Here is a 57671-nt window from a genome sequence, read left to right as displayed (position 1 = left end):
TTTAAAACAGATGGGGCTGCCTAAAGCGGGCGGCCCTTTTTATTTTTACCTACGGTAGTGGGCATAAATGGAAGATTCTCCATTTATGCAACAGCCGGGGCATGAGAAGGACCTCTTTCCCGCCTGCACCATAGTTACCGGTCTGTCGTGGTTCAGTTGCTGGAACAGGCATAGGCCTCTGCACGAGCAGTGCGGTGTCAGTTTAAGGTGCTATTGATATACCCCTCGCAAGGGGCCTCTTTCTCCAGTATTTTGCACGGGTTTCCTACTACCAGCGAGTTATCCGGAACATCAACATTGACAAAGGCGTTAGGGGCAATCAGCACGTTCGACCCGATACGCACGTTACCAACAATTACGGAGCCCGTCCCAATCCATACATTGTCGCCAATGGTTGGGTAGCCTTTTAACCTGCCCCTGTTCGCCTGCCCAATCGTAACATTGTGCGTGATATTACAGTTTTTGCCTTGCCGTTAATCACTATAGGTCCATAGTGCCCAATGTAAAATCCCTCGCCGATTTGGGTTGAGGAAGGAATTTGAAACCCATACTTATGCGAGTAGCGTGATTTGAGGAAATTGAACAGCAGCCACTTGAAGGAGTTCTTCTTATACTTTGACGCCTTGCGCAGCAAATACATGTACCTGAACCCGGGATTCTGAAGGCCTTTTAGAAGCCCTTTTGTGCCTGATAATCCACCGTAGCGGAAAAGATCTGCTTCTATTATCCTATCCATTATCTTTTGTATGTGGTGAGCACAGCAAGTGATATTGACAGCGGATTAGGCGCAAGTTGAGCCGTCAATCCGTAATCATTGAAAAAGACCAAAAGCAGAAAGAGGGCAGTATGTACTAAGCCCTTTTATACTCGAGTTCTCCCTTGAGCAAAAGCATTGAATGTATAAGTGATATACAGGCTCGGTTTCATAACCTTGGCAGTGAGGGAAACTTCGGCTGGCTGTAAAAATGAATCTACCGTAGGTTTTGAGCGCTAACCTGAGCCTGTTTTGCCTGCCGGCCTTTCCAAAAAAGGCATACAGGACATTCCGTAACTAATATAGAATAATAGTTGTAATAATACAAATATATATAGTATAAATAAAAAAAATATTTGAGCGGGATTAGTAGGATATTACCTGCCACGACGCCTTCTCCGGAAAGGCGGTATCAACATCTCTCAAGCTAAATCGGACGGCACACATATTAATATACTGCCGCTGTTTCAATTTATGTCTTACTCAGGCTGAAACAACTCACACAATCATCTGCTCATAAGAATCGCTGCGTATACTTCCTTTGGTCTTTAAAAAGAGCAGCCTGCCGCGGTAACACGGCAGGCTGCTTTCTATACTTTATACTTTTGTCCGGTTATATCGCCTGATTCACGTCAAACTGCTCCAGGTAGTCGGCCACACGGCGCACGAACATGCCGCCCAGCGAGCCGTCCACCACGCGGTGGTCGTAGGAGTGCGACAGGAACATGAAGTGGCGGATGCCAATCAGGTCGCCCTCCGGTGTCTCGATTACAGCCGGCTTCTTCTTGATAGCGCCCACAGCCAGGATGGCCACCTGTGGCTGCATGATGATCGGCGTGCCCATCACGTTGCCAAAAGAGCCCACGTTGGAGATAGTATAAGTGCCGCCTGCCAGGTCGTCTGGAGTCAGTTTATTCATGCGGCCACGGTTAGCCAGGTCGTTCACCTTTTTGGTCAGGCCGTTCAGGTTCAGCTGGTCAGCGTTTTTGATGTTAGGCACGATCAGGTTACCGCTTGGCAGTGCCACGGCCATGCCGATGTTGATGTCCTTGTGGCGGATGATGTTGCCGCCGTCCACCGAGACGTTGATCATCGGGAAATCCTGGATGGCTTTGGCAATGGCTTGGATAAAGATCGGCGTGAAGGTCAGGTTTTCGCCCTCGCGCTTCTTGTACACGTCCTTCCACTTGTTGCGCCAGTTCACGAGGTTGGTTACGTCGGCTTCCACGAAAGAGGTAACGTGCGGGGAGATGCGCTTGCTTTCCACCATGCGGTCGGCAATCATCTTGCGCATACGGTCCATTTCGATGATCTCGGTGTTTCCGCCTACAGAGGCGGCTGGCTTCACTGCGGCCGGGGCAGGAGTGGCCTGCGGCTGCGCGGCCGGAGCCTGTACCTGCGGTTGGGTCTGTGCGGGAGGAGCCGGTGCTTGGGTAACCGGAGCAGCCGGTGCATTTTTGCGGCTCTCTACGTAGGCCAGTATATCTTTCTTGGACACACGCCCTTCGCTGCCGGTACCTGGTACGTACTCCAGTTCCTCCATCGAGATGCCTTCCTCGCGGGCAATGTTGAGCACCAGCGGAGAGTAGAAACGGCCACTGGCGGGCTTGTCGAGCTTGGCTACGGAAGCGGCAGAAGCAGCGGCAGGCGCAGCCTCCTGTGGAGCGGCAGCCTGTGGCGCAGCCGGAGCTTCGGTAGCAGCAGGTGCGGCAGGAGCAGCGGTATCCTCGCCGTTGGTGGCGATGATGGCGATAGGGGCACCCACAGCCACCACGTCTCCTTCCTTCACCAGAATCTCCTTCAGCACGCCACCTTGCAGGGCTGGTACCTCGGTGTCAACTTTGTCGGTTGCCACTTCCAGCACCGATTCGTCCTGCTCAATGGTATCACCCACGTCTTTGAGCCATTTCAAAACGGTACCTTCCATGATACTCTCGCCCATTTTGGGCATAACCATTTCTACAAGTGCCATATATGTCGTTCTTCGTTGATCGTTTTTAATTCAGGGTTTACACGCAGGCCGGTGAAAAGGAAAGTGAGTACTAACCCCTCCAAGGCCCTGTCGACTTAAAATCCAGACAAAGTTAAATATTTTAGGCTATTCCTCAACCGTTGGCTCCAAACTTTGCCGCAGCAGGTTCAGCACAGCCATGGCAGTATACTCTATATTGAGCAGCCGGCCTTTGTTGTAGTTGAGCAGTTTAGCCACCGTTTTATACTTGTCGGCGTAGGCTATCCAGATGGTGCCCACCGGTTTGTCGGGCGTGCCGCCGTCGGGGCCGGCAATGCCGCTGGTGGCCAGGCCAATGTCAGTGTCGAACTTCAGGCGCACGTTCTCGGCCATGGCGCGCACGGTAGCCTCGCTTACGGCGCCATGCTGTTGCAGGGTTTCAGGTGCCACGTGCAGCTCCTGTATTTTCACCTCGTTGTGATAGGCGATGACGCTGCCGATAAAATAGGCCGAGCTGCCGGCTATACTTGTCAGCTTGTGCGCCAGCAGGCCCCCGGTGCAGCTCTCGGCCGTGGCCACCGTCAGGCCGCGCTCGGTCAGCAGCCGGCCGATGGCTTCCTCCAGCGTCACCTCACCGTAAGCGAAAATATGCTTGCCCAGGATCGCAGGGAGTTTTTTGATCTGCTCCTGCATTTCCTTTTCAAGTATGGCCTCGTCCGTGCCTTGCCCGGTCAGGCGGAGGCGCACACCATTTAGGTTGGGCAGGTAAGCCAGTTTCAGGTGCCCGGGCAGATTCGTTTCCCAGGCCTCCAGGCGTTCCGAAAGCAGCGACTCAGGCAGGCCGATGGTTTGCACAACTTTGTGGAGGATGTGCGGGGTCTTAAAGTATACTTTCAGCTGCGGCAGCACAATGTCAGTCATCATGCGCTTCATCTCAAAGGGCACTCCCGGCATCGACACGAACACCTTCCCGTCCTGCTCAAACCACATGCCCGGTGCCGTGCCCAAGGCGTTGGTTACCGGCGTGCAGCTCTCGGGAAGGTAGGCCTGCTCGCGGTTTATCTCGGTCAACTCCTTGCCGCGGCCGCGAAAAAGCTCGGTCAGGTGGGCCAGCGAGGGTTCGTGCAGCCTCAGCGAAGTATGGAAGTAGTCGGTGAGCACCTGTTTGGTCAGGTCATCTTTAGTGGGGCCCAGGCCGCCGGTCATCAGGATAATATCGGCGCGGGTTTTGGCCTCATCCAGGGCTTGGGTGATATGTTCCGCATTATCCGAAATAGAGGTTATCTGCTTCACCCTCACCCCAATTTTAGCCAGCTCGGCGCCCATCCAGGCAGAGTTGGTGTCCACGATCTGGCCGTACAGGATCTCATCGCCAATCGTGATTATCTCAGTAGTAACTGCTTTCATGTATATTTGTGGTCTGATTTATGTGTAGGCTTTTTAAACCTGATAAAGGTAAAGATGTTGCGGCAGATTGCATACATTGCCGCGCCTATACTTTGCAGGGCCATACTTTATACTTTTCATATAAGAGAAATCATTACAAAACCATACATGAAGAAGCTGATTTATACTTCTGCCCTGGCCGTGGCAATGGGCGCCTCTGCCTGTACCGTGACCGATCTGCAGCGCACCATGGACGGCGTACTGACCGGTACCGGTGTGCCTGTTACCCAAACCGAGGTGGCGGCTGGGCTGAAGCAGGCCCTGGAGGTGGGTATCTCCAACGGCGCCGGCAAGGCCTCCCAGACCGATGGCTTTTATGGCAACTCGCTTATCCGAATTCCCTTTCCGGAGGATGTGAAGCGCGTGGAGAACACCCTGCGCCAGGTTGGGCTTGGTGGCGAAGTGGATAAGTTTATACTTACCCTGAACCGTGGGGCCGAGGACGCGGCCAAAAGCGCGGTGCCTATCTTTGTGAGCGCCATCAAGCAAATGACCATACAGGACGCCTGGGGGATTCTGAAAGGGGAGAAGGATGCCGCCACCAACTACCTCAAGCGCACCACCTCGCAGCAGCTGTACGATTCCTTTAACCCGGTCATGGTTAAATCACTGGAGAAAACGAACGCCACCCGCTACTATACAGACCTGGTGACGCAGTACAACAAGATTCCGTTGGTGCAAAAAGTAAACCCGGACCTGGACGACTACGCTACCCAAAAAGCCATAGACGGCCTGTTCACCCTGGTGGCACAGGAGGAGCTGAAGATCCGGGAAAACCCCGTTGCCCGCACCACAGAGCTGTTGCGCCGGGTGTTTGCCCAGCAGGACTAGCCACTGCCGGTCAGGTTGCACGCTTACTTGCACCCGCTTTGCCACCAGGGCAGGGCGGGTGCTTTATTTTATGGAACATTAAGAGGCAGAGGATAGTACAATAACCAATATTTGATGTAGCGTACTTTATACTTTATACTTCGCGCCACGGCTATGGGACAAAAACCTTTTCACTATACCCCGCTTACAAAGGAGAAAGACCTGGATGTGTTACTGCAGGAAATCGGTGATGCCCGGGTGGTGATGCTGGGGGAGGCCTCGCACGGCACCTCGGAGTACTATACCTGGCGCACAGCCATCTCGCGGCGGTTAATCCAGGACAAGGGCTTTAACTTTATAGCCGTGGAGGGCGACTGGCCGGAGTGCTACGCCGTGAACCGCTTTGTGAAAGGCTACCCCAATGCCGGGAGCAAGATTGCCGATGTGCTGGAAGTATACCGCCGCTGGCCGACCTGGATGTGGGCCAACTGGGAGGTGGCGGCGCTGGTGGAGTGGCTGCGCGAGTATAACAACCAGCGCATGCAGGGCGAGAAGGCCGGCTTTTACGGCCTGGATGTGTACAGCCTCTGGGAGAGCCTGGAGCAGATTGTGCGCTACCTGGAGAACAACAACGGGCAGGCAGCCGAGGCGGCCAGACAGGCCATCAATTGTTTCGAGCCCTTTAACCGCGACCCGCAAACCTATGCCCGCGCCACAGCCTTCGTGCCCACCGACTGTGAGCGGGAGGTGATCGAGATGCTGCAAAAAATACAGCAGCAGCGCAGCTTCGGCCAGGATCCGGAGCAGGACTTCAACACGAAGCAAAATGCGTTGGTGGCCGCCAACGCCGAAAAGTATTACCGGGCCATGATTGGCGGCAGCGCCAGCTCCTGGAACGTGCGCGACAGCCACATGATGGAAACCCTGGATCGCCTGCTCGAATTTCACGGTCCCAATTCCAAAGCCATTGTGTGGGAGCACAACACCCACATCGGCGACGCCCGCTACACGGATATGGTGGATAACGGAATGTTCAACATCGGCCAGCTGGCCCGCGAGAAGTATGGCCGCGCCAACGTGCGCCTGGTGGGTTTTGGCACCTACCAGGGCACCGTGGTGGCCAGCAAAGCCTGGGGGGCGCCCATGCAGAAGATGGATGTGCCGCCTGCCGCAAGTGGCAGTTGGGAGGAGCTGCTGCATAACATCAGCACCGAAGACAAAATCATACTTTCCAAGGACCTGAAGCAGGTGCCCGAGGTGCAGGATTACATCGGCCACCGCGCCATCGGGGTGGTGTACGACCCCAAGTATGAGGCATTCGGAAACTACGTGCCCACCCTCATCCCGGAGCGCTACGATGCCTTTTTATACTTTGAGGAGACAGAGGCCGTGCACCCGCTGCGCATGAAGAGCCGTGGCGCCAAAGAACCCGACCTCTACCCCTGGAACTACTAACAAGCCGCAATTGGATGAACACGATAAAGACGGAGAGGGAGCTGTCATCACAGCTCCCTCTCCGTCCTTATACTTTTGTATTTTGTTTAATAGCCGGGGTTTTGCGCCAGGCCGGCTGTTCTCACATCCGTATCAGGTATAGGGAGCAGGTTGTGCTTGCCCTCCATATACCCAAGCGGCCCCAGCTCCTGCGCCGCCAGGCCCCACCGCACCAGGTCAATGTACCGGAAGCCCTCAAAAGCCAGCTCCAGCTCCCGTTCCCGCACAATGGCGTTGAACAGGTCCGTACCGGAGGTCGTTACCTCCTCCAACCCGGTTCTCTGGCGCACTTTGTTGAGTTCTTCGCGCGCCCTGGCCTCATCGCCCAGGCGGTAGTAGGCTTCGGCCGCCATCAGCAGCACATCCGCGTACCGGATTAAACGCCAGTTGGTGCCATAATTCAACTCTGCAATCGAGCCGCCTTCAGAGCTGGTCTGGTTGGAGTAGGAACCGTACTTGCGCTGGAAATAGCCCTGGTAGTCATAGGCGTTCGGTTCGCTCCAGCTGCCTCCCATTGCCTCCAACTCCTCCTCTGACATGATGGTATTGACCCTCCGCTCGGTATCGCCTGCCTCGACAAAGGCCTGGTACAGCTCGGGGCGCGGTGTGTTAAAGCCCCAGCCGCCAATCAAAGAGTCCTGCGGGGCTTTGGTGTAGAAGTCGGAGCGGGGCCCCATCAGCTGGATGTGAATGTTGCTTTCCAGGTTACGTCCGTTGCCCCAAGGAAAGTTTCCCCAGTCATAGTTGGCGTCGCTGGCGTAAGCCACCTCAAACAAAGACTCCGGCCCAAACTCTCCCTGCTGCGAGAAGACACGGCTGAATTCCGGCTCCAGGCTGTACTGGCCGGAGTTGATGACCTCGTCAAACAGCTGGGCAGCCTCTTGCCACTCCTCCTGATACAGGTGCGCCCTGCCCAGCAGGGCCTGGGCCGCTCCTTTGGCGAAGCGGAAGCGCTCACCGGCGCCGTAGGTGCTTTTCAGGGGTAGCTCGGCAATAGCCTCGGTCAAATCCTGCTCTATCTGAGCGTATACTTCCTCCCGGCTGGCCCGTTGCTGTGTGTTGTACTCGCTCTGCGGAATGTCGGCAACAATGAGCGGCACACCGCCCCAAAGCGAGACAAGGTCCAGGTAGTAGAGCGCCCGCAGTGCCTTGGCCTCTGCTATCAGGCGGCGGCGCAGGTCTGTTTCAGGGGCCACCCGGTTGATGACCTGGTTGGCCCTATAGATGCCGTAGTAGCTCATGCTCCAGGCACCCAGCACCGCATCATTCTGGGAGTCAAAGGTATAATCGTCGAGGGTTTGGTAACCGGGCTGATCCCCTGGGCCACTGCCCCCGGCATTGCTCTCATCCGATAAAAGGGTTTTGACCAGGTACATACTCGACCAGCCCCAGTTGTAGTGCGCCTGCAACATGTCGTAAGCGGCGGCCGTGGCGCGCAAGGCGTCCTCGTCTGTCTGGTAGAATTCCTCCTGCGGCAGCCTGCCGGGTATTTCTGATTCCAGGAAATCCTCTTCGCAGCCTGTAGCTATCAGCAGGGCGGCCAGGCATAGCATCGTTCTTTTAAAAATATCGTTTTTCATGGTCTTTCTTATTTAAAAGGTTAGAAGCTGAAAGTAAGGCCCACCAATGCTTTTCTGGGCACAGGATACACACCTCTGTCAATGCCCAGGCTGTTCACGTCGTTACTGCCTGCCTCTGGGTCCAGGCCGGGGTAGTCGGTGAAGGTGAAGAAGTCATCGAGCGATACATAGAACCTGGCGTTGCTCACGCTGATGCGTTCGGTGAGTGTGTTGGGCAGCGTGTAGCCCAGTTGCAGCTGCCGGATACGGGCATAGGATCCATCAAAGAGCATCAGGTCACTGTTATACACGAAGGTACTGGTGGTGTTGGGGGCAAACCAGCTGTTGGTGCTTCCCGGGCCGGTCCAGCGGTCTTCGTAGAAGAAGGCAGGCCTGTTGGCCGTCGGGCGGTCCACGCGGTTAAAGGCCAGCAGCACGTCGTTACCGGACTGGCCCTGGATAAACGCCAGAAAGTCAAAGCCCTTGTAGCTTAGCGTAATGCGGCCCCCGTACACCAGGTCGGGGTGCGGGCTGCCGATAAAGGTCTGGTCATCGGGCGAGATCTGACCATCGCCATTTACATCCACCACGATGGGGTCGCCGGGCGCGGGGGCGTAGCCGGTGATGTTGTTTTCGCTCAGGTACTGTTCTATTTCATCCTCTGTCTGGAAGATGCCCGCTGTCTTATAGCCGCGGAAGTACCAAATAGGGAAGCCCTCCTCAAAATAAGTAGCCGTCCAGCCCGTGCCAACACCTGTACCCGCGATGCGGCTAACATTCGGGTTGAGGAACGTCACCTCGTTGTCCAGCGTGGTCAGGTTCACGAAGGCCCCGTATTTGAAGGCATGCTCGTCGTTGTTGAAGCCCAATTCAAACTCCCAGCCCCGGTTTCGTACATCGCCGCCGTTCACGAAGGGCAAAACGTTTCCAATAAACCTTGGGGGCGTACCGGGGGTGATCAGGTCTTTGGTGGTCTTGACGAAGTAATCGGTGGTGAGGGTGAGCTTGTTCTGAAAGAAGCCCAGGTCGAGGCCAACGTCAAACTGCTCGCTTGTCTCCCAGGTCAGGTCCGGGTTAGCCAGCTGGGCCGGCTCTGCCACCGTGATGTAGCCGCCGTTGCCATCGGGGTAGCGGATACCCTGGGAGGTGATCACCGCAGCCCACTGCCCCAACGTCAGGTTCGACAAGCTGCCGTTCCGGCCCCAGCTGCCGCGCAGCTTCAGGTAATTCATCACGTCGGTGGCAGGAAAGAAATCCTCATTGCTCAGCACCCAGCCAACGGAAACGGAAGGGAAGGTGCCCCACTCATTACCGGGGGGCAGCAGCGAGGAACCGTCGCGCCGGATCGTCAGGTTCAAAAGGTACTTATCCATATAGTCGTAGGAAAGCCTTCCATAAAAGGACTCCAGCGTGTTCGAGGTCTCCGTTCCGGCAATCCGGTCGTTGTCATCAGGGGTGAAATCCGGGAAGGCAAAAATGTCCTTCTCTGCAAACAGGCCCGAGGAAGTGCCATTCAGCCGGTTATACTTCCGCTCCAAGGCTGATATACCGGCAAGCAGGGTAAAGTGGTGGGAGCCGATCGTGCGGTCGTAGGTGGCATAGTTCTCCCACTGCCAGGTAAACCAGTTCTCGTTTGTATCGAAGGTGCTGGCGGCGGTGTTAAGCCTTTCGGAAGAGAACCAGAAGCTCGGGCTCCAGCCATGGTTGCGCTGGAAGGCGGCATCAATGCCGAAGCGGGAAGTGAAGGTGAAGCCCTCGAAGGGGGTGATGTCGGCAAAAAGGCTGCCTACCACTTTATTCTGCACCGTTTCGCCTTTGGTAATAGCCAGCTGCGCCAGGGGGTTGCCCACCTCACCCCGGATGTATTGCGAAAGCCCGTAGTAATTCCCGGCTGCGTCCCGCACCAGTGGATGCCCCGCATCAATGGCATCCTGTACAAATGCGGGCAGAGCACCGGTATACAAGGTAGGGGTAAGTGGATCGATCAGGATGGCATTGCTGATCACCCCGCCGAACTCATCATCCTCCTGTATGCCGGTTCGCTCGAAATGGGAGTAGGAAAGCCTGTTGCCAATGTTTAGCCAGGATTTGATCTCATGGTCGGAGTTGAGACGGACAGTGAAGCGGTCGAAGCGGGACCTGTCGCCTCCCACGATGCCGTCCTGTCGGAACATGGTGCCGCTTACCAGGAAAGATGATTTCTCGCTACCCCCATTGAAGCTGACCGAGTGCCGTTGCATAGGGGCTGTCTCAAAAAGCTCATCAAGCCAGTCGGTGCCCTGCACACCCGCTACCTCAGCTGGGTCCGGTATCGTGCCTGCCGTGCTCGATTCGTTCAGGTATGCAGCATACTGCTGGGCGTTCATCAAATCCATCCTGTCCCTTACCGACTGCACCCCATACTGGCCGCTGTAGGATATGGTGGAGGGGGCTCCTTTATTCCCTGTTATGGTTCTGATAATCACGACCCCGTTAGCACCCTCGGCGCCATAGATGGCGGCAGAGGCAGCATCCTTGAGTACCTCTATAGAGGCTATCTCGTTGGGGTCCAGGTATTCAATTCCTCCCGTCCGCATGCCATCCACAATGTAGAGTGGCTCCGCATTGCCGTTAGAGCCAGTGCCGCGCACTCTCACCCGCATGCCGCTGCCCGGGGAGCCGGAGGCAGGCAGCACAGTAACTCCGGCAGTTCTTCCCTGCAAGGCCTGCTCTACCCTGGTGGAGGAGACGGTGGCTATTTCCTCCTGCCGTACCGAAGAGATGGCGCCGGTAACCAAACTTTTCTGCTGCGTTCCATAGCCTACTACCACTACCTCTTCGAGTGCCTCAGCATCAGGGACGAGCGAAACGTTTATGGTTGACCTGTTGCCTACCGGAATCTGCTGCGTCTGGTAGCCGATGAAAGAGAAAACGAGCGTGCCTTCTCCGCCAGGTACAGCCAAGGTATAATTGCCGTCGGCATCCGAAGAAGTGCCCCGCGAGGTGCCCTGCAGCATGACTGTCACACCTGGCAAACCGCTCCCTTTTTCATCTGTCACACGCCCGGTGACAGTCACATCAGCCGTTTGCTGAATCAGTGGCGCAGGCATAGACCAGGCTTCTGTGTAAGTAGCGGCACTTACACAGACAGCCATTGTTATGCAGCCGATTGCTGAATAGAATTTTGTCTTCATAGATAGGATTTAAAATGGTGATACTTTAATAAGGTCTTCCCCGCAGTTCTACAACAACACATCCTTAGTACTTGGCCGGCTTCATGGGTGAGCCGGCGACCGGGTCCTGACAGGCGGGCCTGATATCCTTTCTTGCCATAAAAACGCTGGAAGCAGGCACAAGCACAGGGCTTTGTGCGCGTCAGAAAGCAGGGTACAGGCTAAGGTCAGGGACGGTTTGGCATGCCTCTTTTAATAGCTTTGAACTTGGGCATGTACCAATTTTTAGTCCTATAGTTTTACGATTGACTTTTGTAAAGGATTACAATATACTTGGATAATTATAAGCCCGGATGCAGGCTCAAAGTAGAATAATCTGACGTGATGTATTTTTAAGATATCCTATAGAAATATATTTTTATTTATTTTTAACTTTTGGGTTCAGCGAGGCTAGCAACTCCTAAATTAGAAGGACGCATGCTTACAGGTAAGGTAAACACAGGAGGGGTTAAATGAGAAAGTATATTGCAGTGGTGGTGTACGTGCTACTGGTGTGTTATCCTGTACTGGCCCAGGTAAAGGACGAGGGGATTCCTTTTATCCGGAATTATGGGCAGAAAGAGTATAATGCCTCGGCCCAGAACTGGGCAGCGGTGCAGGACCACCGCGGGGTGATGTATTTCGGCAACAACTACGGGGTGCTGGAGTATGACGGCAACAACTGGCGCGTCATTATACTTCCCAACCGCACCATTGCCCGCTCCCTGGCTATTGGCAAGGACGGCACTATTTACGTGGGCGGACAGAACGACTTCGGCTACCTGAGCCCCAACCGCCAGGGGCTTATGGAGTTTGTGTCGTTAAAGGACCAGATTCCGGAAGCAGACCGCTCATTTGATGATGTCTGGAAAACCTATGTCACGAGCGACGGCGTGTACTTTTGCACCGTGCAGGCCATCTATCACCTCCGAAACGACAAGTTTCAGGTATACCGGCTGCCGGAGTTGCCCTGGGGTTTTCCGTTTTATGTCCGCAACACGCTGTATGTGCCGGTGCCGGAGAAAGGGCTCTATGAGATAAGCGCCGGCAAAATGACCCTCATCCCCAACAGCGATGTGCTCAAGGGCTACACCATCACGGGCATTCTGCCGCACCACAAGGCTGGCATGCTGCTGGTAACCAACCAGGGCAAGCTCTTCGCCTACGATGGCTATAACCACTTTACGGCATGGAAATTACCCGTGAGCCCTTTTCTGGAGGAGGCCCGGATAAACACTGTCATGTCCTTCTCCAACGGGCTGGCGTTTGGCACGGCGCACAACGGCCTGCTGCTCACCGATAAGGATGGCACGCCGCGGCAGCACCTCAACATCGAGAAGGGGCTGCAGAACAACACTGTCCGCAGCATTTACGAGGACGACGCGGGAAACCTCTGGCTGGGGCTCAACAACGGCATCAGCTATGTGGAGACGAACTCTGCCTTTACCCATTTCAACGCCTATAGCGGGCTGCCGGGCACAGCCTATACCTCGATGCTCGACAGCGGCAAAGTATACCTGGGCACCAGCGACGGGCTATACTTTAAGCAGTGGTCTAAAGGCGAAAATCCTATTCAGCCGGCTCCTTTCCGGCTGGTAGAGCATACACAGGGGCAAGTATACAACCTCCAGAAAATACGCGACCGGCTGCTGCTCGCTCACCACGAAGGGCCTTACCAGGTAAAAAACGGTGTTGCCGAACGGTTGTCCGATCACCGGGGCGCCTGGCTGTTCCTGCCCTTAAAATCCCACCCCGATTACCTGCTGTGCGGTACCTACAATGGGCTGCTGCTCTATAAATTTGAGGGGGATAACCTGAAATTCGTGCGCACCATTGAGGGGTTCAGCGAGTCCTCCCGGGTGATGGAGGAGGATGAAGCCGGAAATATCTGGATTGCCCACGGCTACAAGGGGATTTACAAGTTAAAGCTCTCTGACGACCTGAGCAGGGCGGCCAGGGTGGATTTTTACGGACAGGCAAGCGGTTTTCCTTCCAACATCTTCATCAACGTATTTAAGATAAACGGTGAGTTGGTGTTTACCGGAGAACGGGGCGTCTTTACCTATAACAAGCGCACAGACAAGTTTGAGGTGCACCCGGTGTTCAGCAAGCTGTTTGCGCCCGATGTGCATATCCGGAAACTGGTGGAGGACGCGGACGGGCATATATGGTTCTCAGCCGGAAAAGAGGTAGGGGTGTTGAAGAAAAAGGCTAACGGCAGCTTTGAGGTAGAGAAAAACATATTTAACAAGCTATACGACAAGCTGGTAGGAGGCTTTGAGCATATCGCGCACTACGACCGGGCCAATATGTTAATCGGTACCGACGAAGGCTTTGTGCACTACCATCCCACTTTCCGGCAAACTGAAAGTACAGACCATACTTTCCATACCTTGATCAGGCAGGTTAGCGCCACGGACGGGGCCACAGATTCGCTCATCTCGGGCGGGGATTTCCTGCACCAGGGGCAGTTGTCCATCAGCCAGCCAGCCGGGCTAAGGCCGGAGCTCCCCTATACTTTCAATTCGGTGAAGTTTACCTACAGCGGTGTCACCTTCCTGGACAATGACCACGTGCAGTATCAGTTCATGCTGGAGGGCTTCGACCGAAACTGGTCCGGGTGGGGGACATCCAAGCAAAAAGAGTATACCAACCTGCCGGAGGGGACCTATACTTTTAAAGTAAAAGCCCGCGATGTGTATGGCCATGAGAGCGGGGAAACCGCCTATACTTTTACCATTCTGCCGGCCTGGTACAGCACCTATTGGGCCAAAGCCGTGTACCTTCTGCTAGGCCTGCTGGCCATCTGGTTGCTAAAGCGGTTGATAGACCGCCGGGTGCGCCTGCAGCAGGGACAGTTGCGGGAGGAGCAGGAAAAAGCCCTTCGCCTGAAAGAGGCCGCCTACATAGAAGAGGTGCTGAAGGCCGAGAAAGAGGTTATCCGGCTGAATAACGAAAAGCTGGAGAGCGAGCTGGAGCACAAGAGCAAGGAATTGGCTTCTTCGGCCATGCACGTGATGCAAAGCCTGGAGACGATAGACAAGGTGCGGGGGCAGCTGCAGACGGTGATGGAGCAGGTAGAGGACAGGCAGGCGCTGCACCAGCTACGCAAGGTACTTCGCTCCGTGGAAGAAGACATCAAAGTTGAGAACAACTGGGATCAGTTTGAGCTGCATTTCAACCAGCTGCACCAGGGTTTCCTCAAGCGGCTGCGCCACGACTTCCCCGACCTCACCCACCGGGACATTAAGCTCTGTGCCTACCTGCGCATGAACCTGACAAGCAAGGAAATCGCCTCGCTGCTGAACCTGTCGCTACGGGGCGTGGAAACCAGCCGCTATAGGCTGCGGAAGAAGCTGAACCTGGAGCAGGAGGTAAACCTGACGGAGTTTATACTCAAATATTAACCTATAAAAAAGGCCCGGCTAAGTTACCGGGCCTTTCGCTTTGTCTAAAATTTACCTTGTAAGCTGCAGAAGCAAAGTATAAGCAGGCGGAGGAGTAAAAGATATTCTCCTAAAGTATAGCAAGCGCTGTGCCTTACCCTTCAATCAGTTTGTAGACGCGCACATAATCCACTTCCATACTTTGCGGGTAAACGGTAGGGTCCACACCCTGAGCGCCTCCCCAGTTGCCACCAACCGCGATGTTGAGCAGCAGGTGAAAGCGCTTATCAAATGGCCAGGAGGCAAAGCCTTTGCCCTCGTTGATAAACTCAAATACTTTTTCGTCATCAATGAAGCCCTTGATGGAGTAAGGAGTCCAGTCCACGCGGTAATTGTGGAAAGCGGTGCTGGCGGTGGGCACTATTTTGCTTTTGCCTTTCTGGGTGCCTTTGCCGTGGTTATAGTCCTCGGTATGCACTGTGATGTGCACGTTGTTCTGGTCATAGCCCACGTGCTCCATAATATCTATCTCACCGGATTTTGGCCAGCCCCCGTAGGCCCAGTCGGTTGGCAGCATCCAGATAGCCGGCCAGGTGCCTTTTCCGGTCGGCAGCTTTGCCCGCACCTCTATTCTGCCATACAAAAAGTCGCCTTTGTTTTTGGTGACAAGCCTGGCCGAAGTATACTCCATGCCGCCTTCGTTCTCTTTGCGGGCAGTGATGGTAAGCACACCGTTGGCCACGCTGGCGTTGGCGGCTTTATCAGTGTAATACTGCAGCTCGTTGTTCCCCCAACCATGGCCGCCTGTATCGTAGCCCCATTTCTTGGGGTCTGGAGCGCCTGTGTAATCGAACTCATCCGCCCAGACTGGTGTGGCCTCGAATTTCCAGTTTTTGTCGACCGGGGCCGTAGGAGTGGCTATATAGGGTTTGGGTTCGTCTTTCTGGCTACAGGCCGCATAAGAGAACACCGTGCCGCAGGCAATCAGGGCCAGCAGCATCTGTTTTATTCCTAGCAATAACATATACTTTGTGGCTTTTAGCAGGCATGGCAAAGCGATTGTCTCCCTGCAGTTCAACTTTATACTTTGAGATGAAAGTATGGCCCGAATGTCGGCCGGGCCATACTTTTTTAAAGGCTTACTCCAGTCTGAAATCGTCCAGGAAGAAGATGCCGGGGATAAAGTTGCCCTCGCCGCCTGCCTGTATCACGATTCTGTCCAGGTCTTTTCTGTTGATGGTTTCGGCGGCTCCGAAGTCAAAGGTCAGCTCTACCCACTCGTTCAGCTTGTCCACTTGCTGCTTTACCTCCACCTGGTTTGCCCAGGGTTGCGAGGAGGTACCATCCTGCAGCTTGATGGAAACCTGTTTGAGCAGGCGCGGGTTAGCCCATGTTTCTCCCTCGGCCGTCTCAAAATCATTGTAGCCCGGGATGAACACCTTTATCTTGAACACATGGCGCTCGCGCAAATCCAGCTTATGCTCAAAGTCGGTGAACATGTTAGCGAACTCATACTGCTGGCCTGCCTGCTTCACATACATGGCTACCTTCGCAGACTTGTTTATCGGGAACGGAGCCGGGTTGTCATAGCTTTCGTTGAGCAGCAGGTTCTCGGTTTTCCATACCACATTTCCGTTCGTGTCGAAGTCGTCGTAGATGTCGGTGATTTTGTAAGGCTTTTCCTCTACCGGCCGGGTGTAGCCTTTCGGCACGAAGCGGTAGAACCACGCATTACCCGGAACCCCTTTCTGCCCGCTCATCAGGTACATCTCATTCTCCGACAGGGCAAGGATTCTATACTTGGAAACGCCCACATAGTAGGATAAAAAGCCACTGTTTGAGATAGTCAGGTACTTAACACCGTTATCTTCGGTGATGCTCCAACTCAGGTTGGTCGGTGGCGTGTAAGATACGGTCACGTCTTCAGAGGCTCCGGAGGCTCCCCCAATCTCAGTTGCATAATCCTTGTTGGCGTAAGTATCACCGTTGTTCTTGTACGTATAGGAGAAGCCTTCCAGTTTAAAGGTCATCTCGTCATCATACATGCCAACCCCGGCTTTTTCGTTCGCACCGGCAGCCCACCAATTAGGGGATGGGTTCGTTGCCACGTTCTCACCCACACCCAGGTGGCCGCGGAAGTCTTTCTCCATCACCCAGGTCTTGCCATTTGCAGCCTCCGCGCCACCGGTCAGGAAGTTGTAGTCCTCCCGGTCCAGCATCGACACGTCCGTTTCGGCGATATGGATAACCTGCGAGCTTTTGGCGTACCCGCCGCTGGTGAAAACTGTCAGCGTTACAGTATAATCACCTTCCACCGCGAACGCGCCCTGCACCTGGTCGCCTTCCGCGGCGCCCCCGTTGCCAAAGTCCCAGATGGCCTTGAAAGCTCCGGGTGTCTCATTCCGGAAGTTGATGATGTTTGCGTTGTCTGCGGTCGGCGTTGCCGTGAACTTCACCATCTCGGCGGTTGGGGCAGGAGCCAGTTCCTTGTCTGATGACTCGGGCGTACAGGCCGAAAAAGCACCTGTCAGCAGCACCGCCATCAGCAGGACGTAAAAATTGTTTATGAAAATGCTATGTCTCATAATTTCTTGCTTTTAAAGTAATTGCCTAAGGCCTATCTGTACTCAGGGTTCTGCACCAGCTTGGTGTTGTTGAGCTCTGCCTGCGGGATAGGCAGCACCTCATGCTTGCCGGCCACAAAGCCGAACGGGGCAAGTATAGAAGCAGCCCTGCCGGTGCGTATCAGGTCGTGCCAGCGGTGGCCTTCAGTGGCCAGTTCCAGGCGACGCTCTTTGTAAATGTTCTCCAGCGTGGCAGGCACTGCAGCCAGGCCTACACGGGCCCGCACGGCGTTAAGCAGCTCTGCGGCACGGCCGGCGTCTCCACCTCCCTGCAACAATGCCTCAGCCTCCATCAGGTACGTATCCGCCAGACGAATCTCGATGTAGTTGTTAGGCCAGTTGAGCAGCGGTTCGCCGCCACCGGTGGTTTTCCACTCCACTTTTGGCGCATACTTCTCTACAAAATAACCGGTGTTCTGGTAACCCTTTTCGTAGGTGGCGAGGCCGGCCTGCTCCAGGCTGTCGATGTTGGCAACGGTATACTTGTAGCGTGGGTCGCCTTTCAGGGCATTCACCAGGTCCAGGGTAAGCGGGTTAAAGCCCCAGCCTGCCACATAGGTCGGGCCGGCGTAACCCCTCGGGCCAAACATGGTCACAGCCACGTTGCCCTCGAAATTCGGCCAGCTACCCCAGTCGGCATTTGCCTGGGTTGTATGCCCAATCTCCAGAATGGACTCGCTGTGGTACTTGTTGGTTGGACGGAAGATGTCGCCGAAGTTATCCAGTAGCTTGTAGCCGTACTGGCTTGTGCCGCCGGGCGTGCCATTCACGTCTGCCAGTTGGGTGGCTGCTTCGCGCCACTTTTGCTGATAAAGGTATACTTTGCCCAGCAGCGCCTTGGCCGTACCCTGCGTAGCGCGACCGCCTTCAGCGGCTGCAGACACGGTCATGGGCAGGTCCGGAATGGCTTCCGTCAGGTCTTTCTCTATCTGGGTGTATACCTGGTCCGGGCCTACCTGCTCTACATTGTATATCTGGTCGGTGGAAAGTGAGGCCGTAAAGAGCGGCACATTGCGGAATAAGCGCACCAATTCAAAGTAGTAATAGGCTCTCAGGAACTTGGCCTCCGCTGCATAACGCGCGGAGGTTACGTTGTCCAGGCCGGGGATGCCACCCTGCACTTTCTCGAGCAGGGTGTTCGAGCGGGACACGCCGGTGAAGTTCCTGTTCCAGTACTCGCCCTGCGGACCGATGGCCGGGTCCAAGGTATAATTGTTCCATACTTGCCAGGTGTTCATGTCCGAGGAGCCACCGCCACCGGCATAGGCGTCGTCGGAAGCGGCGTTGATGGCACCAATGTTATGGTAGGTGCCTCCGGCCTCCCAACCCATCGGGTCGTAGGCTGCCACCACGCCGGCAAAGGCCTGTTCAGGGTTGGCATAGTAGTTTGATTCCAGCACGGTGCCCCGCGGGTCTACCTCCAGAAACTCTTTTTCGCAGGAGCTGAGCAGGGGTAAAGCCAGTGCAGCTACAGCCAGGTAATGTATATAGGTACGTTTCATGTTGTCTCTTCTAAAAAGTTAAAATCCGATGTTAACACCCACCATAAAAGAGCGCGCCTGCGGATAGAAGGCTCTGTCGATGCCAAAAATGCTGCCGCCAATCTCGGGGTCATAGCCGGTGTAGTTGGTGAAGGTGATTAGATTGTTGCTGCTCACGTACACGCGCGCCTTCTGCATGGAAATCTTTGAGGTAAGCGAGCTTGGCAAAGTATAACCCAGCTGCAGGGTCTTGATGCGGAAGTAGTCGCCGTCCTCCAGCATGAAGTCGGAAGGGTTGGTGAAGTTGCGGTTATCGTCTGCAGTAGTCAGCCTTGGGTACTCGTTCGTGCTGCCCTCGCCTGTCCAGCGGCCCAGAGCTGCCTGTTGCCAGTTCGCATTCGGAATGTCGAGGCGGCGAAGGCCCTGGAAGATCTGGTTGCCGGCCGCGCCCTGTCCGAAAATCAGCAGGTCGAAGTTCTTATAGTTGGCTGTGAAGTTGATGCCAAACGTCCAGTCCGGAAGCGGCTTTCCAATAAAGGTGCGGTCGTCGCCGTTTATCTGCCCGTCGCCGTTCTGGTCTACCCAGCGGAAATCTCCCGGTTTAGCATCCGGTTGTATCACTCTGCCTTCGGAGTTTTTGTAGCTCTGTACTTCTTCCTCGTTCTGGAAAATGCCGTTGGTGCGGAAACCGTAGAAAGCGCCGTAAGACTGCCCAACCGCCATGCGGGTGAGCGGGTAAGACAGGTTCTGAATGTTCTCACCGCCCTCCAGGAACTCCTTGCCATCACCCAAGTAGGTAATCTCGTTCTGCAGGTAGGAAACGTTGCCGCTCACCCTGAAGTTGAACTCGCCGATCTGCTGGCCGTAGCCCAGTTCCAGCTCCACGCCGCGGTTTTCCATGTCGGCCACGTTGCCCCACGGTCTGCCGGTGGCGCCTACGTAACCAGGCAGGTCTATCTGCTGCAGAATGCCGGAAGTTTTCTTGTTGTACCAGTCGAAGGTCAGGGTCCAGTTCTGGAACAGGTTGGTCTCGAAGCCGATATTGGTCTGGGTCGTTTCCTCCCAGCGCAGGTCCGGGTTGGCAGGGGCATCCGGGCTGTAGCCAATCAGGTAGATATCGTTGCCGAACGTATAGTTACGGCCCGGGCCTACGGTAGAGATGTAGCGGAAATCACCCAGCGCATCGTTGCCCACCACCCCGTAAGAACCTCTGATTTTGAGGAAGTTCACTACATCATTGCTTGGCCAGAAGTTTTCGTTGGAGGCCACCCACCCGATGGAGGCGGATGGGAAGTAGCCATACTTGTTGTTGGTGCCAAAGCGGGAGGAGCCGTCGCGGCGGATAATACCGGTAAACAAATATTTCTCGTCGTAGTCATACACCACGCGCCCGAACAGCGAGCTCACGGTATGGTCTATGCCTTCGTAGGCGTCGGAAGAGCGGTTGGCGGTCGGCACTTTCAGGTTAAAGGAAGCCTCATCAAACGTCTTGGCCGGAATGTTGGTAAAGGAGATGGAAATACCACTGGTATGGCTGTCGCGGTAGGCGCCCTGTCCTGCCAATAGGGTAAAGTTGTGCTTGTCTATCGAGCGGGTATAGGAGAGGATGTTCTCTATATTATAGTCAAAGGTCTTGTGCCTGTCGCGGTTAAAGGCCGTTTGCGTGCTCTGCGTGGAAGCGTTCAGGTAGTAGATAGGGCGGAAGCTCTCGCCACCCCAGTAGGCCAGTTTAGTACCTACTGTAGAGCGGAACTTCAGTCCTTTAATTGGCTCCAACTCCGCGAACACGTTCCCCACGATGTTGTCGGACCAGCCGTGGTTACCCAGCTGCGTCTGAATGTAGGCCAGTGGGTTTGTCATCTCCTGCTGCACTGTGGTAGAGATGCCATAAGGATAGCCTTGCGGGCTCCATACCGTTGGCTGCCTGTTATACACGCTGCTTGGGTCGTTGATGATGGCCGGGTCTGTGATCAGCACAGGCGTGGTGGGGTCCAAATTGATGGCTGAGCTGAGCGGTCCGCCGAACTCGGTGTTAGGGTTCAGGCTGCCCTGGCTCTTGATGTGTGAGTAGCCCAGGTTTTGCCCCACTGTCAGCCAGCTGGCTATTTTATGATTAGAATTGAGGCGAACGTTGTGGCGCTTGTAGTTGGATATCTCGCTGGTAACGATGCCTTCCTGGTCCAGGTAGCCATAAGACATGAAGAAAGTCGATTTATCTCCGCCGCCGCTAATGCTAAACTCATGGTTCTGAATGCGGGCGTCGTCGTTAAACACATACTCCTGCCAGTCGGTGCCCTCGCCAAGTGATCTGGGGTCCTGGTACACAATGCCGCCGCCACCATTCACCGAGGCCTCATTACGTAGCGTGGCATACTCTGTCGCGTTGAGCAGGTCCAGCTTTCTGGCCGGGGCCTGTGTACCCAGGTAGCCGTTATAGTTCACGTTGATAGCGCCAGACTTGCCGCGCTTGGTGGTTACAAGTATAACCCCCGTAGCGGCACGGGCACCGTAAATGGCGGCAGAGGCCGCATCCTTGAGCACCTCAATCGATTCGATGTCGGCCTGGTTAAGGTAATCGATCCCACCGTTTACTACCACGCCATCTACAACATACAGCGGATCGTTGCTGTTCAGGGTGGTGATGCCGCGCACGCGCACGGTGGCCGCTGCACCCGGAGCGCCAGAGTTACTGGCAACGGTTACACCGGTTGTGCGGCCCTGCAGCGCCTGCTCCACCCTCGTAATCTGCTGGTTCTCCAAATCTGTGGACTTTACGCTGCTGATAGCGCCTGTTACCACACTCTTTTTCTGCGTGCCGTAGCCTACCACCACTACTTCTTCGAGTGCCTTGGCGTCTGGCACCAGCGATATCTGGAAGGCGGACTGGTTGTTTATCTGCACTTCCTGGGAGAGGTAGCCGATGAAAGAGAACACCAGCGTTCCGTTTGCGTCCGGCACGGATAGGGAGAAATTGCCGTTTGCGTCCGTGGTTGTGCCTCTCGTAGTCCCTTTCAGCACCACCGTTACGCCCGGAAGGCCCATGCCATTCTCATCCGACACTTTTCCGGTGAGGGTGTTTGCCTGGGTAGCTTCGAGGGGCAAAGGCTGTAGCCCTAGGGTGCCGCCTGCCGCTACTGCGGAGGTAAAACTGGCAGCCAGGGTGATACAGCCCAGTGCTGTGTATAGTTTTCTTCTCATACAAAATGTTATTAGGTGAAATAAAAATGATAGGTTGTTTTGTCTCGTCGTGATTAATCAATTACTGATTTCCACAAAATGCACCCCAAAATCTGTCGTATAACATCGGGTACTTTTATGTGTCAAAGATGAATTAATTACAGGGGCAATCAAATCGGATCCAAAAGAAGTAGCTACAGTTTTGCTACGCTACCACTACGTCACGACTACTTCACTTCTGTGGTTTAAAGTGTTAGTATCTTGATGGTCAGTTGATTGTATGTTGCTGGTGTGCAGTAGCATTTTACTACCCACAGAAACAGAAGGGGAGGGGCTGAGCGCTGAATGAAGTATAAAAGCGCCGGGCCAGCAAAGTATAAAAGGCCGGAAGCAAAGGAGCTGAGTAGACCTTGAGGAAAGCTGGTCCAGGGAGGTAGAGGGGCTAAGCCTTTCTTGAGAATGGCTTGCAGAATGGGCAAGCTGGAGGGTGGTTGTGGAGTATAAACGAGCAAGCCCCTCATTGCATGAAAAGGGGCTTGCTCGTTTATACTTATGTGTCTGGATTTAGCCTCTCATTACGAGGTAAGTGATGTAGGCAAAGTATACCAGTAGGAATACTATACCATTGAGCCGATCAATGGCATTGCGCCTTCCAATGGGCAGCGCAAGTACAAGCATTGCGCTTGCCAGGATCATCATCACAATGTCTGAATTGTTCATTACATTGAAGGGTAGTGGCGTAATAAGGGCGCTGATGCCCAGGATCCAGAGCAGGTTGAAAATGTTAGAGCCCACCACGTTGCCAACGGCAATATCGATATTGCGGCGGTAAGCAGCCATCGCAGAGGTTACAAGTTCCGGAAGCGAGGTGCCAATGGCCACGATCGTTAGGCCAATGAATGATTCGCTCAGCCCAAATGATTGCGCGATGTGCACGGCTCCGTCCACCACCCAGGTGCCACCCAAAAACAGGCCTCCTGCCCCCAGCAGGATGAAAAATATTGATTTCCAGATAGGCATCAGCACTGCGTCGTCCTCCACCACCACCTCGTCCTTGTTGGTTCTGGCCACGTGGTAGATATAAATCATGAACATCGCAAAGAAACCCAGCAGTATAGCGCCGTCGAGGCGGCTGATGTATAGGTCGTACCGGTTGTTGAACAGGGTAGCATTAGCCAGGAAGCCCACCAGCAGGGTGGCAATCAGGGAAAAAGGGATCTCTGTGAGCACAGTAGCCCGCTTGATGGGCAGGGGGCATATGATGGCGGTAACCCCAAGTATAAGCAGGAGGTTGGCTACGTTGCTGCCAAATACGTTGCCGATGGCTAATTCGGGTTGGCCTTCCATACTGGCGAGGATGTTAACGATGAGTTCCGGAAGCGAGGTGCCGAAGGAAACGATCGTCAGGCCTACGACCATGTCGGATAAGCCGTAGCGCTTGGCAATGGAAGAAGCTCCATCCACCAGGATGTCGGCCCCTTTAATGAGGAGGACAAAGCCGATGAAGAAGAGAAAGTACAGCAGCATAATGAAGTTTATTTTTTGGATACGTGTGGATACGTATTTATTAAAAATAAAGTGGCTGCCCGAGTGTACCCAGGCAGCCACTTTGGTGTTAGATTCTTATACTTAGGCCATGTTGTGGTACACGGCCTGCACATCGTCGTCTTCCTCGAAGCGCTCTATCAGGCTAAGCACTTCTTCCTCCTGCTCCTCGGTCAGCTCGGTGCGGGTGGTCGGGATACGCTGCACCTCGGCGCTGATCACGTTCAGTCCTTTCTCCTCCAGGCCCTTCTGCATGTTGCCGAACTCAGTGAAAGGCGTCTCTATGATGATCTCCCCCTCGTGCTCGTAAATGTCCTCGGCGCCGAAGTCGATGAGCTCCAGTTCCAGCTCTTCCAGGTCCGCTCCTTCAGCAGATACCTTGAAGATGCCCTTGCGATCGAACATGAAGTCGAGGGAGCCTGTTTTGCCCAGCGAGCCGCCGCCTTTGGAGAAGTGCATGCGCACGTTGGCAACTGTACGGTTCAGGTTATCGGTGGCGCACTCTATCACCACGGCAATGCCATGCGGTGCGTAGCCCTCGTATACTACCTCTTCATAGTCTTTTTCCTCCTTGGAAGAGGCACGCTTGATGGCTGCTTCCACGCGGTCTTTCGGCATGTTTACGCCTTTTGCGTTTTGGATAGCTGCTCTCAGGCGGGAGTTTGTATCGGGGTTAGGACCGCTTTCTTTCACGGCCATCACTATCTCTTTGCCGATGCGCGTAAAGGCCTTCGACATCTTGTCCCAGCGTTTAAACTTACGGGCTTTTCTGAATTCAAATGCGCGTCCCATAGTATAGAATTATTGTGCCTGCAAATTTAGCTAGCTTCCGTGTAAAATGGTAATTTTTTGCTTATAGCTTGCTTGTTGTTAGTCGTTATTAGTTATTCGTTGATAGTTGTCCGTCTATAGTTTGGAGTAGGTGCAAGCATAGCAGCCTGCACAGGAAAGCACATCCTTGGGTTTGCGGAAGTATGGCAAGTATAAATTTATACTTCGGATGCGGTTGAAAGTATAAATCCTTCGAACTGTCGGGCTTCCATTCACTCCTTACGGTTTACCTTTAGCGGACTTGTGGCGCCCGCCTTATCCTGTTACGTAATTTTTGAATTAATTAGCAGTAGTTTGAGTACTGCGGAGTTATAGCAGCCTGTTTACAAAGGCGCTTCCCGGGCTTATACTTTCGCCAGTTGAAAACTGGCCTCATGTTCACCACAAGTTGAAAACCTGCGGTAGATAAAGGGATAAGTATAGCCTAAGCAACCCGGCCAAGTAAAAATCATCCCACGAACAACTAATAACGATCAACGATCAACGAACTTTCGGCAAGGGGTGGTAGTCCGAAATGCGCAGTTGCTCGTCGCAGAAGCTGTACTCGTGCTGAATGTTGGAGCCGACGAGGATGAGGCGGTTTGCCTTGTTCTGGGAGACGTGCTCCTGGTACCAGGCAACACCTTCCTGATCCAGGTTAGTGGTGGGCTCGTCGAGCAGGAGCATGGCGCTGTCGGAGTAGATGGCCAGGCCTAGTTTGAGGCGCTGCTTCATGCCAGAGGAGAAATCCTTAACGAACTTGTTTTTCGAGCGCTGCAGGCCCATCCTGTCGACCAGCTGCTCCTTGCTCAGGTTCTGGCGCAGCGGCTTAAAGCGGGAGTGGAAATCGATGAGCTCGAGCAGGGTGAACTCCTCTACCAGCTCCAGGAAGGGGGCTGTGAGGGAGAGGTGGCGGTACACCTGGTCCTGCGCAACAGCTTTGCCGGAGAAAGTATACTTCAGCTGGCCTTCGCTTTCCAGGTTGTGCCCGGCAATGATGGTAAGAAGTGTGGATTTTCCGGACCCGTTATGCCCCAGTATGGCGTAAGAGGTACCCGACTCAAACGTGTAGGTCAGGTTCCGGAAAATCCACTCGTAGTTATAGCGTTTACCTAAGTCCGTTAGGTTAACTAGCATCTTTTGCGAAATAGCCTTTTATGATACCGCGGCCGGAGTTGCGCACAAAGTTGATGATCTCGTCGCGCTCCCTGCTCGGGGAAAGCTCCAACTCGATCTTATCCAGCGCCTGGCTGTTGTTCAGGCCGTTCAGGAACAGGATGCGGTATACGTGCTGAATCTCGTTTATCTGCTCGCTCACGTAGCCCCTGCGGCGCATGCCGATGGAGTTGATGCCAGCGTAAGAGAGCGGTTCACGGGCAGCCTTCACAAACGGAGGCACGTCTTTGAGCACCAGCGAGCCACCGGATACAAAGGAGTGGGCTCCGATTTTGGCGAACTGGTGCACCAGCGTAGCGGCGCTGACAATGGCATAGTCATTCACCTCCACATGGCCGGCAATCTGCACCGAGTTACCGATAATGCAGTTATCCCCAATCAAACAGTCGTGGGCCACGTGGGCGTAGGCCATCACCAGGCAGTTTTTGCCGATAACGGTTTTCATTTTGTCGATGGTGCCGCGGCTCACGGTTACGTACTCGCGGATAACGGTGTTGTCCCCGATGTGGGTGGTGGTTACCTCGCCGGCAAACTTCAGGTCCTGCGGGATAGAGGATATCACGGCTCCCGGGAAAATCTTACAGTTCTTGCCGATGCGGGCACCTTCCATAATCACGGCATTGGAGCCAATCCAGGTTCCCTCGCCGATCTCCACGTTCTTATGGATTGTTACAAACGGCTCAATAACAACGTTATGCGCAATCTTGGCTTCTGGGTGTACGTATGCTAATGGCTGGTTCATGCGTCTTTCTTTACTATACTTGCCGACATTTCAGCTTCCATTACCAGTTGCCCGCCCACAAAGGCCTGACCACTCATTTTGGCAATACCGCGCTTGATAGGAGCCAGCAGTTCACATCTAAAAATTATCGTATCACCCGGAATAACCTTGCGCTTGAAGCGGCACTTGTCTATGCCCAGGAAATAAGTCCAGTAGTCTTCCGGGTTCTCCACCGTGTTCAGCACAAGAATCCCGCCAGTTTGTGCCATGGCCTCTATCTGGATAACCCCCGGTAAAACCGGGTTGCCCGGGAAGTGGCCCTGGAAGAACGGTTCGTTCATGGTTATGTTCTTAACGCCCATAACCGTGGTATCGTCTAAATGGATAATTTTATCGATCAGCAGAAAAGGATAACGGTGCGGCAGCGTGGCAGCTATCTGGTTGATGTCCATCACCGGCTTTTTCTTCGGGTCGTAGGTAGGCACGTTTTTGATAGTTGCCTCGTGGATCATCTTCTTCACCTTCTTGGCAAAGGCAATGTTGGCCGCATGACCGGGCCGGGCAGCCAGGATCTGGCCTTTTATCGGACGACCGATCAGGGCCAGGTCACCCAGCAGATCGAGCAGCTTGTGGCGGGCCGGCTCGTTTCTGAAGCGCAGCTCGGTATTGTTCAGGATGCCCTCCTCTTTCACCTCTACCTTCTGCTTCTGCAGCAGCTCCGACAGGTGCGTCAGTTCCTCGTCCTGCACCACACGGTCTACAATCACGATGGCGTTATCCAGGTCGCCGCCCTTTATCAGGTTCTGCTTGTAGAGCATCTCCAGCTCGTGCAGGAACACAAAGGTGCGGGAGGGGGCGATTTCTTTCTCGAACTGCTCCAGGTTGGTGATAGAGGCATGCTGGCTGCCAAGTACCGGCGAATTGTAATCCACCATCACGGTTACGCGGTAGTCGTCTAAAGGCAGGGCGGCGATCTCTACGCCACGGGCCTCATCCTTGTAGCTGAGCCCTTGGGTGATCTCGAAGAAGTTGCGCAGTGCGTTCTGCTCCTGCAGTCCCGCCTCGTGCAGCACCTTCACAAACTCTATAGAAGAACCGTCCATGATGGGGGGCTCCGGGCCATCGAGCTCTATAAGTACGTTGTCTATCTGCAGGCCAACCAGGGCAGCCAGGGTATGCTCCACGGTGTTTACGCGCGCGCCGTTCTGTTCAATGGTAGTGCCTCTTGACAGGTCTACCACGTTATCCACATCTACATTAATGATGGGCTTGCCAGGCAGGTCGATGCGCTGGAATTTGTGTCCATGGTTGATAGGCGCGGGCTTGAAGGTCATGTTCGAAACCACGCCGGTGTGCAACCCAATGCCCGATACAGTTACCGGAGCTTTGATGGTGTGCTGTTTATCGTTCATTCACGTATCTATAGTCGTGTAAGTGCTCGTGTTGGGTGATGCGCAGGCTACCCTTAGCCAAGGCTTTGGCCCTGCAAACTTAAGATATAAAATAGGGTATTGCCAACTTTTGTGGATAAACTAACGCCCGCAAGACGAAAAGAAAGTACAGGATAAGGCCAAACCTATACCAGCGGCGTGACAGAAGCATGATCGGATGCGCTCTTGCTAACGTAGCTTGAATTATACTTTGGTATCCGGCTATACTTGCCAAACCTGAAAGTTATACTTTCAGAGCCGTACAGCTGAGCCTTGTATGCGCTTTTATACTTTCTCTTTCAGTATTTCCAGGTCCCGCTGCAGCTCGGGCAGCTTGCGGAACACGGTCATGGCGCGCAGGTTCTGCTTGTAGTCGAAGGCCGGTGAGCCCTGAATGATGAGTCCTTCTTCCTTAACGGATTTAGACACGCCGGATTGTGCCCCAATGGTGGTTTTGTTGGCGATGGTGATATGGCCCACAATGCCCACCTGACCTGCAATAACGCAGTTGCTGCCAATTCTGGTAGAACCCGAAATGCCTGATTGGGAGGCGATAACTGTATCTGATCCCACTTCTACGTTATGGGCAATCTGTACCAGGTTATCGATTTTAGAGCCCCTGCGGATGATGGTGGAACCCATGGTAGCGCAGTCGATGGTGGTGTTGGCCCCGATGGAAATATCGTCCTCCAGCACCACGTTCCCGATTTGCGGAACAGCCTTGTAGGTGCCGTCGGGCTGTGGCGCCCAGCCAAAGCCGTCGCTGCCCAGCACGGCGCCGGAGTGGATGGTGCAATTGCTGCCCACCACCGTGTTGGCATACAGTTTTACGCCCGCAAAAATGGTGGTGTTATCGCCGATGGTGACGTTGTCGCCGATGTAGACCTGCGGGAAGATGCGCACGTTGTTTCCGATGCGGCAGTTGGCGCCGATGTAGGAGAAAGCGCCGCGGTAATGGTTCTCCCCGATCTGGCTTCCCTGGCCCATAAAGCAGGGCTCTTCCACACCGGTTTTAGAAGCCAGCAGCGCTGCCTGGTAGTACTGCAGCAGCGTGGAGAAACTGGAGTAGGGGTCTTCTACCCGGATAAGGGTAGCCTTGGTCTCTTTTTTGAGTTCCAGCTTATCCGATACAATCACGGCGCTGGCACTGGTTGTATATAAGAATGGCTCGTACTTCAAATTAGAAAGAAAAGCGAGGGCGCCGGTCTGGGCCTCCTCGATCTTAGCTAACGTGCTGACCTTTACAGTGGTGTCTCCCTCTATCTTGCCCTGCAGCAAGTCAGCAATCTGTTGAACGGTAAATTCCATTTTGTAAAATTAGAGCAAAAACTCAAAAACGCTAACGCTTTGGGGGTGCAAACTTAATAAAAAAATCCTGCCCTGCACATTATATAGAAGTTTATACTTTGAATGGAAATAGCGTGTGGTGGGTTGGTGGTTGAGGGGTGCCGCTGTGTAGGATTCAAGTTGATTTCTGAGGTGAGGGTTCCTTAAGGAGGAGGCTTTGCAGAGAAGTAATGATTAACCCAAAGTATAATGCTGCCACCAGATTCAGTTTCACTGCTTTTTATGAGACAATGCCTAGGCGTAGGAGGGGCTTGCATGGGTATTGGCAGTAGATTGTGGGGTATACTTGTTGAGCAAGTATTTCCATCTTTTTACGACTGGAGAGGGATTTTCTGCAATACCGGGTCCAACCACTCCTTGCCCCTCCTTGACTAAGGAGGGGAGTCTGAAGTTACGCTTGCCGAAGTATAAGCTCTATATCTTCAGTTCTCGCGCGGACAGGTCTCGACCTGCCCCTACCCCCTTCGAAGGGGGACTTGGCTGAAGCTCCGTCAGCTGTGGCTATCGACCTTATCCCAGCCTTTGGGTTGAGCGCCTCGAGAGGTTCCGGTGCCCGGAGGGTATTGCGACCGAAGGGTAGCAAAGGAAGCGAAAGCAGCGCGATGCCCGAAGGCGAGCCCTCTCGGGCTTGAGAGCTCCAAAGTATAAATGCAACAATAGGTATGTTAGTCTGGAGGATAAACGGCAGCTAGTAAGGATAGCTTGGTTCAAGTAGAAGGAAGCAGCGGCTAGGAAAGTATAAGCTAGTAAATATAAAAGTATAGCTTAAGTATAGCAGCACCGCCAAAGCATAAAGTATGGCTTTTCAAGCCAGTTGGGTTACAAACCCAACCTCATAGTAGGCACGGGTTGCAAACTCGCGCCAGCGATAGGGTGTAATTCGGCAAGTATAAATCCTGTAAATCCATTCATCCTGAAAATCCTGATTCAGACAAGTATAAAGGATGGCTTTGAACTTAACCTCATGCATGAAAAGGACTGAAGAGTTACGCCAAAAAATAAGGCAGGAAGCCTCCATACTTCCTGCCTTATTTTCAGAGACTTCAAAAAAACTGCTAATGCGCCACTTCCTTCGGATAACAAACGAAGTGTTTCTCTACTTTATAGCTCAGGGCGCGGATATTGGGCAGGTCAGAGGCCTCTGCCACGTCCACCACGTAACCTGATTTGGTGAGCATGTCGATTGTCTGGCCCTCGGCATCGTAGGCGTTGTTGCCAATCTTGCCCGAGATCATCAGGTATTTTATCTCCTCCTCGCCCAGGTTATACTTCTCCTGCACCAGTTCCTTCAGGCCCAGCTGCATGTCCTCTTCGATGGGCTTGCTGGAGATGAGTACTTTAAACAATTTGCGGCTCAGGATGCTTTTGGACAGGTAGGAAAGTATAAAATCCGGGTGCATGGCCCATTCCTTGATGCCGCTCCAGATGTCGTGGTCGTCGAGGGAGACAAAGCGCTCAAGTATACTTTTATCCTGTCTGAAATCGTCCAGCGTAAGGTTGGAGGAGAGGAAAAAGCGGAGGCAGGGGCTGGCAGGCACCTCCACGCCACGCTGCAGCAGCTCCCGGGCCCGCTGCACCACGCGCAGCACCATGTTTTCGGCGCTAATCACGGTTTTGTGCAGGTATACTTGCCAGTACATCAGGCGGCGGCTCACCAGGAAATTTTCTATACTATAAATAGCCTTTTCCTCCACCACCAGCTTGTCGTTGGCCACGTCCAGCATCTTGATTATTCGGTCGGCCCCAATCTTGCCTTCGTATACTCCCGTATAGAAGCTGTCGCGGTTCAGGTAATCGAGGCGATCTACGTCCAGTTGGCTCGAAACGAGTTGGTGGAAGAAGCGCCGGGGATAGTTATCGGTAAATATATCGATGGCCATACTCAATCTTCCGCCGAAATGCTCGTTCAGCAGGTGCATGATGTGCAGCGAGAGGTGCTCGTGGGGCACGTTCTGGAAAATGGCCGTCTCCAGGGCATGCGAGAAAGGGCCGTGGCCCACGTCGTGCAGCAGGATGGCGATGAGCGAGGCCTCGTATTCGGTTTCGTTTATTTCGTTATTTTTACTGCGGAGCGTCTGCAAGGCCGTGTCCATCAGGTGCATGGCGCCCAGAGCATGGTGAAAGCGGGTATGGAGCGCCCCCGGGTATACCATCTCCGTAAGGCCCAGCTGCTTGATGCGGCGCAGGCGCTGAAAGTAGGGGTGCTCGATAATATCGAATATCAACTCTGTCGGGGCCGTGATGAAGCCGTATACAGGGTCGTTGAAGATTTTTTTCTTGTTCACAAAGCCGGAGGTTTGGGTTTAGCTTGATTAACCAGGTATATATACCGCAAGTTTTCAACTTGTGGTGGTAATGAGGCAAGTTTTTAACTTGCGTGATTTGTTAAAGTTTATGCCAGTTGAAAGCAGGCCCCTAAGTTTAGCCACAAGATGCAATCCTGCGGCAGGGTTAGGGGAAGTTATGAATACTTAGTGAGCTCATCACCTATGCACCCATGCCGCAAGTTTCCGCTTTGCGTAGAAGTATAAAAATGAACATAAAGCCAGCTACCTGCTTTAAATATCTTCGGGAATGAGGCTTATGCAAAGCCATCAGTCAAAGACGTATAGTATAATTGGCACGATAGGTGCGGCAAAAGCATCAAATCACCGGGCTTAAAACTAACAGCGAATAACTAACAACCAGCAACAAAATAGTAACTATGCAAAGATACAATATATTATGGGCCGATGACGAGATCGACCTGCTCAAGCCCCACATCCTTTTCCTGGAGGAGCGCGGCTACGACATCACACCGGTAAACAGCGGCACCGACGCCATTGAGGAGTTCCGCGACCGCACTTTCGACATTGTGTTCCTGGATGAGAACATGCCCGGCATCAGCGGGCTGGAGACGCTCAACGAGCTCAAAACCATGCGCCCTGCTGTGCCGGTTATCATGATCACCAAGAGCGAGGAAGAGCACATTATGGAGGAGGCTATCGGCTCAAAAATCACGGATTACCTTATCAAGCCGCTTAACCCAAACCAGATCCTGCTCTCGGTAAAAAAAGCACTGGAGAACAAGCGCCTGGTGAGCGAGAAGACGAACATGAGCTACCAGCGCGATTTCCGGCAGCTGGGCATGGCCTTCGGCGAGCGCCTGAGCCCGGGCGAGTGGGCCGACATCTATAAAAAGCTGGTGTACTGGGAGCTGGAGATTGACGAGACGGAGAACAAAAGTATGGCCGATGTGATCAACATGCAGAAAGACGAGGCCAACTCCAACTTCGCCCGCTTTATTATGGAGAATTATGAGGACTGGATAAACGGCGATAGTGACGAGGCCCCGCTGATGTCGCACCAGTTGTTCAAGGAGCGCGTGTTCCCGATGATGAAGGAGAGCGACCGGCCGGTGTACTTTGTGCTCATCGATAACCTGCGCTACGACCAGTGGAAGGTGCTCGAGCCGCTTATCTCGGACTATTTTTCCGTGGAGTCGGAGGAGATGTTCTACTCCATACTTCCGACCACCACGGCCTATGCCCGAAACGCCATTTTCTCGGGTATGTTGCCCACCGAAATCCAGAAAAAGTACCCCAACATGTGGGTGAGCGACGATGAGGAGGAGGGCAAAAACCTGCACGAGGCCGATTTCCTGGACATACAGCTGCAGCAGAACCGCATTACCGACAAGCATAGTTACCACAAGATCACAAACGTACAAGCTGGCCGCGATTTGTTGAGCAAGTTCAGCAACCTGGCCAACAACAAGCTTAACGTAATTGTTTATAACTTCGTGGACATGCTCTCGCACGCCCGCACCGACAGTAACATGGTGCGCGAGCTGGCCCCGGATGAGTCAGCTTACCGTTCGATCACCAAGTCCTGGTTCCTGCACTCGCCGCTGTTCGATACCCTGAAAATGATCGCTGAGAAGAAGGGCAGGCTCGTGATCACCACCGACCACGGCACCATCCGGGTAAAAAGGCCTTTTAAAATCATCGGTGATAGAAATACAAACACCAACCTGCGCTACAAGCACGGTAAGAACCTGGGCTATACCGATAAAGACGTGTTCACGGTGCGCAAGCCGGAACGATTTTTCTTGCCAAAGGCCAATGTTTCCACTACGTTTGTATTCGCGATAGAAGATTATTTTTTCGCCTATCCGAACAACTATAACTACTATGTGAACTACTACAAAGACACCTTCCAGCATGGGGGTGTGTCGCTGGAGGAGTGCATCATACCATATGTAACGCTTACACCGAAGAATGCATAATATTACCGGAGTTGAACGGGCTCAGCTAAAGATGTCGTCGTTGGAGGATTTGCCAGCGGCGGCTTCTGTGCTTTTACAGGAAGCTGAATCGGAGCCCATCATCCTTTTTGAGGGACCGATGGGAGCCGGCAAAACCACGCTTATCAAAGAAGTTTGCCGGCAGCTGGGTGTGGAAGAGAACGTGAGCAGCCCTACCTTTGCCCTGGTAAACGAATATGAGGGCAGGAGGGGGAAACTAATTTACCATTTCGATTTTTATAGGATTAACGACGAGCGTGAGGCCCTGGACATAGGAGCACCGGAATATTTTGAGTCCGGTAACCTGTGCCTGATCGAGTGGCCCTCGATGATCCCAAGCCTGCTGCCCGAGCACTACCTGCTGGTTGTGATTACGCCGGACGCAGCAGGGGAGGAGAGAGAGGTGAGAGTTAGGGAGTTTAGGAGTTAAAGAGTTGGGGAGTTTAGAAGTTAGAAGGTTACAAAGTTTTTGTTCCCCTCCTCTGGACTAGCCGAAACGGTAGTTTTGAGCTAGCGAGCGTAGCTCTTAGGGGTGGGTTTATACTTTGTAGGGACAGGTCGCGACCTGTCCGCGCAAGGACAGCAAATATAAAACTTATACTTCAGCAACAGTAATTACAGAATTCCCCGCCTTAGACAAGGAGGGGCTAGGGGTGGTTGGACCCGGTAAACATGCTTAAATAAGTATAACGAAAAAACTACCCTAAGCTGGTTCAAGCTTACGAGTCGCACCAGCGACGGTCTGGAAAGCCAGCAGTAAAGTATAAAGTATGAATTTTACATATAAACAGAGTCAGGGAATAGAGGTTGATATAAGAGGATAACTCTTAACTCTAAACTCTTAACTAAATGAACGTATGACGGAGAAGTTCGCCGTAGATTTTGGAAAGCTTGCCACGAGTCCGGCTTTGTACCCGAAGGAGTCGATGCTGGCGGTGGAGGAGCGGCGTAGGAGCTTGTTTATTGGTATCCCGAAGGAGACTTCCTTCCAGGAGAACCGTATCGGCCTCACGCCGGACGCGGTGAAGCAGCTCACAGACCAGGGGCACCGCATTCAGATCGAGGCGGGGGCAGGTAGCCCTTCCAAGTACTCCGACAACGAATACTCTGAAGCCGGGGCAAAGATTGTTTACTCCTGTGAGGAAGTATACCAGGCCGACATCATCCTGAAGATTGCTCCCCCGACTTACGACGAAATAGAATACCTCCGGCCAGGGCAGACGCTGATATCGGCCCTACACTTTGGCAACCTTACCTCTGATTACATCAATGCACTGCTCCGGAAAAAGATCAACGCTATTTCTTTCGAGTTGATCCGCGACAAGTCTGACTCCAAACCCGTGGTGCGTGCTATGAGCGAGATTGCGGGCAGTACCGTGATGATGGTGGCCGCTGAGTACCTGAGCAGCAGCAGCGAGGGCAAGGGCATTATACTTGGGGGCATTACAGGAGTGGCTCCAACCAAGGTGGTTATACTTGGTGCCGGTTCCGTGGCCGAATTCGCCGCTCGTGCTGCTTTGGGTTTGGGTGCCGAAGTCCGGGTATTCGACAATCATATCTATAAGCTCCGCCGCCTGAAGCACAACGTAGGAGCGCAGATCTTCACCTCTACGCTCGACAAGGCCATCATGTACCAGGAAATCAAGCAGGCCGATGTGGTGATTGGTGCCTTCGTGGCTGATGAGGGACAGATTACCTGCGTGGTGGAGGAGAGCGTGGTCGCTCAAATGAATCCTGGCTCCATCATCATCGACGTCTGCATCGACCAGGGCGGCTGCTTCGAAACCTCCGAGATGACCACCCATTCCCGCCCTATCTACCGCAAGTACGACATCATCCACTACTGCGTGCCTAATATTCCTTCGCGGGTTCCCCGCACGGCCTCCCAGGCCCTGAGCAATATTTTTACGCCCATCTTCACCGAGTTCTCCAAGTATGGCGGCATCAACGAGGTGCTGTTCATGAACGAGCACTACCGCAGCGGCGTCTATATCTACAAAGGCAGCCTCACCAATGCACACATTGCCAAGAGGTTCGGTATGCGGTACAAGGAGTTGGGGCTGATGATTGCGGTGAGGAATTAGAACTGGTAATTACGGGCTTTACTAACATGGAGATAGGACAAGTTCCTCTCATTAGCTAAAGAGGTTCAAGAAGGATGTTATTGTAAACAGCATAATATTCTTCTTGAACTCTCATAGGTAGCGTCTTTAGATTTACTTCATAAGTTTCTTTTAAGGGAGTAATAAATTGCACAAATTCGCAACTTAATTACAAAGTGGCTAAACAAACTTATGCTTTTCAATTCGTTTGAGTTCCTCGTCTTCTTCCCGACGGTGGTGGGGCTCTACTTCCTCTTGCCGCACCGCTTCCGGTGGGCGCTGCTGCTGATTGCCAGCTACACTTTCTACATGTTCTGGCGCGTGGACTACGCCATCATCCTGGTCATCTCCACGCTGATTGACTATGTGTGCGGGCGCATGATGGACCGCTACAGCGAGGAGGAGCGGACCAAGCGGAAGCCTTGGCTGTGGCTGAGCCTGCTATCCAACCTGGGCATCCTGTTTACCTTCAAGTACTACAACTTCTTCAACACAGCCGCCAAGGACTTGGCTGATGTGCTGGGGGTAAGCTATGCCGCGCCAGCCTTTGAGCTGCTCCTGCCCATGGGCATCTCCTTCTATACCTTCCAGACGATGAGCTACAGCATCGACGTGTATTACGGCAGGCAGAAGGCGGAAAGGCACCTGGGCATCTTCGCCCTGTTTGTGACTTTCTTCCCACAGCTGGTGGCAGGGCCAATTGAGAGAGCAGGCAACCTGCTAGGCCAGCTCAAGGAAAAGCACGAGTTTGATTATGACAGGGTAACTAATGGCCTGAAGCTCATAGCTTGGGGCCTGTTCAAAAAGGTGGTGATTGCCGATAGGCTGGCCCTGATGGTCAACCAGGTCTACAACAACCCCACCGACTATGAGGGCATTCCCCTGATTATAGCCACGGTATTCTTTGCCTTCCAGATCTACTGTGACTTCTCGGGCTACTCCGACATTGCCATCGGAACGGCCCAGGTGATGGGCTTCCGTTTGATGGAGAACTTCCGCAGGCCCTACTTCTCTAAGTCCATCCGGGAGTTCTGGAGCCGCTGGCACATCTCCCTTTCCACCTGGTTCAGGGACTACCTCTACATCCCCCTGGGGGGCAACAGGGTGGTGAAGTGGCGTTGGTACTACAACCTGTTTGTGGTGTTCTTGGTGAGCGGGCTGTGGCACGGGGCCAACTGGACCTTCATCGTGTGGGGGGCGCTGCACGGATTCTACCAGGTGTTCGGTCTGCTCACTGCTAAGAGGCGCGATGCATTAGTCGAGCGGCTGGGCCTGAACAGGAACAGAACCTTTTACAAGGCGCTGCAGGTGATCACTACCTTTGCGCTAGTGTGTCTGGCTTGGGTATTCTTCAGGGCTAACACAATTTCGGATGCTTGGTACATTACCACACACATGTTCCAAAACTTGGCGGGAAGCACAAAAGAATTTGTAACGCAGTTAGCCTTTGGCGGTGTTGAGCACCTTAGATGGCTGGATAGAAAGGAGTTTATTCTAGCCTTGCTCTTTATTGGCGTGATGGAGGGTGCGCATTACCTGCAACGCAACCGCAAGCTCCGGCTACATATTACTGACTTTAACCCTGTCCTCAGATGGGGGCTGTACTCCGTTTGTCTTCTAATACTGATTTACTTCGGTGTGTTCAGCTCCAATGAATTCATATACTTCCAGTTCTAATGAAAAACTTCGTACTTAAAATTACCCTACTGGTAGGGCTGGCGGCGGCGGTCATGGTACCACTGGCGTGGAAGTTCGAATCCGGTTACGTGGACCCTTTCTACACACGACTGACAACCAGCAAATCACCTTCTCTGATCATCGGCACCTCCAGGGCGGCGCAGGGCGTCCAGCCGCAGGAATTTGAAGAATTGGCGCCCAGGATGCAGAACTTAGCCTTCACGCTCTCACATTCTCCTTTTGGACCTGCCTACCTTGACTTTATCAAAGAGAAGGTAGATGAGAAGGCAACAAACGGCTTGTTCCTTGTCTCTGTAGATCCGTGGGCGGTATCTTCCCTTACCCGGAAGGAGAAGGGCCCTGAACACTTCCGCGAGAAGGACTCCTTTATTTCTAAGATTCACCTCAAGAACGTCAACCCAAACTTTGAGTACATGCTTCGGTTTTACCAGGAACCACTGTACAATGCGTTTAGTAGCGGCAAAAAGGAAATGAGGCTCCATAAAAATGGCTGGCTGGAGGTGAACATCAAAGTGGATTCAGCCATAGTAAAGAATAGAACAGCCAGGAAGCTCAATGACTATGAGACATATGCCAGGGAAGGATCATTGTCTCCGATTCGGCTACAGTCGTTGAGTGAAATGATAGATTTCCTGAAACAGCACGGAGAGGTGTTCCTGGTGAGGCTGCCGACTTCTTCAGAGTTTGCCGCACTAGAGAGAAGGTACTCCCCTAATTTTGACGCAAAGATGCAAGCTCTGGCCGAAAGCCATGGCGTGCATTACCTCAATTATATTGATGCTTCAGGGGCATACCAGACTACAGACGGAAATCACCTATACAGAGAGGCCGGTAAAGCACTCTCAAAGAGAGTCGCTTCAGACATTATACATATTAAACAGCTAGTCTCTGCTGATGCTAGTTAGTTATAAATACAGCAGCCTCTCCTTTTATTATAGCATCCATTTACAAAGACCACTCAACGATTAAATATATTATATGACGATTGAAAGCCTGCCTAAGAATAGCTTTAGGTATGACATAAATGCCCTTAGAGCTATTGCTGTACTAGGAGTGCTGTTTTTCCACTACAAAGTTCCCTATTTAGAAGGTGGATTCACAGGTGTAGATATTTTCTTCGTCATCTCTGGCTACTTGATGACTAGAATAATTCTCGGATCGATAGGAAGGGATGAATTTTCCTATAAGGATTACATTGTAAAAAGGTTAAACAGAATTGTCCCTGCACTGTTGTTTCTTGTTATTGTGCTTACAATAGTAGGCTTCTTTGTTTATCTACCCGAAGATTACAGACTAAATCAACGGAACGCTGCAGCTAGCTTGCTGTTTTATTCCAACATATTGTACTGGCAAAGTGCTGATTACTTTGCCCCTTCTTCTGACACCAATATCCTTCTGCACACTTGGTCTTTGTCTGTTGAGTGGCAGTTTTACTTACTATACCCTATCGCTCTAATTATATTAAAAAGGTTATTAAAAAAGCAAAAGACCTTTGTTGTGTTCTTCACTGGTTCTACACTGGTGATACTTATTGCTTCCATTATTTATTCAAACTACAACCCAACTTCCTCTTTCTACCTACTTCCTACCAGATCTTGGGAAATGCTTGCAGGCGGGGTTGCCTTATTTTCAGAAAGAGTACTTAAAAGCCACATAAGTAGGAAGGTTACAGCAATAGTAGGATATCTGTTAATTTTGGTGTCCCTGTTAGTTCTCGATCCTTCCATGGTTTGGCCAGGAGTTTATACTATTATCCCTGTTCTGGCAACATTCTTAGTGATAGTAGCAAACTATAGTGACTTTAGAATAATAAGGCATGAAAGTGTCCAGTTTATTGGCCGGATTTCATACTCTCTGTACTTATGGCACTGGCCAATTTATGTTATAGCGCTTTATTTTGGAGTTGAAGCAGGTTGGATATCAGGCTTTTTACTCACCCTTATATCTTTCGTTTTAGGGTACGTTTCTTATACTTACATTGAATCCTATAAATTCAATAGTATTACACCGATTATTGCTGGCATGTGCATTCTTTTTATTAGTGCTACAGCCCTTAGCTATTATAGCACAAATCACGTGTTGTTTAAACGTAAGACATTAGAAATTGCGAGCTATCGCTCAAGCCACCAGAGTGAGATAGATAGCTTAATGAGTACTGGTGAATGTTTCCTTACATCAAAGCATACCGGAATAAAAGACTACAAACAGAATGTCTGTTTAAACCTAGATAAGGATAAGAAAAATTTTCTACTCATTGGTGATAGCCATGCAGCCCACCTTTCAGCATCCCTGAGAGAACACCTTGAAAGTAATGATAGCCGTCTCTATTTAATCGCATCAAGTGGAGGCTTCCCTACTCTTGAGCCCTTTGGCAATAGCAGGTTTAAAGAAGTCATGGATTACGCCTACAGAGACTTTATCCCTAACAATGCTGACCATATAGATGGAGTTATACTAAGCGCGAACTGGGTAAAAGCGATGAGTTCTGTTACTACCACTGAAAAGCTCATCAAATACATGGCTGAGACTATCTCTTATCTTGAGAAACATAACATAAGCACAATTATAATCGGTCAGACAGATGTTTATGTTATTCCTTACCCAACAATAGTAGCAAGAGAGCACGAGTATGACTTAAAACTCAGAAACAGCTACATAAACAAAGAGATTTATCAAATCAATGAGATTCTAAACAGGGAGTTTAAAAGTAATTATGCCTCTGTTTTAGAATCTAATCCTGCCTCTTTTATGCATGTTGGCGACACCCCTTTTCTCTGGGATAACAACCATTTAACTAAAGTAGGCGCTGACTTAACTGTTGGGAAAATACTGGAAAACCAAATTTATCAAAGTTTTTTTAATGCTGGTTTTAAATCTATTGCACATAAGCAACTTTAGATTACCTAATTTACAGGCTCATATACTTTATTATATATGAGCCTGTAAATTAGGGTGTGCCACTATTCAATGTCCTATTCTGACTTTCTCTCAAGGCAACACACCTTCTAACTTCTTGATCCTATGTATTGACTTACTGAATTTATTGATAAATAGACTTGTATAAGTTCTCTTAATGTATATGGGAGCTATTCCGAAAATAGGAATTAGACTTTGGATTCTCTTTTTAGCTTATCATAGAGTTAACCAATGAGAAGCTAAAGGATTTGCTACCGGATGCTGTGAAACGGGCAGATAGTCGCGGCAAGCCAGCTTCGGACAAGCGACAGGTGCCGGAAGGGGGTTTGTGGATCTTACGCACCGGTGCCACTAAAAGGGCTTACCGGCACGGTTTCCACTTTATCAGACCTGTCACAGAAGGTTCCAGCAGTGGCAACAGCAAGGCATGGTGGGGGCGCTGTTGTTGGAGAGATTAAATACGGGTAAAGGCACAAAACGTATGGTAGTCACTCAATGCTGCAGGTCCTGTGCTTTCTTTCTCAGTTCGCTCCGTAACTCCGCACGAAGTAGGGCTGGTAGAGCAGGTGATGGAAGAACGCTTCAAAGAGCCCATGCTCAGCGGTTGATCGGCAACAGGGCCTATGACCTAGATCCGCTGGATGAGAAACTCAGGCAAAAGGGTGTAAAACTATCGCCTTGCACCGAAAAAATAGAGTCAAGGGAAAGACTAGAGGGGCCGAAAGCTCTGGCGCTATCGCAAAAGATGGAAGGCGTAGCGCTTCCTTGCCTAGCTCTATAACTTTAGAAAAACGCAGGTCAGGCATGAGTATAAAGCTGAGAACTATCTGGTCTTTCTTCGGCTGACCTGTATGAAAATCGTGCTCAGGTATTTTTGAGGTGACTTCTAATACTTATTATGAATTTAGGTTATAAGCTAATTCCTGGTTGTCTCGTATCACGAATTATGAAATATCAAAAGGACACTCCAATCTAATTAATAGATTTTTTACTTTGTCCGGCTCAATGTTATAAAGTTAGACCTGCTTCATATACTAATCAACTCATTTAGTTATTTTTACCATCATACTCTGAAGCAGATCTAATTAAAAAGCGATTTCAAGTGTTTTAATCTTACCTAATGGAGGCATATCCCAAATGATAACTGTAAATTTGTCATTTACATAGCACATATTATGCTAAGGAGGTATTGTCTATACCGAATAAAGAACTCATACCTTTTGTAGGATTAGTCAGTTGAAATGAGATTGTCTTATTAATATAACTTTACAAGGAATAATGGCTAAAGTAACTAGAACTGATTTAGGAAACGCTAGAATAGCAATAATTGGATTAGGTTATGTAGGACTGCCCTTGGCTGTTGAGTTTGCGAAGCAGTTTAAGACCCTTGGTTTTGATATCAATCAGCAAAGAATAGAAGAGCTTAACCAATCCCACGACCATACTTTAGAGGTCTCAAATGAATTATTGGCGGAGGTAATTACACAAGACTGCACAATTGAGAAAGGTCTATTCTGCACAAACAAGCTAGAAGATATTCAGCAGTGTAACTATTTTATTATTACGGTGCCTACCCCTGTTGATAGGCACAATCGCCCAGACCTTACACCACTTTACAAAGCCAGCGAGACAGTAGGGAAGGTGTTGAAGAAGGATGATATAGTAGTTTACGAGTCAACCGTTTATCCGGGTGTAACAGAGGAGGAATGTGTGCCAGTACTGGAGGAGGTGTCAGGCCTGAAGTTTAACGCAGACTTTTTTGTAGGCTACTCTCCGGAACGAATTAATCCGGGCGATAAGGAACACACTGTTGCCAAAATTTTAAAAATAACATCAGGCTCTACACCAGAGGTTGCAGATAAAGTAGATGCACTTTACAATACGGTAATCACAGCCGGTACCCATAAAGCCACCTCAATTAAAGTAGCAGAGGCCGCAAAAGTAATAGAGAATGCCCAGCGCGATATAAACATTGCTTTTGTAAACGAATTAGCCAAAATCTTCAACCGCCTTAATATTGACACTAATGATGTTTTGCAGGCCGCTGGTACAAAGTGGAACTTCTTGGGATTTAAGCCGGGCCTGGTGGGAGGGCACTGTATTGGGGTAGACCCGTATTACTTGGCACAGAAAGCGCAGGAAGTAGGCTACCATCCTGAGATTATTTTAGCTGGCCGTCGCTTGAACGACGGCATGGGGGAGTATGTGGCGCATGAGGTGATAAAGCTGATGGTAAAGAAAGACATACCTGTGAAAGGAGCCAATATCCTAGTGTTAGGTATTACTTTCAAGGAGAACTGTCCAGACGTGCGCAATACGAAGGTGGTAGATATCCTGCACACATTAAAGGATTTTCAAACTAATATCACGATCTATGATCCCTGGGCTGAGCCCGCAGAAGTGAAGCATGAGTATAGCTGGGACTCTGTAACAAGTCTAGACAATTCTATTGCATATGATGCCGTTATCCTAGCAGTATCGCATAAGGTGTTCGAGCAGCTTGATTTGAGTAAGCTAAGCAAGCCGAATGCAGTAATTTATGATGTGAAGGGAGTGCTGCCAAAGGCGTTGACTGATGCAAGGTTGTAGTATTTATACCTTAAAATATAAAAAATGCAATTAAGTAAAGACTGAGTTCATAATTGCATATGAAGGTGCCATATTTTAGCTGGAGGTGTAAGCAGTACAATTTAGAGGAGGTATAAACAGGATTCAAATAAATTGATTATTTGCTCTCGCCTAATTATATAAAATTTACATGAATACAAAAACCTTAAAAGGTAAGGTTATAACTGGTATTATCTGGAACACAGTTCAATTAATAGTTAACCGGTCTTTCTCTTTTGTTATTAAGCTTGTTTTAGCTAAGATCCTATTTCCTGAGCAATTTGGATTAGTAGGAATGGCAGCTGTTTTTACGAGTTTTGTTCAGGTTTTTAATGATTTGGGATTTGGCGCTGCTTTAGTACAACGCAAAGAAGAAGATTTAAGAGAAGAGCATTATCATACTTCCTTTTGGACGGGTATTACTTGGTCAATAGCATTATACATTTTAATCGCTTTGATTGTAGCTCCATTGGCAGCTGAATTCTATAAAGAGCCTGTTATGGAGCAAATTATTCCAGTACTTAGCCTAGGTGTGTTAGCAAGTCCAATCAATCTAGTGCATAGAGCCCAACTCACTAAACAACTTGATTTTAGAAGGCTTACTTATATAAGTAACTTTAGTAGCATTTTCTCTGGAATACTATCATTAATACTAGCTTTTTCGGGTTTTGGGGTTTGGGCGTTGGTTTTCAATTCTGTTGCTACGTTTGTAGTAGCGATGCCTATGTATTTCAAGGCTACAAGATGGAAACCTAAATTGATCTGGCAAAAAGAGGCATTTACAGAGATTTTTGGGTTTGGCGTTAATACTATGGGCACACAAGTCTTCAATAATTTAATCAGTAAGTTCGACTATCTTATAATAGGGAAACTTCTTTCTGCTTCGGCATTGGGTGTCTATACTTTAGCATTTACTCTAACAGATACATTTAGAGGTCAATTAATGTCTGTTATGAATACTGTTATGTATCCTATTTATGGCAAGAAGCAAGATGATGTAAAATCTTTAACTTTGTATTATCTTAAAGTAGTTGAATACAATGCAATTATTATCTATCCCATCATGATGGTGATGATGTTGTTTGCATCACCTATCATTTCTGGATTCTTTGGTGAAAAATGGTTAGATGCAATTATACCTGTTCAAATCCTTTCAGTATCTGTAGTTTTTCACTTGATGGTAAGTTCTAATACTTCTTTGATAAGAGGAATGGGAAAACCAGGATTAGAATTTAAACTACAGCTCTTCAAATCTTTAGTGCTTTATGTACCTTTGATTTTTTTAGGTACAAAACTATATGGTACAGTGGGTGCTGCAATGGCTATTTTGATTAATAAAGTACTGAGTGTTTTTATTGCACAATACTACCTAAAGAAGCTTTTAAATATATCATTTTCAAGATTGTTGATAGCCATTAAACCAAGTAGCTTTGGGCTTATTCTTGGATTAGGAGTGGGTTATTTATTGTACTTTAAATTAAAGATATTTTGGCCAGTTAGTGCGGCGGCTTCTTTAATGATTTATACATTGATAGTTTACTTGATGATTGGCAAAGAATTACTGCACCAAGTACGCTCCTTTAGAAACCAAAAAATGTAATAAGAAAAATGATAAGAAGTATAATTAATAAATATAATTCACACAAAAAAAGCTTTGTAGAGCTCCAACTTCCTAAGTATTGTTATAAGAGTTCTTTGATGTCAGCAGTTTATTATTTCTTCTTCTCGTCAGCATTCAGGAGGGAGAATAAGGCTGTGTTAGCGGGTAAAGTCAAACATATGAGGGAAGCACAAGTAGAAAAGGCAAATTATTTTCTGCTTGTACGAAACATCCACAGAATTGAGAAAGGGTTGTTGATGCGACCGAGACGTGCTGTTTTTGCCAAAGATTATATCAGAGAAACTGTTGACTCTTATATTGGAGTTGTAACTAAACAAACTGATAGCCCTTCTCAATTAGCTTGGTTTACTGATGTATTAGATTCCTATTTTAATACTTCGGGTGAAGATAAAGTCGTTATTAAAGAAAAAGAGCGATATGATTCATTTAAACAAAGCTTAAATGGTAAATTAGCTAATTTACAGTGTGAATTTATTAAAATACCTTATCATAGAAACGAGAGCTTAAAACCAAATATAAGCTATGAAGACTTCTATAAGCTTAATAAATACCGTAGATCAGTAAGATGGTTCTTGACTAGACCAGTACCTCGTGAGTTAATTGATAAAGCGATTTTAGTAGCTTCGCAGGCTCCTTCAGCTTGTAATAGACAGCCTTTCGAATACTATATTATTGATAATCCAGAATTGGTTAAAGAAGCAGTAAAACTGCCTATGGGAACCACTGGTTATGCACATAGTATTCAAACTTTTATTGTTGTTGTAGGAAATTTGGATAGTTATTTTGATGAGAGAGATAGACATCTTATATATATCGATGCTTCATTAGCAAATATGTCTTTGATGTTAGCTCTAGAAACACTGGGCTTGGGCTCTGTTTCTATAAATTGGCCCGATATAGAAAGTAGGGAGCAAAAGATGGAGAAATTTTTGAAGTTAGGACCACATCAAAGGCCAATTATGTGTATAGGAGTAGGATTTCCTGATCCCGAAGGAATGGTAGCGTTTTCAGAAAAAAGAGATTTAAACCAAATTAGAAAATTTCTATAAAATGATTATAGAGCTAAAGGGAATGGGTGTCGAGAACAAAGGAGCACACCTAATGCTAGAAGCAGTAAAACAGCAGTTTAATCAGCACAACATAACACTTGCCATATCCTGGGATTCTGGAGGAGTTGGATACAGGAAAGCTAAAGAGTTAGGGCTTTTCTATTTACCACCTAATTTAGGTAAGAAAGCTGTAGTGTTTAAATTAATAAAACACTTACCTAAGACTGTCCGCAGATCATTTAATATAATTTTAGATGAAGAGGTGGATGTAATATTAGATGGTTCTGGATTTGCATATGGTGATTTTTGGGGAGCAAACAAACCGTTGAGGAGATTTCAGAATGTACTGGCTGGAAAAACTTCCAGAAACGCAAAAAGTATCTTGCTACCTCAGGCTCTCGGACCTTTCGATGATGATAAGGTAAGGCGCTCTTTCAACAAGGTGTTGGATAAGTCTGATCTTGTATTTGTAAGAGACGAGCAGTCCATGGAATATATGATTAATGCTTATGGGCTACAGCAAAAATTTATACTCGCTCCGGACTTTACAAATTTAGTTGATGCTGGTCCAGAACAGAATTATCCTGAAGGAGAGATATGCCTTATCCCGAATTATAAGATGTTTACCCAAGATAAAGAGGCCTATATGAGCTTTCTAATCAAAGTGAGAATTTTCTTAAAAAATCAGGATAAAAAAGTTTATTATTTGATACACGAAGGGGAAAGAGATAAAGAGATTGCTAAAGAGCTTAATAGATCATTAGCCCTGAACGACCCGATTGTGGAGGAGTTTGATCCAATTAAGATTAAGAATCGAATCAAATCAGCTGATTTGATTATCGTTTCTAGATTTCATGGACTAGTGAGTGCTTTATCTCAAGGCGTACCAGCTATTACGACATCTTGGTCTCATAAATACCAAATATTGATGAAAGAATATGACCAGGAAGATGCCTTGATTGATATTCGTAACTATGATTTTGGTAATGTAAAGAATCTAATTTCTATATTTTTATCTAAAGGCAAAGCTGCTTTTCGAAATGAGCAGGCAGATACTATACAGAAGCAAAAGGAACGCTCAAAATTAATGTGGGAGAAGCTAAAGAAGCACATCAGCATTCAATATAAATGAATTTATTTAAAGTATCAGTTATAATTCCTGTCTATAACGCAGAAAAGTTTCTTAGAAATGCTGTAGAGTCTGCTGTTCATCTTGAAGAAGTGGGAGAAGTTATTCTTGTCGAAGATAAATCACCTGATAATGCCTTAGAAATATGTTATCAGTTGGTGAGGGAATATGACAAGGTAAAACTCTATAGACATCCAAATGAAGAGAACAAAGGGGCTGGAGCAAGCAGAAATTTAGGTATTGAAAAATCTCGCTTTGAGTTTATTGCTTTTCTAGATGCTGATGATTGGTACCTTCCAAATAGATTTACAGTCGAATCTGAGGTTTTAGCTACAAATAAAAATGTTGATGGAGTTTATGGTGCGACTGGATATTTCTATCATGATAAAAATATATTTACTAAAGATCTAACGACTATTAACATTAAATATGTTAATAACAATTTACTATACAATCTCGCGACAAATAAAGGTGCATTTACCACTAATGCTATCACTTTAAGAAAAAGTCTATTAAATAAAACAGGCTTATTCGATACGGACTTAAAGTTACATCAAGATACACATCTATGGTACAGAGTAGCTCATTTTGGAAACATTGTGGCAGGTATAATAGATAAACCAATAGCCTATCGAAGAGTACACAATGATAACAGAATTGCTAATCGTAATAGAAGTTCTGCAAACCTTTTTGCCCTTAAAAATTACTCGACTTTTAAGAACTATGAAAGAGTGGAGGCGAGACCCTTTTTCAATATCATCATAGAATATGTACGTGCAAAGCATACCAATATTATTATGAAATATGCAATGACTATGGCTTTATCAATTTATCATTTTAAAAGATTTAAATTCTAGCTCTCATTTAGCCGCCTCATTGATAAAGATTGATATACATCCCACTTTAAGCTATGAAGAATAATAGCAAAACTCCCATGCATACATATGGTGCAGAATCTTTAAAGCCTTACAGGGGACTATTTATTTCTCCCTATCAATCACTTACAAATATTGGGTGGCAAAATATTCAACTATCTACAATGAAAAACATTATTGATGCATATGCATTCAATAATGTGAAGGAACAGAATAATATCTATAATCTGAATAGTTTTTGGAACCGAGTAATTCGCAGATTTTCCCCAAACTTTAACGAATCTATTACTTATCCTCTGAAGCTTCAACAAATCGTAAATAAACACAAAATCAATTTTATATCTTGTAATTTCTTAGATTTTGCACTAAGATTTCACCGATTCATCAAAACCCAAGATATTCCTTTTTTAATTTTCTGTCATGGAAGGGATATCATTTGGGATTACGTTGATCCGAAATCTGGAGAAAAGCAGTATGATAAAGATTTTTTTGAGAAACTGGACTCAATAAAAGATTATGTATATTTTATAGCTAATTCTAGTTTTACTAAGTCGCAGCTCGAAAAAGCGGGAATTGACCCAAAGAGAATTTATATCAAGTATTTTGGGCTTGAGTCAAAAGAGATAATCAAAGAGGAAAGAAAAAGCGGAGGTTTAAGATTGCTCTTTGTCGGAAGATTAATAGCCTGTAAAGGCCCTGTCGAGACAATCAAAGCATTTATACTTGCTAAAGAGAAAGGATTCAAAGGAACTCTAACTGTAATTGGAAGCGGTGCTTTAGAAAAGGAGTGTAGGCGAGTAGTGTCTGAATCAAATTATAGTGACCAAATTTTCATGTTAGGGTCAAAGCCACATGCTGAAGTTTTAGAACGCCTAAAGGAGCATGATGTAATTGTAGCTCACCAACGAAAGGACCCACAAACAAATCAGGAAGAAGCATTAGGTATTAGCTTAATAGAGGGGCTTTCCTATGGTTTGCCAGTTATTACTTGTTCTTCAGGTGGAGTTGCAGATATTATTTCGAGCGGATATAATGGCTATCTGACTCCTCAAAATGACATATTCACACAATCATTAAAATTCCTTGAATTAGAAAACAATGTAAATTTATACAATCAAATGTCTAGAAATGCTATCGCAACAGTAAGAACGAAGTTTTCAAAAGATGTTGATAAGCAAAGGATATTAGACATCTTGGAAAGTATTCACTCCACTAATGAAAGCGCCTCATATTAAAACTCCAACTGAACTATAATATGTAATTTTATGGAAGAACTAGTTTCTATTGTTATGCCAACTCACAACAGGGAAAGCATGTTAACTAGAGCTGTTGAGAGTGTGTTAAATCAAACCTATAGTAACTGGGAATTACTAATTGTTGATGACGCTTCGAATGATAATACGCAGCAAGTAGTGGAAGACTTTATTAGCAAAGATGCTCGAATAAAATATTACAAGCTTGAAAGAAATCAAGGTGCCTGTGTAGCAAGAAATAAAGGAATAACAGAATCTAATGGTGATTATATAACTTTTTTAGATTCTGATGATGAGTATATGGCTGACAAGGTAACTCTTCAGGTCAATTGTTTTAAATCTAGCGGTGTCGAAAATTTAGGTGTTGTAAGTTGTGGAAGAATAGATTTCAGAGATGGCATTAAATACAACGAGTGGGTACCAAATTTAAAGGGCAATATATTACAAGACTTATTGCTTAAAAATAGAATTGGAGCTGGTACCCCTTTCTTGATGATTAAAAGATCTGTGATAAAAGATCACAGCATTCAATTCGATCCTAACATGCCTGCTGGTCAGGATTGGGATTTTCTTACTCAAGTTTGCCAGTATACTAACTTTGATGTAGTTTCTAAGCCATTAGTGAAGGTGCATCATCACTCAGGTGAAAGAGTATATAATCCTGAAAGAGCTGTTCTAGCTTTTGGCCGACAGTACGAAAAGTATAGACACCTTTTATTAAAAGAAGCTAAAGTACATGATACTTTCGTATTAAAAATGGCAGTGCAAAGCTATGTGTATGGCTATAATGAAAGAGCATTAAACTTATTAGCACAGAATATCATCCATAAGGATTTTAAAGTTGCTTTATGGCAGATCTATATGCACATGGCTACTGAAAGAAAATCATTCCTTGCAAAAGCAACTTTTAAATTTCTCAAAAGAGCTACATCTCTATAATGCAAACTATCTTATTTATTATAGATACACTTCAAGTAGGTGGTGCTGAAAAAAGTATTATAGAGATAGCCTCTAGGTTAAAAAACTACCGGCCTGTAATATGCACTCTATTTTCAAAAAATGCTGATTTAAAAACTATATGTATCTCAAAAGGGATAGAAGTAATAGAGTTAGACTTAACCGGTAGATTTTGGCTACTCAAAGGGATAAGTAAAATCAGGTCTGTTGTTAATGAGCTCGAACCTGCATTAATTCATGCAAACTTATTTAAAGCGGAATTACTGACAAGGGTTGCTTTCTACAAGACAAAAAACCTTCACATTGGATCATTTGTAAATGATTCTTATGCAGTCGAAAGATATCAACAACAGACATCAAATGAAAATTTTAAGCTAAACATATACAAGTTAATAGATAGGCTAACGGCAAGAAGTGCTTCGCACTTTACTTCAATCACAAATAGTATTGCTGTTACAAATGCAAAAGCTCTTCATATTAATCCTAATAAAATCACTGTTATCTATCGCGGAAGAATTACAAATAATTTCTCTATAAAGCATCCTGAAATCACAGATGAACCTTTTATTTTTCTTGCTGTAGCTAGATTACTTAAACGTAAAGGTTATTTAGAGCTAATTAACGCTGCAAATATTCTAAAACAAAAAGGTAATATGAATTTTAAGGTATTGGTAGCCGGTGATGGTCCTGATAAATCTTTGTTCACGCACAAAGTCAAAGAACTTGCTTTAGTTAAACATTTTGAATTTTTGGGTACGAGGGAGGATGTACCATCACTATTGCAAAAAGCGCATTGTTTTGTGTTCCCTTCGCACTACGAAGGGCAAGGAGGGGCATTAGTAGAAGCAATGTTTGCTGCAAAACCAATTGTTGCTACTAAGATCCCTGTAATTGAGGAGCAGGTCGGCAATGGTGAATTAGCAAAACTATTTAATTTGTTTGATTCTACTGATCTAGCTAAGCAGATGCTTTGGGTTTACAATAACTATAATGAAGCAACTAAAATGGGATTAAAAGCGCACAATGTAGCTATAAAGAAGTTTAATATTGATGTAGTTGCAGAACAGCACGAGCATCTATATTCTAGATTATTGAAGAAACAAAATAGATGAAGGTTCTACAGCTATTACAGAAGCCTCAACTTAGAGGTGCCGAAATATTTGCATCACAACTTTCAAATCATTTAGAAGAATCAGGTGTAACCGTTCACCTGATTTCAGTGTTTGAGGGTACTTCCGAACTTCCCTTCACAGGAAAGATCAGTCATTTAAAAAGACCCTTAAATAAGAGACTTTGGGATTTTAAAGCTTGGAAAACGTTCGCTGAATTAGTAAAACGTGAGCAGCCAGATCTAATACAGGCAAATGCAGGTGATACTTTGAAGTTTGCCATTTTAAGTAAGCTGTTTTACAAATGGGATACACCTGTAGTTTTCAGGAATGCCAATAAAATGGGTGATTTTATAGACACTAAACCTAAGTACCTTTTAAATCGCTTCTTTGTGAATCAAGTAGAAGCAGTTGTATCAGTAAGTCAACTTTGTGAAAAGGACTTTATAAAAACATTCAAATTTCCAGTTTCAAGAATTACAACAATACCAATAGGGGTTGAGGAACAGAATACCGCATCTGAGCCACCTAGTGATCTTATGAGTATTTTTAGTAACTACAGGGTCCTTGTCAATATTGGCAGCTTAGTACCTGAGAAAAATCATGAAACCCTCATTGATATTTTTGATGCTGTAGCTAAAAATGATCCAACTGTTTTTCTGATGGTAATTGGAGATGGCCGTTTACGAACAGAATTGGAAAGTAAGGTTTCAGGATTATCTAGTAAAGGTCGAATTCTATTTGCTGGTTATCGAAATGATGTGCTGCAAGTTTTGCAACATGCCGAAGCTTTCCTTATGCCAAGTTTAATTGAAGGTTTACCTGCTGTAATATTAGAGGCGATGTATTGCAAGACACCTGTTATTGCGAATAATGTAGGAGGAATTAGTGAAGTAGTGAATAGTGAAACAGGTTGGCTAATTCAAAAAGATGACAAATCAGGTTTTATTAAAGCTGTACATGAAGTTTTAAACGGGGGGGAGATAGTCAATCAAAAGATTTATAATGCATTTTATCTTGTTACTAAAGAATACATGAATTCACAAATAGCGGTAAGATTTAAGGAAGCCTATAGGAAGATTATTGAGCGACATAGTTTGTCTTAAATTGCACCTATACCTTTGTATCCTGGTATTGCTTATCATAATTATAGAAAGTAGAGCTGTACGTGTCAAACCATAAAATTAAAATTCTTCACCTGATCAAATCTTTAGGCAGAGGCGGAGCCGAAATGCTCCTACCAGAAACGCTTAAGGTGCATGACCGGGAGCAATTTGATTTTCATTTTGCTTATTTTCTTCCTTGGAAAAACCAAATGGTGCCTGCGATAGAAGTATTAGGTTCACAAGTGGTTTGCTTTAAGGCAAAGAGCAATCTGCAGATGTTTCTGAGAGTAAGAGAAATCAGTCGCTACGTGCAGGAGCATCAGATCGACGTAATCCACAGTCATTTGCCTTGGGCCGGTGTAATTGCTAGACTGGTAGGTAAGAATACAGGAGTGCCAGTTGTTTATACAGAACATAACAAGTGGGAACGATACAATAAGATAACGTACTGGCTGAACAAACTTAGCTTTAGTTGGCAGGACGCTGCTGTAGCTGTATCGGATGACGTACAGCAATCTATTCGTAAAAATGCCGGAACCAATTTTGAGGAACTCTTTTTGCCAGTTGTGCAGCAAGACAACTTAAACAAGAAAGTACAGAAACCCTATTTGCTTAACATTTTGAATGGCGTGAATACAGCGCACTTTGTGCGAGACGAGCAGGCCGGCCAGCAGATTCGACAGGACCTAGGCATATCAGCAAATGCACTTGTTATCGGTACCGTCTCTGTTTTCCGCTTCCAGAAGCGTCTAGATGTATGGATGGAGATCACAGCGGATATTCTGAAAAGAGTGCCCGAGGCGCATTTCATTATAGTTGGGGACGGCCCGCTGAAGGAAGAGCTATTAGCTAAGAGAAAGGCACTAGGTATTGAAGAACGCCTGCACATGCCTGGCCTAAAAACCGATGTAAAGCCATACTTCAGCGCTATAAACATCTACATGATGTCCTCTATATTTGAAGGACTTCCCATAGCCTTACTTGAAGCCATGAGCTGTGGGTGCGCCGTGATCAGCACCAAAGCAGGCGGTGTAGGAGAAGTGGTCGAAGATGGTAAAAGCGGCTTGCTCTGCGAAGCAGATGACTATATGAAGCTGGCTGATTACGGCGTGCAGCTTCTGCAAAACAAGGAGCTGCGTGCAACCCTCGCAGCAGGTGCTCGCGCGCGTGTACAAGCTGATTTCAGCATAGATAAAATGACAAAGCAGCTGGAAGAGCTATATTTGTATTTAAAGGAGGAGAGAGGCTAAGGGTAGGTGGATAAAGAGCATGCACCATGCAAATAAGAAAAGGAACAGAAGCGGACATACCAGCGATTGTAGAACTATTGAAGTCTTCCTTGGGAGAAGGGCTAATCCAGAAGTCAGAGCGCTTGTGGAATTGGAAGCATGTGGAGAACCCACATGGGGCCTCACCGGTGCTGGTGGCGGAAACAGACGGGCAGGTAGTTGGGGTAAGGGCTTTTCTGAGATGGCAGTGGGTGTATAAAGGGCAAGTACTGCAGGCAATCCGAGCTGTAGATACGGCCACGCACCCAAATTTTCAGGGGAAAGGGATTTTTAAGAAATTAACATTGAAAGGGCTGGCGGACGCAAAAGAAAGTGGAATAGACTTAGTTTATAATACTCCCAACGAAAGCAGCAAGCCTGGTTACCTGAAAATGGGGTGGATCGAAATGGGGCAGATGGCATTGAAGCTGAAGGTAAACCCTTTTGCTTATAAGCGACATATAGTGCCCGAAGCTCCCACAAAGGACTGGCAAAAGCTGGCAGGTCTCCTGCCACAGCTTACCAACCCAGTTGCGGGAGACGGAAAAGTACTGACTCATCTGAGCTCTGTTTACGTTCAATGGCGCTACCAGAATAACCCGCTGTTTGATTATTACTTCCTATCTGATTATAAGTCCTATGTACTTTTCTACCGTATCAAGCCTCACAGCTTTGGACAGGAGATGCGGGTGGTGGACCTGCTCATAGATGAGAAGGCTTTTGATAGCAAAGGTAAAAGCGCGTTGGCAGATTCATTTAAGGAGATTAGCAATTCCTGTTTCCTGACTTCTGCTTCGGGAAGGCACTTTGAACTGACAAGTGGTGTTTACCCTGGCATGGGCCTGCTACCTGTCATAGACAAAGGCCCGATCATTACACTGCGTAATGTGAATTTGCAGGCTGAAGTATTTGATGAACTTAGCAGACAGAATAACTGGGGTTATTCGTTAGGAGATATGGAATTGTTTTAGACAGGAATGATCGGTGCGATAATATTATTTTTTTTGCTCTTCGTAATCAACCAAGCTATTCTTAAGAGCTATAGGAAGAAGTTTTCCTTCTTCTCTATTTCCCTGATGAATAGGCTCTACTTTTATCATATCCTTTTTTGGGGAGTATATTATACTTATACACTATTTAATAGATCAGATTCTATCAACTATTTTGAGAGGTCGGCATCTGGGTATTGGGATGGCAATTGGTTTTACTTATTGACTACCGGTACAAACTTTATTCGATTTGTTGCCTATCCTTTTACAAATACTTTAAGTTTTAATTATGAAATGGCAATGCTTATATTCGCATGGTTTGGCTATATAGGTTTTGTTCATTTTTATATTTTTTTTCGAGAAAATATCAAGCTAAAACTGCAAGTATGGGGGTATGATTTGCTTTTGATTTTACTCTTCCTACCTAATATGCACTTTTGGACCTCATCATTGGGTAAAGGTTCCCTTATATTTCTTGGTATAAGTCTTTTTGCTTACTCAATGCAGTTTCCTATGAAACGGTTGTTTGCAATGTTATTAGGCTCTACTATTGTGTTCATGATCCGCCCTCATATGTTTATGTTTTTAGGGATTGGAGCTATTATTGGATATTTTACAGGTAGAGAAAAGGTACCTCTATATCGTAAACTTCTTGTTTATGCTGCATTTACTGCTGCTGTTTTAATGTTGTCTGATCAAATATTAGCTGTTGCTAATTTGAACGAAGATGATTTGACAGGAAGTTTTGATAGATTTGCTACCAAAAGAGCTGAAGGCCTAAGTAGTGCTGGCTCAGGAGTTGATATAAATAATTACCCTCTCCCTCTCAAACTCTTTACCTTCTGGTTTAGACCTTTATTTGTAGATGCTCCAGGTGCATTAGGAGTATTTGTGTCTTTTGAAAATCTAATCTATTTGCTTTTAGCATTAAAGATTGTAGATAAAGATTTTATTCCCTTCTTAAAAAGTTCTTCCTCATTAGTAAAAATGAGCTTAGTAATTTTTATCTCTTCGTCTGTAGCGCTTTCTTTTGTGATGTCTAACTTAGGTATTGCAATGCGGCAGAAGAGCATGGTAATGTATTTTTTCTTTTTTGTAATTATGGCCTTTATGGAATATAAGCAGCTGAAGAAAATGGGTATTACAAAAGAAGGAGAAGCAATTACTAATGTGCCACGTAAACGCTTACGCTTAGTCTAATGCAGAATAAACCTGTCTTCACCATTTCCCTGGATTTTGAGCTTTATTGGGGCGTTTTTGATAAAGTAGCGCTGGAAACAAAACAGAACTACTTTAGCAATACCCGTCGTATCGTGCCAGAGTTGCTAACTCTTTTCGCGAAGGAGGAGGTACATGTTACCTGGGCTACGGTGGGTATGCTTTTTGCAGAGAATTGGCAGGAGTGGCAGGAGCACAACCCTACACAGCAACCGGCATATACAAACAAGCAGCTATCTGCATATCGCTTGATGGAACTATATGGTCAGGACAGCGCACTTGCTGCTAACTTCTTCGCTCCCGAACTAGTAAAGCAAATACCCCAAACTCCTTTCCAGGAGTTGGCCACGCATACTTACTGCCATTACTATTGTAAAGCACAGGGGCAAACGTTGGAGCAGTTTAGAGAGGATCTTAGAGCAGCCAAACAAATAGCAATCGCTAAAAGTCTCCCAGCTCCAGTCTCATTGGTGTTTCCGCGCAACCAATTTAACCAGGAGTATTTGAAGGTGTGCTTTGAGGAGGGGATAACAAGCGCACGCTCCAACCCAAAAGATTGGTTCTGGAAAGACACCGTAGAAGATAAGCTTCTGAACAAGATTTTCCGTACTGGCGATGGCTATTTGCCACTGGGTCAGAGAACTTCCTTTCCGCTATCATCGCTGCAGCCCGTAAAAGGAATGCCTCTGGCGATACCAGCAAGTAGATTTCTGAGGCCGGTGAACGGCAGCAAACCTATTTTGGACAAACTTCGCCTACAGCGTATTTTAAAAGAAATGACGGAAGCAGCCAAGCGAAAGGAGTGTTATCACCTTTGGTGGCACCCGCATAATTTTGGGGATTATCCGGAGCAAAGTATGGCAGACCTTCGGGTAATCATCCATCATTTTAAGCAGTTACAGAAACAGTACGGTATGGTGAGTATGACTATGCAGGAGATTCAGGCGTATGTGCGGGAGGGAAACTTTGAAGTTACAGATGTTAAAACTAACAATATCTAACCACCCCTGCCCCTCCTTGTCAAAGGAGGGGAGTTATATACCTGCTGCTTTTATTACTAACTTTGTGAAAACATATTTTCTCCACCCTCCCCTGTTTTTAGGGGAGGGCAGGGGAGGGGTAATTATGCCAAAGCTTTTTAGAATCACCACAGTCCCACTTTCTTTACAGAAGCTCATTACCGGACAGCTACCTTATATGCGATTGAAAGGCTTTGAACCACTGATGATTTCAGCAGATGGCCCCGAGACAAAGGCTGTGGTGGCGGAGCAGCAATCTGAGCATGTGCTGGTGCCCATGACACGCAAGATCACGCCTGTTCAGGATCTGAAAGCGTTGTGGCAGTTTTACAGGCTCTGCAAAAAACACAAGCCCGAGATTGTCCATTCGCACACACCCAAAGCAGGCATTATTGGCATGTTAGGTGGTATGCTGGCGGGAGTGCCAGTGCGTCTTCATACAGTAGCTGGTTTGCCGTTGATGGAAACCAGCGGTGTAACGCGCAAAATCTTAAACGCTGTGGAAAAACTGACGTATGCCTGTGCTACCAAAGTATATCCTAACTCAACAGTACTGAAAGATTTTATACTTCAGAGTGGCTTTTGCAGTCCTCAAAAGGTGAAGGTAATTGGCAATGGAAGTAGTAATGGCATCAACACACACTTCTTCAGTGCTGAGGCGTTGGAGCAAAGTCAGGTACAGCAGCTAAGGCAGGAGTTAGGTATACAGCCTGATGACTTTGTCTTTTTATTTATTGGCCGGCTGGTAAAGGATAAAGGTGTTCGCGAATTAGTTTCTGCCTTCAAAGCGCTGCAAACCCGCCATAGGCATGTGAAGTTATTACTGGTAGGGCCACTGGAGCAAGACCTGGACCCACTGCCCTCAGAAACGTTGCAGGAAATAGAGCAGAATGCTTCTATTCTGTCAGTCGGGTACCAGAACGAGGTGCGGCCATACCTGGCACTGAGCCATGCGCTTGCTTTTCCATCCTACAGAGAAGGGTTTCCTAACGTACCAATGCAGGCGGGCTGTTTTGAGTTGCCGAGTATTGTTACAGACATAAATGGCTGTAATGAGATTATCGTGGAGGGAGAAAATGGGCTAATCATTCCGCCAAAGAACGAGCAGAATCTGCTGGAGGCTATGGAACGGCTGCTTATAGACAATGTATTATATTTGCACCTAAAGGCGAACGCTCGTCGCATGATAGTAGAGCGTTATGACCAGCAGCATTTTTGGGAATTACTTTACCAGGAGTATCAGGAGCATCTCCAAAAGAAGGGGCTGATTGATGTTGAGAAGCCCTCGACTGCGAAGGATTAGAAGAGAATATTTAATCATTTATACATAAGTTTGTTTGGAAAGTTCTCTCGCTAGAGGTACTTGCTCCAAACAGAAATAGTAAAACAAACGAACTTATGAGAATAGCAGTAGTTGGTACGGGGTACGTGGGGCTGGTGACGGGCACGTGCTTTGCCGAGGTGGGCATCGATGTGACCTGCATCGACATCGACCAAAAGAAGATAGACAACCTGCGCCAGGGCATCCTGCCCATCTACGAGCCGGGGCTGGAGGAGATGGTGGAGCG

Annotated in this window: 40 protein-coding genes; 24 read left to right on the top strand and 16 right to left on the bottom strand. The window is 48.4% G+C overall.

All coding sequences use genetic code 11. The features are described 5' to 3' along the window. Nucleotides 1-197: 197 nt before the first annotated feature. From C8N40_RS23505 to C8N40_RS21875, 3 genes are all read right to left on the bottom strand, one after another. A complete protein-coding gene (locus C8N40_RS23505; protein WP_425440669.1) occupies nt 198-392 on the bottom strand; it encodes a hypothetical protein in 195 nt (64 codons plus the stop codon). Nucleotides 393-1367: 975 nt separating this feature from the next. Then, complete coding sequence (locus C8N40_RS21880; RefSeq protein WP_108213948.1) at nt 1368-2726, bottom strand: dihydrolipoamide acetyltransferase family protein; 1359 nt, start codon at nt 2724-2726, stop codon at nt 1368-1370. A 126-nt stretch (nt 2727-2852) separates the two neighbouring features. Further along, the gene (locus tag C8N40_RS21875) at nt 2853-4112 is read right to left on the bottom strand and encodes a competence/damage-inducible protein A (protein ID WP_108213947.1); all 1260 of its coding nucleotides are present in this window, start codon (nt 4110-4112) and stop codon (nt 2853-2855) included. A gap of 147 nt (nt 4113-4259) precedes the next feature. On the opposite strand from C8N40_RS21875, the gene C8N40_RS21870 reads away from it, so the two are divergent. Then, nucleotides 4260-4982 (top strand): DUF4197 domain-containing protein, encoded by a 723-nt coding sequence (locus C8N40_RS21870; RefSeq protein WP_108213946.1) that lies wholly within the window; start codon nt 4260-4262, stop codon nt 4980-4982. A 153-nt stretch (nt 4983-5135) separates the two neighbouring features. Continuing rightward, entirely contained in the window at nt 5136-6416 is a 1281-nt protein-coding gene (locus C8N40_RS21865) for an erythromycin esterase family protein (RefSeq protein WP_108213945.1), read from the top strand. A gap of 86 nt (nt 6417-6502) precedes the next feature. On the opposite strand, the gene C8N40_RS21860 is transcribed toward C8N40_RS21865, so the two are convergent. Then, a complete protein-coding gene (locus C8N40_RS21860) occupies nt 6503-8035 on the bottom strand; it encodes a RagB/SusD family nutrient uptake outer membrane protein (protein WP_108213944.1) in 1533 nt (510 codons plus the stop codon). A 20-nt stretch (nt 8036-8055) separates the two neighbouring features. Further along, a complete protein-coding gene (locus C8N40_RS21855; RefSeq protein WP_211318165.1) occupies nt 8056-11148 on the bottom strand; it encodes a SusC/RagA family TonB-linked outer membrane protein in 3093 nt (1030 codons plus the stop codon). Nucleotides 11149-11678: 530 nt separating this feature from the next. On the opposite strand from C8N40_RS21855, the gene C8N40_RS21850 reads away from it, so the two are divergent. After that, a complete protein-coding gene (locus tag C8N40_RS21850; RefSeq protein WP_108213942.1) occupies nt 11679-14612 on the top strand; it encodes a ligand-binding sensor domain-containing protein in 2934 nt (977 codons plus the stop codon). Between the two features lie 133 nt (nt 14613-14745). Here the strand turns inward: C8N40_RS21850 and C8N40_RS21845 are convergent, their stop codons facing one another. From C8N40_RS21845 to C8N40_RS21795, 11 genes are all read right to left on the bottom strand, one after another. Continuing rightward, nucleotides 14746-15615: a glycoside hydrolase family 16 protein gene (locus tag C8N40_RS21845; protein WP_245905231.1), complete on the bottom strand. Its 870-nt coding sequence runs from the start codon at nt 15613-15615 to the stop codon at nt 14746-14748. Nucleotides 15616-15730: 115 nt separating this feature from the next. Further along, nucleotides 15731-17176, bottom strand: coding sequence for a PKD domain-containing protein (locus C8N40_RS21840; RefSeq protein ID WP_108213940.1), 1446 nt, complete (start codon nt 17174-17176; stop codon nt 15731-15733). 32 nt (nt 17177-17208) lie between these two features. Beyond that, on the bottom strand, nt 17209-18717 hold the full coding sequence (locus C8N40_RS21835) for a RagB/SusD family nutrient uptake outer membrane protein (protein WP_108213939.1): 1509 nt from the start codon (nt 18715-18717) through the stop codon (nt 17209-17211). A gap of 18 nt (nt 18718-18735) precedes the next feature. Further along, nucleotides 18736-21894, bottom strand: a complete 3159-nt coding sequence (locus C8N40_RS21830; protein ID WP_108213938.1) for a SusC/RagA family TonB-linked outer membrane protein — start codon at nt 21892-21894, stop codon at nt 18736-18738. Nucleotides 21895-22437: 543 nt separating this feature from the next. Then, entirely contained in the window at nt 22438-23400 is a 963-nt protein-coding gene (locus C8N40_RS21825; protein WP_108213968.1) for a calcium/sodium antiporter, read from the bottom strand. 102 nt (nt 23401-23502) lie between these two features. Next, entirely contained in the window at nt 23503-24210 is a 708-nt protein-coding gene (locus C8N40_RS21820) for a YebC/PmpR family DNA-binding transcriptional regulator (RefSeq protein ID WP_108213937.1), read from the bottom strand. A 519-nt stretch (nt 24211-24729) separates the two neighbouring features. Further along, nucleotides 24730-25365 (bottom strand): ABC transporter ATP-binding protein, encoded by a 636-nt coding sequence (locus C8N40_RS21815; RefSeq protein ID WP_108213936.1) that lies wholly within the window; start codon nt 25363-25365, stop codon nt 24730-24732. Beyond that, nucleotides 25355-26146 (bottom strand): acyl-ACP--UDP-N-acetylglucosamine O-acyltransferase, encoded by a 792-nt coding sequence (gene lpxA / locus C8N40_RS21810; RefSeq protein WP_108213935.1) that lies wholly within the window; start codon nt 26144-26146, stop codon nt 25355-25357. The genes C8N40_RS21815 and lpxA overlap by 11 nt, the downstream gene beginning before the upstream one ends. Then, nucleotides 26143-27537, bottom strand: coding sequence for a bifunctional UDP-3-O-[3-hydroxymyristoyl] N-acetylglucosamine deacetylase/3-hydroxyacyl-ACP dehydratase (locus C8N40_RS21805; RefSeq protein ID WP_108213934.1), 1395 nt, complete (start codon nt 27535-27537; stop codon nt 26143-26145). The genes lpxA and C8N40_RS21805 overlap by 4 nt, the downstream gene beginning before the upstream one ends. A gap of 303 nt (nt 27538-27840) precedes the next feature. Next, entirely contained in the window at nt 27841-28863 is a 1023-nt protein-coding gene (lpxD, locus tag C8N40_RS21800) for a UDP-3-O-(3-hydroxymyristoyl)glucosamine N-acyltransferase (protein WP_108213933.1), read from the bottom strand. A 1094-nt stretch (nt 28864-29957) separates the two neighbouring features. Further along, nucleotides 29958-31187, bottom strand: a complete 1230-nt coding sequence (locus C8N40_RS21795; protein WP_108213932.1) for an HD domain-containing protein — start codon at nt 31185-31187, stop codon at nt 29958-29960. A gap of 419 nt (nt 31188-31606) precedes the next feature. On the opposite strand from C8N40_RS21795, the gene porX reads away from it, so the two are divergent. From porX to C8N40_RS21680, 21 genes are all read left to right on the top strand, one after another. Continuing rightward, nucleotides 31607-33169, top strand: a complete 1563-nt coding sequence (gene porX / locus C8N40_RS21790) for a T9SS response regulator signal transducer PorX (RefSeq protein WP_108213931.1) — start codon at nt 31607-31609, stop codon at nt 33167-33169. Next, nucleotides 33162-33617, top strand: coding sequence for a tRNA (adenosine(37)-N6)-threonylcarbamoyltransferase complex ATPase subunit type 1 TsaE (gene tsaE, locus C8N40_RS21785; protein WP_245905230.1), 456 nt, complete (start codon nt 33162-33164; stop codon nt 33615-33617). Before porX ends, tsaE begins: the two co-directional genes overlap by 8 nt. A gap of 427 nt (nt 33618-34044) precedes the next feature. Further along, complete coding sequence (locus C8N40_RS21780; RefSeq protein WP_108213929.1) at nt 34045-35271, top strand: alanine dehydrogenase; 1227 nt, start codon at nt 34045-34047, stop codon at nt 35269-35271. A gap of 210 nt (nt 35272-35481) precedes the next feature. Beyond that, the gene (locus C8N40_RS21775; protein ID WP_108213928.1) at nt 35482-36966 is read left to right on the top strand and encodes an MBOAT family O-acyltransferase; all 1485 of its coding nucleotides are present in this window, start codon (nt 35482-35484) and stop codon (nt 36964-36966) included. Then, entirely contained in the window at nt 36966-37892 is a 927-nt protein-coding gene (locus C8N40_RS21770) for an SGNH/GDSL hydrolase family protein (RefSeq protein WP_108213927.1), read from the top strand. The genes C8N40_RS21775 and C8N40_RS21770 overlap by 1 nt, the downstream gene beginning before the upstream one ends. A 73-nt stretch (nt 37893-37965) precedes the next feature. Continuing rightward, nucleotides 37966-39885 (top strand): acyltransferase family protein, encoded by a 1920-nt coding sequence (locus C8N40_RS21765; RefSeq protein ID WP_108213926.1) that lies wholly within the window; start codon nt 37966-37968, stop codon nt 39883-39885. A gap of 1296 nt (nt 39886-41181) precedes the next feature. Beyond that, complete coding sequence (locus tag C8N40_RS21750; protein ID WP_108213923.1) at nt 41182-42492, top strand: nucleotide sugar dehydrogenase; 1311 nt, start codon at nt 41182-41184, stop codon at nt 42490-42492. A 169-nt stretch (nt 42493-42661) separates the two neighbouring features. Then, nucleotides 42662-44110: a lipopolysaccharide biosynthesis protein gene (locus C8N40_RS21745; RefSeq protein ID WP_108213922.1), complete on the top strand. Its 1449-nt coding sequence runs from the start codon at nt 42662-42664 to the stop codon at nt 44108-44110. Nucleotides 44111-44289: 179 nt separating this feature from the next. After that, nucleotides 44290-45180 carry a nitroreductase family protein gene (locus C8N40_RS21740; RefSeq protein ID WP_245905229.1) on the top strand — a complete coding sequence of 297 codons (891 nt, stop codon included), beginning with the start codon at nt 44290-44292 and terminating at the stop codon, nt 45178-45180. 1 nt (nt 45181) lies between these two features. Then, a complete protein-coding gene (locus C8N40_RS21735; RefSeq protein WP_108213920.1) occupies nt 45182-46312 on the top strand; it encodes a polysaccharide pyruvyl transferase family protein in 1131 nt (376 codons plus the stop codon). After that, complete coding sequence (locus C8N40_RS21730) at nt 46309-47166, top strand: glycosyltransferase family 2 protein (protein ID WP_108213919.1); 858 nt, start codon at nt 46309-46311, stop codon at nt 47164-47166. Before C8N40_RS21735 ends, C8N40_RS21730 begins: the two co-directional genes overlap by 4 nt. A gap of 53 nt (nt 47167-47219) precedes the next feature. Continuing rightward, nucleotides 47220-48419 (top strand): glycosyltransferase family 4 protein, encoded by a 1200-nt coding sequence (locus C8N40_RS21725; protein WP_108213918.1) that lies wholly within the window; start codon nt 47220-47222, stop codon nt 48417-48419. A 30-nt stretch (nt 48420-48449) separates the two neighbouring features. After that, on the top strand, nt 48450-49376 hold the full coding sequence (locus C8N40_RS21720; RefSeq protein WP_108213917.1) for a glycosyltransferase family 2 protein: 927 nt from the start codon (nt 48450-48452) through the stop codon (nt 49374-49376). After that, entirely contained in the window at nt 49376-50506 is a 1131-nt protein-coding gene (locus C8N40_RS21715; protein ID WP_108213916.1) for a glycosyltransferase, read from the top strand. The genes C8N40_RS21720 and C8N40_RS21715 overlap by 1 nt, the downstream gene beginning before the upstream one ends. Continuing rightward, a complete protein-coding gene (locus C8N40_RS21710) occupies nt 50503-51609 on the top strand; it encodes a glycosyltransferase (RefSeq protein ID WP_108213915.1) in 1107 nt (368 codons plus the stop codon). Before C8N40_RS21715 ends, C8N40_RS21710 begins: the two co-directional genes overlap by 4 nt. Before the next feature lie 62 nt (nt 51610-51671). Then, a complete protein-coding gene (locus C8N40_RS21705; RefSeq protein WP_245905228.1) occupies nt 51672-52859 on the top strand; it encodes a glycosyltransferase in 1188 nt (395 codons plus the stop codon). A gap of 26 nt (nt 52860-52885) precedes the next feature. Beyond that, nucleotides 52886-53848, top strand: a complete 963-nt coding sequence (locus tag C8N40_RS21700; RefSeq protein ID WP_108213913.1) for a GNAT family N-acetyltransferase — start codon at nt 52886-52888, stop codon at nt 53846-53848. Nucleotides 53849-54088: 240 nt separating this feature from the next. After that, nucleotides 54089-55066, top strand: coding sequence for a hypothetical protein (locus C8N40_RS21695; protein WP_211318164.1), 978 nt, complete (start codon nt 54089-54091; stop codon nt 55064-55066). Continuing rightward, nucleotides 55066-56085, top strand: a complete 1020-nt coding sequence (locus C8N40_RS21690) for a polysaccharide deacetylase family protein (protein ID WP_108213911.1) — start codon at nt 55066-55068, stop codon at nt 56083-56085. Before C8N40_RS21695 ends, C8N40_RS21690 begins: the two co-directional genes overlap by 1 nt. After that, entirely contained in the window at nt 56063-57406 is a 1344-nt protein-coding gene (locus tag C8N40_RS21685; RefSeq protein WP_245905227.1) for a glycosyltransferase family 4 protein, read from the top strand. The genes C8N40_RS21690 and C8N40_RS21685 overlap by 23 nt, the downstream gene beginning before the upstream one ends. A gap of 95 nt (nt 57407-57501) precedes the next feature. Then, nucleotides 57502-57671, top strand: a 170-nt coding sequence (locus C8N40_RS21680) for a 3-hydroxyacyl-CoA dehydrogenase NAD-binding domain-containing protein (RefSeq protein WP_211318168.1), incomplete at its 3' end; no start/stop codon positions are given.

This window comes from Pontibacter mucosus (assembly GCF_003054055.1).
GTDB lineage: Bacteria > Bacteroidota > Bacteroidia > Cytophagales > Hymenobacteraceae > Pontibacter > Pontibacter mucosus.
The sequence above is the reverse complement of the archived record's forward strand: the minus strand, read 5'-3'. Positions and strand labels throughout refer to the sequence as shown.

Excerpts from the sequence above, each read along its gene's own strand:
- C8N40_RS21690 (WP_108213911.1), top strand. The coding sequence starts at position 55,066 with ATGCAGAATAAACCTGTCTTCACCATTTCCCTGGATTTTGAGCTTTAT.
- C8N40_RS21725 (WP_108213918.1), top strand. The coding sequence starts at position 47,220 with ATGAAGAATAATAGCAAAACTCCCATGCATACATATGGTGCAGAATCT.
- C8N40_RS21815 (WP_108213936.1), bottom strand. The coding sequence starts at position 25,365 with ATGCTAGTTAACCTAACGGACTTAGGTAAACGCTATAACTACGAGTGG.
- C8N40_RS21765 (WP_108213926.1), top strand. The coding sequence starts at position 37,966 with ATGACGATTGAAAGCCTGCCTAAGAATAGCTTTAGGTATGACATAAAT.
- C8N40_RS21825 (WP_108213968.1), bottom strand. The coding sequence starts at position 23,400 with ATGCTGCTGTACTTTCTCTTCTTCATCGGCTTTGTCCTCCTCATTAAA.
- C8N40_RS21880 (WP_108213948.1), bottom strand. The coding sequence starts at position 2,726 with ATGGCACTTGTAGAAATGGTTATGCCCAAAATGGGCGAGAGTATCATG.
- C8N40_RS21865 (WP_108213945.1), top strand. The coding sequence starts at position 5,136 with ATGGGACAAAAACCTTTTCACTATACCCCGCTTACAAAGGAGAAAGAC.
- C8N40_RS21845 (WP_245905231.1), bottom strand. The coding sequence starts at position 15,615 with ATGTTATTGCTAGGAATAAAACAGATGCTGCTGGCCCTGATTGCCTGC.
- C8N40_RS21830 (WP_108213938.1), bottom strand. The coding sequence starts at position 21,894 with ATGAGAAGAAAACTATACACAGCACTGGGCTGTATCACCCTGGCTGCC.
- C8N40_RS21700 (WP_108213913.1), top strand. The coding sequence starts at position 52,886 with ATGCAAATAAGAAAAGGAACAGAAGCGGACATACCAGCGATTGTAGAA.
- C8N40_RS21780 (WP_108213929.1), top strand. The coding sequence starts at position 34,045 with ATGACGGAGAAGTTCGCCGTAGATTTTGGAAAGCTTGCCACGAGTCCG.
- C8N40_RS21820 (WP_108213937.1), bottom strand. The coding sequence starts at position 24,210 with ATGGGACGCGCATTTGAATTCAGAAAAGCCCGTAAGTTTAAACGCTGG.
- C8N40_RS21840 (WP_108213940.1), bottom strand. The coding sequence starts at position 17,176 with ATGAGACATAGCATTTTCATAAACAATTTTTACGTCCTGCTGATGGCG.
- C8N40_RS21855 (WP_211318165.1), bottom strand. The coding sequence starts at position 11,148 with ATGGCTGTCTGTGTAAGTGCCGCTACTTACACAGAAGCCTGGTCTATG.
- C8N40_RS21835 (WP_108213939.1), bottom strand. The coding sequence starts at position 18,717 with ATGAAACGTACCTATATACATTACCTGGCTGTAGCTGCACTGGCTTTA.
- lpxD (WP_108213933.1), bottom strand. The coding sequence starts at position 28,863 with ATGGAATTTACCGTTCAACAGATTGCTGACTTGCTGCAGGGCAAGATA.
- porX (WP_108213931.1), top strand. The coding sequence starts at position 31,607 with ATGCAAAGATACAATATATTATGGGCCGATGACGAGATCGACCTGCTC.
- C8N40_RS21710 (WP_108213915.1), top strand. The coding sequence starts at position 50,503 with ATGAAGGTTCTACAGCTATTACAGAAGCCTCAACTTAGAGGTGCCGAA.
- lpxA (WP_108213935.1), bottom strand. The coding sequence starts at position 26,146 with ATGAACCAGCCATTAGCATACGTACACCCAGAAGCCAAGATTGCGCAT.
- C8N40_RS21735 (WP_108213920.1), top strand. The coding sequence starts at position 45,182 with ATGATTATAGAGCTAAAGGGAATGGGTGTCGAGAACAAAGGAGCACAC.
- C8N40_RS21720 (WP_108213917.1), top strand. The coding sequence starts at position 48,450 with ATGGAAGAACTAGTTTCTATTGTTATGCCAACTCACAACAGGGAAAGC.
- C8N40_RS21860 (WP_108213944.1), bottom strand. The coding sequence starts at position 8,035 with ATGAAAAACGATATTTTTAAAAGAACGATGCTATGCCTGGCCGCCCTG.
- C8N40_RS21740 (WP_245905229.1), top strand. The coding sequence starts at position 44,290 with ATGAGGGAAGCACAAGTAGAAAAGGCAAATTATTTTCTGCTTGTACGA.
- C8N40_RS21750 (WP_108213923.1), top strand. The coding sequence starts at position 41,182 with ATGGCTAAAGTAACTAGAACTGATTTAGGAAACGCTAGAATAGCAATA.
- C8N40_RS21730 (WP_108213919.1), top strand. The coding sequence starts at position 46,309 with ATGAATTTATTTAAAGTATCAGTTATAATTCCTGTCTATAACGCAGAA.
- C8N40_RS21745 (WP_108213922.1), top strand. The coding sequence starts at position 42,662 with ATGAATACAAAAACCTTAAAAGGTAAGGTTATAACTGGTATTATCTGG.
- C8N40_RS21770 (WP_108213927.1), top strand. The coding sequence starts at position 36,966 with ATGAAAAACTTCGTACTTAAAATTACCCTACTGGTAGGGCTGGCGGCG.
- C8N40_RS21870 (WP_108213946.1), top strand. The coding sequence starts at position 4,260 with ATGAAGAAGCTGATTTATACTTCTGCCCTGGCCGTGGCAATGGGCGCC.
- C8N40_RS21875 (WP_108213947.1), bottom strand. The coding sequence starts at position 4,112 with ATGAAAGCAGTTACTACTGAGATAATCACGATTGGCGATGAGATCCTG.
- C8N40_RS21850 (WP_108213942.1), top strand. The coding sequence starts at position 11,679 with ATGAGAAAGTATATTGCAGTGGTGGTGTACGTGCTACTGGTGTGTTAT.
- C8N40_RS21775 (WP_108213928.1), top strand. The coding sequence starts at position 35,482 with ATGCTTTTCAATTCGTTTGAGTTCCTCGTCTTCTTCCCGACGGTGGTG.
- C8N40_RS21715 (WP_108213916.1), top strand. The coding sequence starts at position 49,376 with ATGCAAACTATCTTATTTATTATAGATACACTTCAAGTAGGTGGTGCT.
- tsaE (WP_245905230.1), top strand. The coding sequence starts at position 33,162 with ATGCATAATATTACCGGAGTTGAACGGGCTCAGCTAAAGATGTCGTCG.
- C8N40_RS21805 (WP_108213934.1), bottom strand. The coding sequence starts at position 27,537 with ATGAACGATAAACAGCACACCATCAAAGCTCCGGTAACTGTATCGGGC.
- C8N40_RS21685 (WP_245905227.1), top strand. The coding sequence starts at position 56,063 with ATGTTAAAACTAACAATATCTAACCACCCCTGCCCCTCCTTGTCAAAG.